The sequence below is a fragment of the Lysinibacillus sp. UGB7 genome (assembly GCF_049058285.1).
Classification (GTDB): domain Bacteria; phylum Bacillota; class Bacilli; order Bacillales_A; family Planococcaceae; genus Lysinibacillus; species Lysinibacillus sphaericus_B.
The window spans coordinates 57,672-109,816 of the sequence record NZ_JBMGUV010000018.1 but is presented as its reverse complement, the minus strand read 5'-3'; the positions used below and the strand labels follow the sequence as shown (position 1 = coordinate 109,816).

Below are 52,145 nucleotides of genomic sequence, written 5' to 3'. Positions count from 1 at the left end.
AGAAGAAATCAAGAGAAAGAAAAAATAAGTAAGCCGCTTTAGCGGTTGGTGTGGAAACGGAGTGCGGTTGGCGGACCTTCAGGATGTCTTTAGACATGGGCCAGTACCCCAGCGTTTCACGCGCAGAGCAAACCACCAGTTATACTGGTGGTTCTGATTAATCCCGTAATAACGGTCAGTAAGACGCCCAGAACGATTAACTGCTCGGTAAAACCCGATTGGTTCAACTCACAAACAGTGGGGATGAAAAACTCCCACTGCTTGGCGTTTTCACTTTATCGAAAAGAAATTCTACATAATGAATGATTAGCAATTTGTATAAGATTGTATGCGTTTCTTGAATAATAGTATTAAAGAGTTTTTTGGTGACAAAATAATGTCTATAATAGTGCTATTTGTACTTGGTTTTTCAATTCATGCACTTACTTCTTCTTGAAAATGGTATGAAAATTATCGTATGATAAGGCTATATAAGGAAAAAAGGGAGGCACGTACGATGACTGTTACAATTTATGATGTTGCTCGTGAAGCGAATGTTTCCATGGCAACAGTTTCTCGTGTAGTCAATGGTAATCAAAATGTAAAACCGGCAACACGAAAAAAAGTTTTAGAAGTAATTGAACGATTAGAATATCGTCCGAACGCAGTAGCGCGAGGTTTAGCAAGTAAGAAAACAACAACAGTTGGCGTGATTATCCCGGATATTGCAAACAATGTTTACGCGGAATTGGCACGTGGTGTGGAGGATATTGCGACAATGTATCGTTACAATATCATTCTAGCCAACTCAGACCAAAATGAAGATAAAGAGTTACAACTGCTGGATACTATGTTGGGTAAACAGGTGGACGGTATTGTGATGATGAGTGATGAAGTAACTGAAAAAATGCGACAATCGATGGATCATTCACCTGTGCCGATTGTACTTGCAGGTTCAGTTGACGAATCGCAAACGATTGCCACTGTGAATATTGATTACTTCCAGGCGGCCAATGAGGCCATTACATTACTGATTAAAAATGGCCATACGAGAATTGGCTTTGTAACAGGTCCACTTACTTATACGATTAATAGCAAATTTAAGCTTGAAGCCTATAATAAAGCACTACAAGATGCAGGCTTAACTATAGACGAATCACTCATTGTTGCAGAGGAATCCAGCTATGACACAGGCTTAGAGGCTTGGGAAACACTATCTTCACTTGAAAATCCCCCAACAGCCTATTTTGCGGGTAGCGATGAACTAGCGATTGGGTTGATTCACGGGGCGCAGGACGCAGGTAAAAGTGTGCCAGATGATATCGAGGTCATCAGTTTTGAAAATTCAAAGTTAGCACGTATGGTGCGTCCGCAACTAACTAGTGTAGCATTGCCGCTATACGATATCGGTGCTGTTGCTATGCGTCTACTGACAAAGCTAATGAGCAAAGAGCCTGTTGAAAATGAAAAAGTTATTTTACCGTATCGCATTGAACTGCGACAATCTGTAAAAAGTAAATAATTATGAAAAACACGTAAATTCTAGGCTGTGATTTACGTGTTTTTTTATTGAGATCGATAGTTGTTGACGGATAAAACTGTAGAAGTAGCGGATAAAACTATAGAAGTGACGGATAGAACTGTAGAAGTGACGGATAGAACTGTAGAAGTGGCGGATAGAACTATAGAAGTGGCGGATAGAACTATAGAAGTGGCGGATAGAACTATAGAAGTGGCGGATAGAACTATAGAAGTGGCGGATAGAACTATAGAAGTGGCGGATAGAACTATAGAAGTGGCGGATAAAACCCTAGAAGTGGCGGATAGAACTATAGAAGTGACGGATAAAACTCTTAAAGTAGCAGATTAAACCCTTAAAATAACAGATAAAACTTTTGCTCGATAACGGAGAGCATGGAAAAGGCCTCGTGATCAGCATGAGGCCTTCCGTTTAAACATGTTTTTCATTGCGTATTATATGTAACGCTTTGGCTAACATTTGTGCATTCTTTTCTTCGATTTCGGTTTTTCGTGGAATAGGTTCATAGAGAGGGGTAGGATCCTCCCATGTTGGAATAAAAGGCACGGGTGCTTCTGGTTGCCAACGTTCTAACCAAGCCTGAGGAAGAGCGCCTGTTGGTAATTCTTGATCTGTCATTTCCAACCATAGCATAGACCAAGCTCTTGGAACAACTCGCCAAATATCGTAACCTCCGCCACCGACAGCAATCCATTTTCCTCCACAATACTCATGTGCTAATTTATGCGCAAGTTTTGGAATTTCTTTATAGATATTCATAGTACCGTATAAATGTGTCAGAGGATCAAAGTAATGGGCATCCGCGCCATTTTGTGTTAAGACAACATCTGGTTTAAAAAACTCAAAGACTTCACGCATAGCTTTTTCATATATATCTAGGAAACTTTCATCTTCAGTAAATGCATCAATTGGAAAATTAAAAGAAGTACCATAACCTTGGCCATTGCCACGTTCGGTAATATTCCCTGTCCCTGGGAATAAATAGCGTCCCGTTTCATGAATAGATAAAGTACATACATCAGGATCCTCATAAAAACTCCACTGTACGCCGTCTCCATGATGGGCATCGGTGTCCACATATAATACACGCGCCTTGTATTTTTCCTGTAAATAGCGAATAGCTACTGTACTATCATTGTAAATACAAAAACCTGAAGCCCTGCCACGGAAGCCATGATGTAGCCCTCCGCCGAGGTTTAGGGCGTGCTCAGACTTCCCTTCCATAACATAATCGACAGCTGTTAATGTCCCGCCGACCAACTGAGCACTTGCTTCATGCATATTTTTAAAAATCGGTGTATCCTCGGTGCCGATACCATAGCTTTCACCCTGTGCCTCGGTCAGCTTGCCATGTCCCGCTCTCTTCACGATGTCAATGTATTTAGGATCATGTGCTAGTAAAAGTTCCTCTTCTGTTGCGACACGTGCGGGAACGATATCAACATCATCGAGCGCATCGATCTTTTTTAGTAAATCCATTGTAAGCGTCAAACGTTTATGATTGAAAGGATGTGTATCTGAAAATTTATATCCGAGTTGCTCTGGCGAATAAACAAATACGGCCTTTTTCATTATAAAGAAACACCTGGTAAATTTGGCCAGAGTACATCGAAGCCCTCTTTACGGAGATCTTCAATCATCGCTAATGGATTGAGTGTTTTTACTCGGACACTTAAAATTTTATTGAGTGTATTTTCAGAATCAGGATAAACTAAGACGCTTTGGACATTTGCATGATGCTCATTGAAAACTTTCGTAATTTCAAACAATATACCAGGTGTATCGGATACTCGTATTTCGATTTTAGAACCTGGCTCAGTGGCACCAGTCAGCTCGATATATGTATAGAGCAAATCAGTAGTGGTCACGATGCCAACTAATTTTCCACCTGAGACAATTGGTAAACAGCCTACCTTGGATTCATAAAAAGTGAGTGCGACCTCTTCTACAAAATCAAGAGGATGACCAACAAGTGGATTTTTCACCATGATTTCTTCAATAGCGGCATTGAATACTGGTGAATTTGGTTCGTCAAGCAACGAGGAAGGTAATGCCTCTTTGATATTCCGCTCTGTGATAACGCCTAGAACATGTCGTTCATCATCTACGACAGGTAAATGCCGTACTTTTTTTTCACGCATCAATTTCAGTGCCTCCAACACAGTGTTTGTTGGGGCCAATGTGTACGGCTCTTCATTCATAATTTCTTCTACAATCATATACTCATCCCCTTTGTGTGGTTTTAATACATGAAGCGATTTCTAAAACGAAGTCTATCAAATCTTTCCATTGTCTCGGGTGGCACACGTTTCCCCTCACGTGCCATGAGGCAGTTCGCAGGATGTGATGTAATTTCAGGATCATCAGTAGCAAAATATTCAAAGCCAGCGGAGCTCATCATTCGCTCCATCATTTTGCGATAATCCCATACATTTAAACCGGTACCTTTTAAATCCCAATGCCAATAATATTCAGTTGTAATGACGAGATAGTCCTCCATTTCATCCCCCATGAAAGACACGGCTAACAACGTTTTACCAGTGCCTGTTCCACGATAGGCTGGGATTACTTCAATAGCCCCAAGCTCAATCATGTTATCAATTCGGTCTTCAGCCCAACGTTCAAGTGGATCGGGGTACAAATAGGTTACATAACCTACGATAATGTCTTCATTACGAATAATAATAATTCGTCCTTCAGGAAGTCCTGCAATTTCAATAATGGCTTGCTGTTGTTGCTTTGGAGGTCTAAAGGCAACCAAGCCTTCGTGGAATGAATATGTAGCTAATTTTTCTGGAGGAACAGGTCCTTCCACATACACGGTACCATGCTTTGTTTCCTTTGTAACAGAAAAAAAAGTTTTTTTATGTTCCATAATTACACCACCTGAGTTTAATAATTCCATTATAGCTGATTTCTCGCGTAAAAACGCTTATTTTTGTAAATTATAACTGCGTTTTTGGAAAAATAAAAATATTGAGACAACATTGATAAATTCGTGTAAAATAGAATTATATTGCAACTGTTATTTAACAGATGAATGTTGTTGAATAAGCATTTATTGTATTTTATTTACGCAAACTGTTGTATAACAATTGCTGCATAACGTGTTTTTCTTTGGAGAAGGTGGCGGATTTTAAGGGGGGATATCGAAGGAAAATCGATTTGGAATTTGCGCACTAATGTACTAAAGCGAAAACAAAGGAAGGGGTAATTTCATGGGGATGAAAACAATGGAGATATTAAAAGCATTACCACTGCAGTACAATTTGCCTAATTATGAGGATGCAGCAGCAACACATGATTGGGCAGAGACAGAAAAGGCATTTAATTGGTATGAAACAGGTCAAGTGAATATGGCTTATGAGGCAATTGATCGACATACCGAAACTTATCGCAAAAACAAAGTTGCACTCTATTACAATGATGGCAAGCGTAAAGAAGCATATTCTTTCAATGAAATGAAAAAGCTTACGAACAAGGCTGCTAATGTTTTAAAATCAGCGACAAATTTAGAAAAAGGCGATCGCTTATTTATTTTTATGCCACGTTCACCTGAACTCTATTTCACATTATTAGGCGCGTTAAAAATGGGTGTGATTGTTGGGCCGCTTTTCGAAGCGTTTATGGAGGGAGCGGTATACGATCGACTTTCGGATAGTGATGCACAAGTATTAGTAACAACGCCACAGTTGCTTGAACGTGTACCATTAGCCAAGTTACCTAATTTGCAGCAGGTTTTTTTAGTAGGTACTGATATTGAGGAAACAGCACAAATTTTAGACTTCAATAAACGCTTGAAAGAGGCGTCATCCCAGTTTGATATTGAATGGGTAGACCGTGAGGATGGTATGATATTACATTATACATCTGGATCAACTGGTGCGCCAAAAGGTGTATTGCATGTACATAATGCAATGCTCCAGCAGTACCAATCGACACAATGGGTGCTTGATTTACGGGAGGATGATATTTATTGGTGTACCGCTGATCCAGGATGGGTAACAGGTACATCTTATGGTATTTTTGGACCATGGTTAAATGGCATTACAATGTTGATTGTAGGTGGAAGATTTTCACCACAGGCATGGTATCAGGCTATTGAGGATTATAGTGTAACAGTTTGGTATAGTGCACCAACGGCATTCCGAATGTTAATGGGCGCTGGTAGTGGAGTACTGGAAAGCTATGATTTAACTTCCCTTCGACACGTATTATCGGTTGGAGAGCCTTTGAATCCAGAGGTTATTCGCTGGGGATACGAGGAATTAGGGCATCGTATTCATGATACATGGTGGATGACTGAAACAGGTGCGCATATGATTTGCAATTATCCAAGTATGGATATCAAACCTGGTTCAATGGGAAAACCACTACCTGGTGTACACGCGACAATTGTGGATGATGCAGGTGATGAAGTACCTCCATTCACAATGGGGAATTTAGCAGTACGTCGCGGTTGGCCAGCCATGATGCGCCAAATCTGGGGTAATCCACAACGTTATGAATCATACTTCTTAAAAGGTGAGTGGTATGTGTCTGGAGATTCAGCTTATAAGGATGATGAAGGGTACTTCTGGTTCCAGGGACGTGTTGATGATGTTATTATGACAGCTGGAGAGCGTGTTGGGCCGTTTGAAGTAGAAAGCAAACTCCTGGAGCATCCAGACATAATTGAAGCAGGGGTTATCGGTAAACCAGACCCAGTGCGTGGAGAAATTATTAAGGCGTTCGTATCTTTACGTGAGGGTGTTGAGCCATCAGATGCTTTGATCGAGAATATTCGTGATTTTGTGAAAAAGGGTTTGTCAGCTCATGCAGCACCGCGTGAAATTGAATTTAAGGAAAAGCTTCCGAAAACACGAAGCGGTAAAATTATGCGCCGTGTGTTAAAAGCATGGGAACTAAATTTACCAACTGGGGATCTTTCTACTATGGAAGATTAATATCATGAGGAGACACCAGTCACAATGTGGACTTGCTGACGCTGATACGTAAGTGATTTTTATTGAAATAATGCATAAAGATAAGGCGGGAATTCATTCGGTTAGCGAAGGATTTCTCGCCTTATTTTTCTGAATACGTGATAAGGAGTAGGAATAGAATGCTTCTATAACTGATTATTATGAAAATACTATTTATAAATAAAAATTCAGTTGACTTAATAATTATACAGACGTATACTGTTTTTAACTTATTTCAGGGGTGAGTGCAGTGAAAATAGGAATAGTTGGCGCAACAGGATATGGTGGATTAGAACTCGTTCGCTTTTTACATAATCATCAGGCAGTGGAGCAAATTGATTTATTTACATCCTCAGAAGAGGGTGTTGTATTTTCTTCAAAGTTTGGACACTTAGTTAATATTGCTGATATGCCATTGCAAAAAATTGATTATGAGACACTAGAGAAATTTGATGTTGTCTTTACAAGTACACCTTCGGGGGTGACCAGTGAGCTATTGCCGCCATTAGTAGGAAAAGGTCCGAAGTTAATTGATTTGTCAGGTGACTACCGTTTAAAAGATCCTACAAGCTTTGAAGCGTGGTACGGTAAAAAAGCTGCGCCGTTAGAAATCATTCAGCAAAGTGTTTATGGTTTAACAGAATGGAATGCAGACAAGGTGAAAAATGCATCTCTTATTGCAAATCCAGGGTGCTATCCAACAGCAGTCCTGCTATCACTATTACCATTATTAAGAGCAAAATTAATTGATCCAAGTTTTCTTGTCATTGATGCGAAGAGTGGTATTTCAGGTGCTGGTAATAAACCATCGCAAACGACCCACTTTAGTGAAGTAAATGAAAGCTTCTCCATTTATAAAACAAATTCGCACCAACATATACCAGAGATTGAACAGGCTATCTCAATGTTTGCAGGTGTTGACACATCGATTTCCTTTAATACTCATTTAGTACCTATGACGCGTGGTATTTTATCAACAGCGTATGCTCCCGTGATGGCGGATGTAACAGAAAGACAATTGATAGCCTGTTTACAAACTACATACGAAAAGCATCCATTTGTGCGAATTGTCACGGATGTGAATAGTCTTTCGACGAATCGTGTGAGGGGCTCGAACTACTGTGATATTTTCGTGAAAGTTGATAGCCGTACAGAACGGGCCACAATAGTTGGCATAATTGACAATTTAGTTAAAGGGGCAGCAGGCCAAGCAATTCAAAATATGAACGTTCAGTTTGACTTACCACAAACAACAGGCCTAGATGTTGTGCCGTTCTTCATTTAATAGAGCATATCCTATTATGCTAATTTTTCTGATACAAAGGTAAAAGTGCGCATATACTCCTGCGAATGGAAAGCATGAGTGAAACGTAGTGACACGGAAAGGGAAAGCGAGGCGGAGTTTTCATACAGGAAGATGGGTGTTATTGATTGAACGGTTTTTTAGACAGTCCCTAATTTATTTCATTCAACCTAAGGAGGAATTGCATTATGACATTAACAGCATCAACAAATATCATGAAAAAATTATCAAGTAAAAATATCGTATCGCCTAAGGGCTTTAAGGCAGCTGGGATGCATTGTGGACTAAAGCACAAGAAAAAAGATTTAGCGGTGTTAGTGAGTGATGTACCGGCAAGTGTAGCTGGTGTATTTACAACAAATGCAGTACAGGCTGCCCCATTAACAGTAACAAAAGAGGTAGTTTACACAACTAAAAAAATTCAAGCAATGATAGTGAACTCTGGGAATGCCAATGCTTGTACAGGCAAGCAAGGCGTGCAGGATGCGTTAGCAATGCAAACTTTAACAGCTGAGAAGTTAGGGATTGAGGCCAATCTAGTTGGGGTTTGCTCAACTGGCGTTATCGGTGAAATTATGAAAATGGAGCCTATCGAGAACGGTATTGCTCAATTAGAGCCGCAAGATAATCTTGAAAGTGCAATCGATTTTGCGCAGGCAATTATGACAACCGATACTGTCATGAAAAATACGAGCTATAGCACAATCGTAGATGGCAAGGAAGTCATTATTGCTGGTGTTGCAAAAGGTTCAGGGATGATTGAGCCAAATATGGCAACGATGCTTGGTTTTATTACGACAGATGCCAATATTGAATCGGATGTATTACAAGCAGCGCTGTCAGATATAACAAATCTTACGTTTAATGCAATCACAGTGGATGGGGACACATCTACAAATGATACGGTCGTAGTGATGGCCAATGGCTTAGCTGGCAATGAATCTTTAACAACTGCCCATCCTGATTGGCAAAAATTCTACTATACATTAAAAACAGTTGCACAAGACTTAGCAAAGATGATTGCAAAAGATGGAGAGGGAGCCACGAAACTAATAGAGGTGGAAGTGGAGGGTGCGATTTCTGATGAGGAAGCGCGTAAGATTGCAAAGACAGTTGTTGGTTCGCCGCTTGTAAAAACGGCAGTATTTGGTTGTGATGCAAACTGGGGACGTATTATTGCTGCGGTTGGCTACAGTGGTGCAGTAGTGGACCCTGACAAAATTACCATTCAAATTGGTGGCGCTACAATGGTAGAAAACGGCGAGCCGATTCCTTTCTCAGAAGATGAGCTAATTCAAATTTTGAAAATGCATGAAGTAAAAATTTATGTGTCACTTGGTATTGGTGAAGGCAAGGGGCATGCATGGGGATGTGATTTAACTTATGACTACGTTCAAATCAATGCATCATACCGCTCGTAAGCGCATGGTCATTAAGCTTGGTGGTAGTACACTTGAAGGCTTAAATGAATCGTTTTTTGAGAACTTTAAAAAACTGCAGGATGACGGGGTGGAGCTGATTATCACACACGGAGGTGGCCCTGCTATTAATCGCGAGCTTGCGGCACGTGGCGTAGCATCTCATGCATTAAATGGCATCCGTGTAACGAATGAATCAGCGATTGATATTGTACAGTCAACGTTAATCGGTAAGGTGAATCCAGCACTTGTCCATGAATTAACAACAGCGGGTATTGTGGCAGTTGGTTTAAACGGTTTTGATGATCAATTAATTGTAGCGAATTTTTTAGATAAAGATGTGTACGGCTTTGTCGGAGAGGTGCAGTCAGTGAATTCAGCACTGTTAGAAACGTTGATAAAAGCTGGCATTGTCCCTGTAATTGCTTGTGTTGGGGCTGATGAAGAGGGGCAGGCACTTAATATTAATGGTGATACCGTTGCAAGTGAAATCGCACTTGCAATTAACGCAGACAGCTTGTTGCTTGTCACAGATGTAGCAGGTATTCGTATTGAACATGAATACCAAACAGAGGTAACGCCTTGCCTAATAGCTCAGTGGATTGAGCAAGGACATATTTACGGTGGAATGATTCCTAAAGTACAAGGGGCCATTGATTGCCTAAATGCCGGTATCCCATCTGTACAAATTGTCGGGAATGCCTTACTAGGTACGACTATTATAACTTCATCTAGTAAAAGTATTGCTTCTTTATAGTAGTGAGTTGGATTTTCGTAGCGAGGATGTCACTAATTTTTTGAGATGTTCATCGAGTGACATCTAGGACACATTACGTCGAGGCGTAATCGAATAGAAGGGACTGATTAGATGACTGCTTTATTTGGAAACTACGGCAAACGCCGTGCACAAATTGTCAAAGGGCAAGGAACTGTTGTTGAAGATTCTACTGGAAAAAAATATTTAGATTTTACAAGTGGTATCGCTGTTGTAAGTCTTGGGCATGCACATCCCGCACTTGTAAAGGCATTACAAGTGCAAAGTGAGAAGCTATGGCATATCTCCAATTTATTTGATATCCCTGGTCAGGAAACGGTTGCACAAAAATTAGTGGCACATACGCATTTCTCTTATGCGTTTTTCTGTAATAGCGGTGCTGAAGCAACTGAAGCGGCCATTAAGCTGGCACGTAAGCATACTGGGAAACACCATATCATTACATTTGAAAAGTCCTTTCATGGGCGCACATTTGGAGCAATGTCTGCAACCGGACAAGGGAAGGTTCATAATGGCTTTGGACCACTTGTAGATAAGTTTACGATTTTACCTTTTAATGATGTCGAAGCGCTTGAAACAACAGTTGATGACTCAGTTGCAGCGATTATGCTAGAAATGATTCAAGGAGAAGGTGGCGTTAATAGCGTAACATCGGAATTTGCAGCGACAATTACAAAAGCATGTGAGGAGAAAGGCATCCTTCTGATTGTTGATGAAGTTCAAACGGGTATTGGGCGAACTGGGACCCGCTTTGCTTATGAACAAACTGTGTTGAAGCCAAACATCCTAACAATAGCAAAAGGCTTAGGTGGAGGCTTCCCGATTGGAGGGATACTTGGAACAGCTGAACTCTATGATACATTTGGACCGGGAACACATGGTACAACATTTGGCGGTAATCCTCTCGCAATGAGTGTGGCAGAAACAGTGATTGATCACGTTTTCGCAGCGGAATTCTTACAAAATGTGCAAGATGTATCCTCGTATTTCGTACAACAGTTGAAAGCGAATTTACCTACTACTTATACGGTACTAGGGCAAGGCTTATTACTCGGCATTGGCTGCGGTGATACTGAGGTAGCACCTTATATTGCAGAAGCTGAAGAAAAGGGCTTACTTTTAGTGGGGGCTGGGCCGAATGTTATCCGCTTACTTCCGCCACTTACGGTCTCAAAAGAAGAGATCGATGAAGCAATAGCAATTTTAACAACGATATTATTATAAAAAAAGGCGTTCAATATTAAAGGGTGAACGCCTGAGATTAACGACAAAAGGTATTTGGAATGTGATCATTCCGATTACCTTTTTATCAGAAATAATAGTTTATTAACGAGTGTAGTATTCTACCCATCACCTCAAACTGTTTAGCATTTTAACTACAAAATTTAAATCAGGAATCAATTCCGCTGAGGTGTAATTGATTTTTGTTGTTCCTTTACCATTGTGTTAATCAGCTTAGGTAGCCAATCATTTAACGTACTAAACGTAAAGCCAACTGTTTGTGCTTTGGCATTCGACATATACCAATCGGCTGGAATAGCATATGGAGATTGTGCATTGGCATCGCCTCCTAACAGTGAAACTTTCGCTCGTTTACCACTAGCTTCCTCAATAAGTCCAAGTAAATCTTTTAATGCAATAGCACCACCTGCTGTGGCATTGAAAGGTCCTTCTATTGTAGAAATACCTGCAAAATATAAAAATGCAGCAGCTTCATCATCGGTAATAAAACTCATTTTTGCCTCAGCATTTGTCAATATAATTGGCTGCTCATTTACTATACGCTCCACGTGAAAGTGTAAACGACGTGTATAGTCCTGTTCGCCAACAACGATTGGGAACCGCACCGCCACAACAGGGAATGAAGCGTTTTTAAATAGCACCGCCTCCGCTTGGCGTTTACCTTCACCGTAAGTAAAATCTTTTTGGTCTCCCATGCGAATTTCATAGTCATACGGATTAAAATCTGCTTCTGTTTTTACAATACCATCTGCTTCATAAGTAGCAAGCGTAGAGGTAAATACAAGCTTTTTCGTTTTACCTTCTAGAATTTGCACGATTTCTTGAGCCTCTTTTGGAGAATAACAAATATTATCGTAAACAATATCCCATGACATATCAGTAAGTGCTTGGGCTAACGCGTCTTCATCATCTCGATCAACAATGAGTTGCTTTACTCGAGATCCAAAAGGATTCCCACTTTGACCGCGTGTTAATATCGTCACATCATGGCCGTTTTGAAGACAAAGCTCAACTAATTTTCTACCAAAAAAGCGTGTACCACCTAAAATTAATAGTTTCATAACTACATCCACCCCTTCATTTAATCGCCTTCTCTATCATGACAAAAAAACAGACTTACTACAATCATATTTGAATGTAGTAAGTCTGTTTATTATTGACTTGGCGTTTCTGGAGGTGGTGTTGTGCCACCGTTATTTTCTCCATTGGAGCCATTGCCGTTGTTATTACCATTGTTATTACCATTGTTGTTGCCGTTGTTTGAACCGTTGGAGCCATTGCCATTTTCAGAGCCGGTGCCATTGTTTCCAGAACCAGTTCCATTGTTCGAACCATTTTCATTACCCGAACCTTCATTGCCGTTTGTAGGTGGAGTAGGTGGTTGCTCTTGATTTTCTTCCGGTTCAGGTTCAGGTTCGGTTTCACTACCGCCCGTAGAAACGACATTCGATTGTCCTGATGTCAACCCTGTAATGTCGACAGCAACGACTACATAGGCTTGTCCACTTGCGACTGTTATACTTTGTGTTGCTTCAAGTACTGAAGTGACTAGGGTATTACCGCCATTTGTCACATTGTAAATACGATAGCCGACAACATCATTGGAAGAACCAGACCAAGAAAGGGTGTTACCACTAATCGATGCTGTTACAGTTGCTGGTGAGCTTCCATCTGCTGGGAAATCAACCGCTGATACGGACGAGTTCGATAACGATGAATTTTTAGGAAGTAAACTTCCAGGGTTACCACCTAATCGGCCTAACATACGTTTAATAAAGGCTTGATTAATACCAGCACCACCTGATTTTACAAATTCGGATGGCGTATTTGGATGTGCATTGTACGTTTTTCCATTAATCGTGACAACACTTGAAGATGCTAAGCTATCATCTGGCTGTGATGGTAAAAATACTTTAGCATTAAATAAATCTGAGCGCACAAGTCCTGCATTCGAACATGCTGCAGAAGGTGCTAAGCCAGAAATACCACAGAATGAAGCAGTCACAACATTTTTTGGTGCCTTAAAGTTCGTTGGAGCATCAATCAATTTTGGATCCGCATCGTACATGGCATTCATTAAAGTCCCCCAGAGTTTGTTAATACGGACGCTTGGTTGCAAGTACGTATTATTAAAGGCATATAATGATCGCTGCTTATCATAGCCCATCCAAACGCCGAGTGAAACGTTCGGATTATAGCCAACTAACCAAACATCTTTGTACTCTTGTGAGGTACCAGTTTTGGCAGCGAAATCAGAAGAGAATTTTAATGTATTTTTTGCAACTGTTCCTGTGCCCTTTGTTAAAACATCACGCATCATATCTGTGACTATATATGATGTTTCAGGACTAAATACTTGAACAGGTTCAACTTCATGTTGATAGATGACGTTCCCATCTAAGTCTTCAATTTTTTCAATCATATAAGATTCAATAAATTGACCACCGTTCGCAAATGTTGCAAATGCATTGGTATTTTCTTCAACAGTCGTTCCCACTTCTAAAGCGCCAATACCTGTTGAAAGATTCGTATAATCTTCAGGCTGTAGCTTTGAGAAGCCCATTTTAGCTAAATATTCAGCAGGGCGTCTATTAATAATATCGTTATATAAACGTAATGCTGATATGTTTTGTGAATCTGCTAATGCTTCACGTGCAGGAATAAGTCCACGCTCATCACTAGCAATGTAGTTGTTTGGACTCCAAGAGCCAATAGAGAATTTTACATCCACTAACGGGCTACCTGCTCCAATTACACCGTATTCAATTGCTGGTGCATAGACAAGTAATGGCTTCATCGTCGAGCCGTTTGGGCGATAAGCTTGCGTCGCATGGTTTAACTCAGTAGTTTTAAAATCACGACCACCTAGGAAGCTTAAAATACGCCCTGTGCTATTTTCGATTAAGATACTCCCAACCTGTACAGGCATTTCGATATCAACTTCTTCTCCTGTTACGGGATCTTTACCTTTACCTGTATACGTATGGCCATAGTATTTAAAATTATCAGCCGCTTTTTGCATGGCATCGTACATGTCTTTATTGATGGTAGAATAAATACGATAGCCCTTTGAACGGACGTCACGGTCTGCTAAAATCATATACTTTTCATTTAATTTTTTTTCTGATTTCAAGCGTTCTGGGTCCACGCCATCATCTTTAGCTAGCTTTTCTGCAATGATTTCTTTCGCACGGTTTTCAAGCTCATACGTTAACCAAGGATAGCGATCTTCTGACGCAAGTTCTGGTGAACGGAAATCTGCTGTAATGTCATAGTTTAGTGCTTCTTCGTACTGTGCATCGTTAATATAGCCTGCTTCTTTCATGCGGTATAGAACTGTTTTCATACGATCAATACCTGGCTTAAGAGCCTCTTCGCTTTTTAGTACACCTGTGTTCGTAAACGGAGTATGGGCATAAGGTGCTTGCGGAATACCAGCTATGTAAGCGGCTTGTGGCAAGGTTAGATCTTTCGCCTTTACACCAAAAATACCATCAGCTGCTGTTTCAATCCCAGCAATATTACGACCTGATGCATTACGACCATATGGAATAATATTTAAATAAGCCTCTAATATTTCTTCCTTTGTCATAAAGTGCTCTAAACGCATAGCAAGGAGAATTTCTTTTGCTTTACGTTCATAGGAAACTTCATTTGTTAACACTTGGTTTTTAATGAGTTGTTGTGTTAATGTCGAGCCACCTGTTTGTGTGGCTGAATTTGTCACGTCCTGCAGTAGACCACGGATTACAGCTTTAGGAACAATGCCGTTATGTTCGCGGAAATATTCATCTTCCGTTGCTAGTACTGCATTAATAACATCTGGTGCCACAGCACTTAGTGACGTTTCACGACGATCTAAGTCCGTGCGTAATTTCCCAATATAAATATCGTTGGCAAAATAAATTTCACTGGTTTCCTCATAGTTGAAAATATGCTTGCGTAATTCTTCTTTTGAGCGCAGTGGCTCTTCTTTTACAAGTGAGGCGAAATAGCCGGCGCCAACCGAGCCGACAAATACAGTGCCTACCAATGCAAAGACTAAAAATAGCAAAAATAAGTTCCAGGTAACACTGCCTGAAATACGTAATGTCTTCATCCATTTTTGTTCGAGTAATTCATCGATCTTTGCATTGATTTTCTCAATCCAATCTTTCAAGGTATCGACCTCCTAAAATCTTGTCTATTATAGCATATATTGAATTGACTCGAACATAGTTATTGACATTGAAAAAGATTCGTATAGAATAGTGCTTATAGTTTTCTAGTGATGAAGAGTTTGCAGTAGTGTCTATATTCCCTGTATAGAGAGCCAGCGGTTGGTGAAAGCTGGTCATAGTGTAGAGACGAATTACGTGCTTGGAGCTTAGACGTGCGCGCCTGCGATAAAGGCGATTGAATGAAGAGGAAGATGGATGACGTCTTCAAGCTGGGTGGTACCGCGTTAGTTATTAACGTCCCTGCATGCAATTAATTTGCGTGTAGGGACTTTTTTGTTTCTCTGCACGTAAGAATACAAATTAGGAGGAAGAACTATGACAAACCAATTATTACAAGATTTAGAATGGCGCGGTCTGCTTTACCAACAGACAGATGCAGAAGGTATGGCAAAGCTATTAGAGGATCAATCCGTGTCTTTGTACTGTGGTGTAGACCCAACAGCTGACTCTATGCATATCGGTCACATCGTACCATTATTGACACTGCGTCGCTTCCAAAAAGCTGGCCATCGTCCAATTTTACTTGTTGGTGGAGCAACGGGGATGATTGGAGATCCATCAGGTCGTTCTGAAGAGCGTCAACTGCAAACTGTTGAGCAAATTGATAAGAACGTGCAAGGCATTCGTGGTCAATTAGAACGTATTTTTGATTTTGCTGAAGATGGAAACGGTGCACAACTTGTCAACAATCGAACTTGGATTAGCAAAATTAATACAATTGAATTTTTACGTGACTACGGTAAATTAATCAATGTCAACTACATGTTAGCTAAGGATACAATTGCGTCCCGCCTTGATACGGGAATTTCATTTACTGAATTTGCTTACACGTTAATTCAAGGTATTGATTATAATCATTTATATAACCACTACAATTGTCGTATTCAAGTCGGTGGTTCTGACCAGTGGGGGAATATTACAACTGGTTTAGAAGTGATTCGTAAAACACATGAAGAAGAAACAAAAGCTTTTGGTATCACAATTCCATTAGTAACGAAGGCAGACGGCACGAAATTTGGTAAAACAGCTGGTGGTGCTGTATGGTTAGATAGCACAAAAACTTCTCCATACGAATTCTACCAATTCTGGATTAACGCAGCCGATGCAGACGTTATAAAATACTTGAAAATCTTTACGTTCTTAACACGTGAAGAAATCGAAGCGTTAGCTGTTTCTGTTCAAGAAGAGCCACATCTGCGTAAAGCACAAAAAGCGTTAGCAGAAGAAATGACTCGCTTAATTCATGGTCAAGCTGCATTAGACCAAGCAATTCGTATTACAGCGGCATTATTCTCAGGCGATTTAAAAACACTTTCTGCTGAAGAGATGAAGGATGCCTTTAAAGATGTTCCTTCTATTGAAATGGCAAAAGAGGATAAAAACATCGTGGATTTACTAGTTGAAGCTGGTATTTCACCATCAAAACGTCAAGCTCGTGAAGATGTTACAAATGGTGCAATTAGTGTAAATGGTGAAAAAGTTACTGAGTTAGCCTATATTATCGATGCACAAGATCGTTTAGAAGACGCGTTTAGCATTGTACGTCGCGGCAAGAAAAAATACCATATGGTTAAATTTGTGTAAAAATTGGTCTCACAAATAACAACATCCCCTCGATTATATTCGTGGGGATGTTGTCATTTTAATATTGTAAAAAGCTGGGGAGAGTTAGATGCTGGTAACTTTTAGGGTGAAGAAGTTTCGCAAGTTTTAATGCTCCTTCAACTAAACGAGGTGAAGGCCGGCAGTAAAGCCATTCCTCCATAACATGGAGTTGTTTCAACTGGACAGCATGTAGCTCTTTGGCATGTGGACGCTTCAATAAATTGGCTGGCTGAATTCGCTCAAAAGCAACACCTACCCAAGCCATCATAATATAATCTGGCTGGCGTCGTACGACGTCATTCCAGTCTGTTTGCACACTTGCTAACGTCACGTCTTGAAATAGATTATATCCCCCTGCAATGGCACTAATTTCTGTGAGCCAATTTATTTTTCCAGGTGTAAAAATGGGATTCGGCCACCATTCCCAATACAGTGTCGGTTTATCCTGAATCGATTGTGCAATCATACGAAGTTGTTCAATAAAGTGCAAGTAATCTTTAGCAATTTGTTTAGCGCGTTCCTCAACACCACAGGCTACACCTAGTGTTAGGAGGTCCTGCGCAATTTCCTGAAGAGAGTTAGCGTTAAAGACAAGATGAGGAATATTTCTTTCTTGTAATGCCTCTATGTTTTTCTCCATGCCTGGTACACTCAGGGAAGCGAGTACGAGATCGGGCTGTAATGCTTCTAACGCCTCTATGTTAATCGATAAATCAGGTCCTAGCTTCGGCAGTTCATTTACTGTTGCAGGCCAATCAGAAAAATCATCAACACCGACAAGCTGATCTGTCAAACCTAAATAGGCGACGAGTTCTGTATTACTAGGACAGATTGAGATTAAACGCATATTTATTCCCCCCAATTCTTTTAAGAAAAGTATAGCTGGTGTTGCCCTTGTATACAATGATTGGCTTTTTTTCGTGGCAATAGCAAAAGACGTGCCTCAAAATGAGACACGCCATATTTTTATTTTATGAAAGTGCGACAGCTTCAAGCGACTCTGCTGTTTTCACTACAGGTCCCATCGCATTTGTAATAATCTGCTTAATGTCTTCTAATGTTGCTTTACGTGGATTTGTTGCAGCGCATACGTCAAGCATTGCATTTTTCGCTAAAGTTTCAATATCCTCATCTTTCGCGCCTAATTCACGGAAACCACTAGGAATATTTAAGTCTTTCGATAAGCTTTCAATGGCAGTGATTGCTTTTTCAGCAGCATCACGTTTGCTTAAGCCCTCTACATTTTGTCCTAGCAATTCAGCGATTCTTGCAAAACGCTCTGTACGTGCTGTTAAGTTGAAGCGACAAACATGAGGTAGTAAAATCGCGTTACATACACCATGCGGAAGATTATAGAAACCGCCTAATTGGTGAGCAATTGCATGCACATAGCCAAGTGATGCGTTATTGAACGCCATACCTGCTAAAAATTGTGCGTATACCATTTGCTCGCGTGCTTCTAAATCTGCACCATTTGCATAGGCACGTGGTAAAAATTCAGGAACTAACTGAAGTACCTTTTCACCACAAGCATCCGTAATTGGTGTTGCATTTGTAGAGACAAAAGCCTCAATTGCGTGTGTTAACGCATCTAAACCAGTTGCAGCTGTTAGAGCTGGCGGTAAGCCAATCATTAACTCTGGATCGTTAATCGATACAAGCGGTGTTACATGCTTGTCAACGATCGCCATTTTCACTTTACGAGCAGTATCTGTAATAATCGTAAAGCGTGTCATTTCGCTTGCTGTACCAGCTGTTGTGTTAATCGCGATTAATGGCACTAATGGGTTTTCTGACTTGTCAATACCTTCATAATCATGAATGCGTCCACCATTCGAAGCAATAATTCCGATACCTTTTGCTGCATCATGTGCACTACCGCCTCCAAGTGAGACAATTGAATCACAGTTCTCTGCATGATACACTGCGATACCGTCTTCAATGTTTTGATCTGTTGGATTTGGTTCTGCTTTCGGGAAAATTGCAACATCGATTCCAGCAGCTGTAATGATGTTAGCAATTTGTTCTGAGAAACCTAATTTGTGTAAGCCCTCATCTGTTACGATCAATGTCTTTTTCACTTCTAAATCATTTAACCGTTTACCAACTTCTTGAATTGCTCCAGGTCCAAATAAGTTTGTTTTTGGCATGACAAATTGCTTTAGAACGTCTGACATGTTTCCAACCCCTTTAAAATAATTGTTATTGCTTGAATGATGGCGAACCACCTTTCGGAATTCATGTTATTCTATTTTTTGTAAAAGTTCAACTCGTATTTTTATTAAAATTGTTAATTTTATTTGTGTTATTATTTTACAAAAAAGTTAAGTTAATAAAAGAATGTGGATAAAGTAGTTTTGTATAAGAATATTGAATTTAATATGTTTTAGAAAATATTTTACTATGAAAGTAAAATATATTTTTTGGAAAATGGTTCTGTTTTGAGGAGTGTTTGAATAGTAAATAACTGATATTTTATTTTTATTATAATGGTAGTGACTATGTTATTTTGAAAATGCCAATTACTATTTTAAAGTACATAAGATTGTTACAATCTTAAGAGGGGAATTATTATTGTTTGTTATAAATATAGAGGGCAATACATGAATGACATAAATCTAACCGTTTCTTCAACGTACATCGTAAAGCTACATACAAAATGCGGCTGCTCCAAAAGAGTAGTAGCTTTAGTTTGGAGAAATTTATGGAAATAAAAGTTCTTGCATTAGAGAAAATTTATAGTTAGAATGATTTATAGTTAGATAATCTAATTAAAAGGTGATTCAATGACAAAACTTAAGAAAACGTACACGAACGAAGATGATTTACCAGTGTTAGGGGTAGAGCCATATATTGAGCTGATTCAGACATCCTCTTCAAGTAAAACAAATCAAGAGGATGCGAAATTGGGATTAATGTTGTTATGGCTAAGTGACTATGTTCTAGATGTAACGGACAATGAGTTAGCTCCTTTCGGAATTACAGAAAGTAAATTAGACTTATTACTATTGCTGACACTGCATGAAGAGAGACGTGCGACTCCGTCTGCTTTAGCTAAACGATTAGGGGTTACGAGAGCATCAGCAACGTCAATGCTTGATTGGCTAGAAAAGAGAAATCTTATTGTACGGAATCATAGTAAAGAAGATCGGAGGAAAATTTATGTGAGTTTAACTGATGAAGGGCGTACTTTTATTGCTGAAGTTTTGCCGACTTATTGGTCGTCATGTGCTTCTAATTTGATTGACTTGGAGCCTGATGAACGAAAAGTATTTGAGAAGTTAGTGAGTAAATTATTAACATCTATACAAAGAAAACTAAAGGTGGAACGTTAAACTGTAGCTATGTTGTTGGTTTAACTATAATTAGTATTCTATTTGTTAGCGGGATTGCTCTTGCTGTTCCTTCATTAGTGACACTTGTTAGTCAGTTAGGCTGGAACATGGGTGGTATTGCGGTCTCTATGTATACGGTAATTTTATTTGCTGGAACAAGTGTTGCACCTATCATATCTGTTTATTTTATACAATCTGGTAGCTTTTCCGTAGCTTTCATTCTTCTTGCTACAACACTTAGTATCGGATTGGTTTCCGTACTAATGGTTAAAAGTGGGAAAAAAGAAAATTCGAATTGAATGGTGCTTGTAGGAAAGTAATGTAAAAAGCCCTGAAACCTTGATATACAAGGGATTTCAGGGCTTTTGTCGTCATATTTGCAGAGCAAATTGATTAACGAGAGTAGAACTCTACGATGAATGCTTCGTTGATTTCAGCAGATAGTTCAGAACGTTCTGGAAGGCGAGTGAATGTACCTTCTTTTTTGTCTGCATCAAATGCTAAGTAGTCAGGTACGAAGTTGTTTACTTCGATCGCTTCACCAACTACAGATAGGTTTTGAGATTTTTCACGAAGAGAAATCGTTTGACCTGCTTTAACGCTGTATGATGGAATATCAACGCGTTTACCGTCTACCATAACGTGACCGTGGTTTACTAATTGACGAGCTCCACGACGAGTGCGAGCTAAACCTAAACGGTAAACTAAGTTGTCAAGGCGAGTTTCAAGAAGAATCATGAAGTTTTCACCGTGAACACCTTTCATTTTACCAGCGCGGTCAAATACAGTACGGAATTGACGTTCAGTCATACCATACATATGACGAAGTTTTTGTTTCTCTTGTAATTGTAAACCGTATTCTGATAATTTTTTACGTTGGTTCGGGCCGTGTTGACCTGGTGCGTAAGGGCGTTTTTCGATTTCTTTACCAGTACCGCTTAGTGAGATACCAAGACGACGTGATAATTTCCAAGATGGACCTGTATAACGAGACATATTGTTGTCTCCTCCTTTAAATTTGGTTTGTTTGTTGTAAAACAAAAACCAGTAGTACCCATTCTTAAACGCATTTTATTTTCATGTATTTTCGCCTATGCAGCCGTTAGGTTACGCAATACACCATCTATTTTCTTAGGAGAGTACCCGTTTAGTAATACTCTTTAAAATAGAGGAATAAAATACAATATTAAGATCATACCACTGCTGCGTTTATTTTACACAAACTTCATTGTAACTGCTTATTTCATAGACGTCAATTATTAGCATAGCTATTTTTGAAAAGGGACAATAGTAGGAAATTCCCTTTCATAGATTTCACACTATTTCAAAATAGTTAATGATAAGGTAATAATATGTATAATTTAAAAAGTGAAACAGAATAACATAGTCAAAATGACACAATTTATGTATAATATATCATAAGTTAATAGTAATTGATTTGTACGTTATATAGAAAAGGTGATTTCATGACAGACCATTTACAAACGCTAAAATATATAAAATCAGATGTTTTGAGCTTTTGGGTGAGTTCCAATGGAGAACTCACCAGTTTTAATGAGTATTTTTATTCATTAAAGCAGTGTCTAAAGAAGCACTTGAAAATTGTAAATGTTGCTTTTCTTAGCTATGAAGGTAATAGTTTAATACCTATACAAGAAGTAGCTACGTTAACAATCGAAACAAAACTAAATGCTGTGTCATGGCTGATGATTGAAACTAGCTTTTATCAACAAAAAATGGTAAAGCTCCCTTATATATTAAAAGAAAAAGAAGCATATAACAGGATGACAGATATGGTGCTTTTCCAACCGGAGGGCAAAGATCCCATTGGTATATTACTTGTGGAAGCAACAGATGCTTGGACTGACTTTATGACTTCTGATTACGGTGAAGAGTGTATAGAAACGCTTATGAAAGTTTTGCAGATTTTTAGTGAGAACCTAGAAGTAAGATCAAATGAGGACCAATATAGAAAACTGTACAATATGACTGATTTATTTCATTCAACAATGGACATAGATTTAATTTTAGAAAATGTGCTGAAAAATATTAGGGATAATTTCCGGGAATTTAATGTTGAACTGATACTATCGAATGATCAAGACCGCCATACGACCATAGATATTAAGCTTTTTGATTACTTATCTGAAAGACCAGCTACTATTGAGGCTTTTGTATCAGGAGATTTGACAACTGAATTGGCAAGTGACCTGAATTGTCGTTTATTAAATGCACCTATAAAAGGAAGGCAAGCTATTTACGGCATTTTACAAGTAAGTGCACCACCGACATATCTTTTCTCAACGACTGAAAAGGACTTTGTACGAATGCTAGCGCAAGCATCCGGGAATGCACTAGAAAATGCCAAATTATATCATCAATCGCATCGCCTCGTAAGTGACTTACAACTTATTAATGAAACATCACATCGTTTAAATATGCGGATTGATATTCACGAAATGTTGCTTTTTCTACAAAAACAGTTAATGAAATCGTTTCAACCAATGGAAGTATGTTTCGCTTTTAAAAATAAGGATACCTTTGAAGTGACGGATGCCAGTACAACTTTATTTAAATTAGAGGAGGGGAAAACGTATATCAAACATGTTGAACAACATTTTGAACATACGAATGACCCATTATTTATAGCCGACTTTAGCCGACTAACGCCTAATCAAATTGAATATCGTTCGATTATGGCCATCCCAATTTTGATGGAGGAAAAAATAAATGGTTTTAGTATCGTACTACACAAAGAACCATATTTCTTTTCATTTGATAGCTTTAAGTTAATGCAGTCTTTGATCCATCACTCATCTTTAGCGATTGCAAACTCTATTTTACGAAATCAGCTTCAGGAAATGGTAGATAGGGACCATTTAACAAAGCTATATGCCAGAAGTTATTTAGATCACTATGTAGAAAAATCCCTTATAAAAGATCAATCGGGTATGTTTTTACTTATCGACATTGATAATTTTAAGCGTATTAACGATACTTATGGCCACCAAATTGGCGATAAAATTCTCGTACAAATTGCAATGAAGTTAATTGAGACGATCGGGACACAGGGGATTTGTGCACGTTGGGGTGGAGAGGAAATGTCAGTCTATATACCAAATATTGATGAAAAAGAATCAATCGAACTGGCATCGACTATTGTTGCAATGATTCCGGACGCAACAGATCCCCAAGTAACAATATCGGCAGGGCTCATAACTTGGGATCAAAATTATCGACCAGCATTTCAATCGGTTTTCTTACATGCAGATACAGCTCTATACCAAGCCAAAAACAGTGGGAAAAATCGTTTTTGTATTCATGATCGTTACCTTCAAACAAATGCATAAAAAAATAAATTTATAGATTTGCCCCGAAATGATATGTAAAAAATCAACATTTCAGGGCAATTTTTAATATTTGTATTCCGATTTACAACAGTCTTTATAGATGGGTAAGTAATGTTTTGACAAATTGCTCTAAGCCAACTTGATCATCAACAGAGAAGCGATTTGTAATTGGGCTATCGATATCAAGCACACCTAGAACTTTACCTTCCTTCAGAAGAGGGATAACAATTTCGGATTGGGAGGCAGCATCGCAGGCAATATGTCCTGGAAATGCGTGGACATCTTTTACGACAATCGTTTCTTTTTTCACTACGGCTGTACCGCAAACACCACGACCCGCAGGAATTCTAACGCAAGCAGGTAAGCCTTGGAATGGACCTAATACAAGTTCTTCGCCTTGTGAAATATAAAAACCAACCCAGTTAATATTTGTAAGAAATTGATTGAGTAATGCGGAAGCGTTACTTAAATTAGCGATGCAATCCGTTTCTCCAGTGAGTAGTGCATCTAATTGCTTTGCTAATGCATTATATTGGTCCATTATAGGACCTTCGTAATTTATTTGTGTAAACATACTAGCACCTCGTTTAAAAGTTATTCATTTAGGAAATATAACATTATAATGTTGATGTAAATCAACTGCGGCATGCGCATCAGATCCAAAAACAAAAGGTAACCCAATTGACTTACTATAGTCAATTAAAGAAAATGGTGGATAGGGTTCTTGACAATATGCTTTACTTAAACCAGCACTATTCAGGTCAAGTTCGTACCCTTCTTTTTTCATTAAATCTAAGATCTTTTGAATCCGGACTGTATCATCAATTTTCACATTGTGTGCTAATTGAAATTTATGAATGAGAGATGGATGTCCAATACGTTTAGGTTTGTATTGTCCTAAATTCGCTTGGATTGATTGAAGGACAGTATCATAATATAGATCATAGACATGTTCTACGGAGCCAATCTTTTTTGAAAAATCTTTAAAGGTCTCTGCTGAATAGTCGATACATACAAAGTTATCCCGCCACTTTAAAAAATGAACGGATAAAATAGCATCATCTAAAAAATGACCATATGTATCAAGGAAGCTACGTGTTTGCTGCTCGAAGCCTAAAATATAGTCAATTTCAAGCCCAATACGAATCCGGATGTCCTGCGCGTACTGATTTTGTAATCGCTGTAAATCTTCAAAATAGGGTACTAAATACGCTGGATTCATGCCGCTATCCTTATCGGGTGTAGGGTCGACAAAGCCGGGCGGTAACGGAGCATGTTCTGTAAACGTAATATCCGTAAAGTTTTCAGCAATAGCTTTTTCGATATATAGCGTAAATGCATCTGTTGTACCATGTGGACAATAGGGGCTATGGATATGCCCGTCTCTTTTCATAAAATATACACTCCTTTGGCTATTTGACTTGTGTCTAGATAGTAACGCCGTACGTTCAAGGACAGGAGTTGCCGTCTTGTCTGTTGGGCGTGAATACACTTTTCTGAAAATCACTTAAATTTTAGTACAAAAGGGGAAAACATAGTATATAATAAATACAACTAGCCAATTCGTATATTGTAGAATAGGAGGCTTACGATGGAGTATATCATCATTCCAATTATCCTACTATTAATTTTAGCCATAGTAGGATTTATGATGCGACGAAAACATACCGCAATTATTGAACAACTTGAAAATGAAAAATTACAAATACAAAATAATCCCATAAATGAGGAAATTTCTAAGGTTAAATCATTAAACATGAATGGTGAAACGGAAGAAATGTTTGAACGATGGCGCAATAGCTGGGATGAAGTCATCGATGTACATATGACAAAAATTGATTCACTCCTATTCGATGCAGAGGACCAAGTCAATCATCTTCGTTTTAAAAAAGCAACCTTGATTGAACGTGAAATTGAGGATTATGTTCGTAAGTGTGAACAAAGCAAAGATAAAATTTTAGAAGAATTAAATGAATTAATTGGCAGCGAAGAAAAAAATCGTATTGAAATTGAACAACTGAAAGAATATTATCGATCAGCACGTAAAACTTTACTTGCCCATCAACACTCTTTTGGGATTGCATTACCGGCACTTGAGCAGAAGCTAGAAGTATTTGTTCAAAAGTTTGAAGAATTTGATGAGCTTACTCGAGACGGTAACTATTTGCAGGCACGTGAAATTGTTATTGGTTTGAATCATGAATCACAAGAGACATTTGAATATATTAATGACGTGCCAACTATTTTGACTGAACTACAAGTGAAATTACCAGGTGCTGTTCAAGAATTACGTAATGGTCAACGTGAAATGGAAGAGAAATCTTATTATTTACATCATTTAGAGCTGGCAGAGGCACTGGACAACCTTGAGACGGAGTTTGCCAATTTAAAAGATGAATTGGCTCAACTTAATTTATCTTCTGTAAAGCCGAGAGTTGTTGAAATAAATGAAGAAATTGACCATTTCTATGATTTGCTTGAAAAAGAGGTCATTGCAAAAAATTATGTAGATCAAAATTGTGAGCGATTATTAGGTTCCATCACAAATGTCATTAGCTCAACCCGCTTAGTTAATGATGAAGCCACTTTTGTACAACAAAGCTATCATCTTAACGAAAAGGATGCTGAAATCCCAAAAGCTGCTTTAAAACAATTAGAAGCACTCCAACGTCGTTACGATTTATTAGCAATGCGTGTTACAGAGGAAAAATCTGCCTATTCAAGTTTGCAGGAGGAACTGATTGAAATAAGTGAGGAGCTTGAACGTATTCATGAGGAGCAAGATCATTTATCGAATACGATGAAAAAGCTTCGAATTGATGAAAATAAGGCTTGTGCACAAGTAGAAAATCTGAAGAAAACATTACAGGATACAGATCGTCTGTTAAACAAAGCAAATATTCCAGGTATTCCAGAAGAAATGGATGCACGTTTAGATGAGGCTGCTGAGCACATTTATGTTGTGATGCAAAGTTTACAAGAAGTACCACTCAACATGGGAACAGTTCATAATAACTTAAATGCTGCAACACTTTGTGTTGAGGATGTTCATTCCAAGGCACATGAACTAATTGAGAATGTTATGCTGATTGAACGTATTATTCAATATGGCAATCGTCATCGAGCAACAAACCCAAAATTAAATACACGTTTAAAAGAAGCAGAAGAAGCATTCCATCAGTTCCGTTATACAAAAGCGCTTGAAGAGGCTGGGACAGCTGTTGAAGAAATGGAGCCAGGTGCTTTAAAACGTATTCAAGAAATTGTCGCAGAGGATTTAGTTGCGCGTTAATAACAAATATATATTTACAGTATAAATATGATTATATTGAAAAGAGTAACCACCACACTGGATTGAAGTTGGTGGTTTTCTTATGAGAATTAGGATATACGATAGCCAAAATTTTATAGATTGCAGTCTTGAAGTAAAATTTAGCAAAGAGTCATGATTTTGATAAATGGCAAAGAAGAAGGGGTTAGCTTTTTGTCAGATTTTTATGAGAGTAGGTTTAATAAGCTTATTTTTATTATAATTATGGGATTATGAATACTGTGGATTATTACGTTACATAATTCCAATAGGCCTTATGCTATAATAGACAACTAGATTTACGGCAATGGCATGCTAATGAAGGTCGTGGTCGTGGCATAGGAGCTTTATCCTCAGTTTGGCTAATGAATTAGGAAAGAGGAGGATAGAGCTTAAGCAAATGGAATAATGCGATATCAGCAAAAAATAATTTAATAGGAAATTTTTTGTAACCTAATAATAGTTAATGGTTTTATTAGCAAGTTTGAACTATAATAAATACCGTTAAATTAACGTTTTGAAAGTGTGTGAATAACGATGAAAGTAAATACAATATATTTAGATAACAGCGCTACAACTAAACCGTATAAAGAAGTGATGCAGGCATTTATGGCAGTGAATGAGCAGTATTATGCCAACCCTGCATCGATTCATGCAATGGGTGTAGAATCAAATGAATTATTAATGCGTGCTCGTGAACAAGTAGCAGACATTTTGCAAACTGAGGCGAAAAATGTACTGTTTACTTCAGGAGGTACTGAATCAAATAATACAGCTATTTTCGGTTTAGCGCATGCCAATACTCATAAAGGTAACCATATTTTGACGACAGAAATTGAACACCCATCTGTGTTAGAATCGGTGAAGCAACTTGAAAAAGAGGGCTTTGAAATAGAATATTTACACGTCGATAAATCGGGTGTAGTGTCGTTAGATGAATTGCGAGAAAAAGTTCGCAAGGATACTATTTTAGTAAGTATGATGCATGTGAATAACGAAATGGGTGCCATTCAGCCGATTTTTGAAGCGGCAAAAATTGTCCATGAAGCAAGTCGTGCCGCTTTTCATGTGGATGCGGTGCAAAGCTTTGGAAAATTACCAATAACATTTAATGACGATGAAGGACCGGATTGTATTACTATATCAGGTCATAAAATTCATGGTTTTAAAGGTTCAGGCATATTAGCATTTCGTAAAAAAATACAATGGCAGCCGTATGCACTTGGTGGAGGACAAGAATTTGGCTTACGTAGTGGCACAGTGGCTGTTCCACAAGCGGTAGCACTATCAAAGGCGGCTCGTATTGCAATCGAAACAATGAGTGAACGTGCGAAAAAATATCGTACATGGCAAGATGAAATATGTACGGAGTTAAAAGAATATGGTGAGGCTGTGCATATTTTATCGACACCAAATGGCGCGTCACATATCTTATCATTTAGTGTGCGTGACTTAAAAGGTGAAGTCATTATCAATGCACTACAGAAACGTGGCGTTATTGTGTCAACATCGAGTGCATGTTCTTCCAAGCAAACAAAAACGAGTCATGTTGTAGAAGCGTTAAATATTGATGAGCATTTTAAAAAAGGTGTAATTCGAGTAAGCTTTGGTGCTTATATAGCGGATGAAGACATTACACAATTTAAACAAGTACTGCATGAAGTACTAATGGAACTTAAAGGAGAATACGCTTTATGATTTGGAAAGAAATATTAATTCGATATGGTGAGTTATCTACAAAAGGTCGCAACAAGATGGATTTTATCCGTCGCTTGCGTGAAAATATTCGCCATGCATTTACTGATTTAGGTCATCTACACATACGTACAGAACGGGATCGTATGTTCATCGCTATACAAGACGAGGCACAAATGAACGTTTTACTAAATGGATTACCGAAAATTTTTGGGATTCAATCATTCAGTCCAGTTGCTGCATGTGACAAAGACATCGAGGCGATGAAATCACTTGCAATTACAATTATGGATACATTTAAACATGAACAGTTAACTTTTAAAGTTGAAGTAAAGCGTACAGATAAAACATTCCCATTAGATTCACATGGCATTCAGCGTGAAATTGGTGGATATGTCTTACCTCAATATCAAAATTTATCAGTAAAAGTGAAAAAACCAGATGTAGAACTTCGTGTTGAGGTCCGTCATGATGCAACTTATATGATGGCACAAGTTATTCCGGGTGCTGGTGGCATGCCAGTTGGCTCTAATGGTAAATCATTATTAATGCTTTCAGGTGGTATTGATAGCCCGGTTGCAGGATATTTAATGTTGAAACGTGGAGTCCGTTTAGAAGCCATTCATTTCTTTAGTCCGCCGTATACAAGTCAAAATTCATTGGAAAAAGTAAAAGTACTTGCCAATGAATTAACGAAATTTGGGGCAAATATTCGTCTACATGTTATTCCTTTTACCGAAATCCAAGTACTTATTAAAGAAAAAGTGCCATCTAATGTGTCGATGACAACAACACGCCGTATGATGTTAAAGGTTGCTGACAAAGTACGTGAAGAAATTGATGCACTTGCGATTGTTACGGGTGAAAGTCTTGGGCAAGTAGCAAGTCAAACACTTGAAAGCTTAACCGCTATAAATGCTGTAACTAATACACCGATTTTACGTCCGCTAATTTCGAATGATAAATTAGAGATAATTGAAATTGCTGAAAAAATTGGAACATACGAAACATCAATACAACCTTTTGAAGACTGCTGTACAATTTTCACGCCCGCTAGTCCAAAAACTAAACCAAAGCTTGAAAAAGTCGAGCATTACGAAAGCTTTTCTGATTTCGACGAACTAATCGATCGCGCTGTAAAAAATCGTGAGGTCTATATTTTCCCGAAAAAAGAACAACCTGCTGATAAATTTGTAGATCTTTTATAAAAAAAAACTTCAATTGTTATGCTGTTTAAACGAACTTAAATTTGTTATATATATAGGAAAGAAACCGTCTCAAAATTCTATTTTGAGGCGGTTTTTATTTAATTGCTAATTGGTTTCCTTTGCAGTTACATTTTACCTATAAAATTTTTGTATTAAAAAACAAATAACGCACATTCTATATTCACAAGGAGGTGAGAAACATGACAAACAACAACAACCGCAGTTCAAACAAGCTTGCAGTACCTGGTGTACAACAAGCACTAGATCAAATGAAATACGAAATTGCACAAGAATTTGGTGTTCAATTAGGAGCTGACGCTTCAGCTCGTGCCAACGGTTCCGTTGGTGGTGAAATCACTAAACGTCTTGTACAAATGGCAGAATCTCAATTAAAAGGTATGCCAAACAACAACCAATAAATGCAGAATAAGCATTTATAAACTTAAAACCAGTGACCGTAAAAGGCACTGGTTTTAGTTTGTTTAAATTTACTGTTTTTATCCCGTACTATTGCATTGAAACGATTTCAAAGTGGCAACAGTATGTTGTATATTAACACTTTCACAAATAGTAGAAATAACAGCAATACCATTCGCACCCGCTTTAAAAACTTTCTGTGCATTGGACTCATCAATTCCGCCAATTGCTACTATAGGCAATTCAGGAAGTTCAGTACGAACTTGTTGTAAAAATTCAGTACCGCATGGTGGTTTGGCATCACTTTTTGAAGTTGTTGTAAAAATAGGACCAATACCTACATAATCAGCTTCGTACTGTATAGCAGTGTGCACTTCTTCTATTGTATGAACAGACACACCAAGCAACATTTTTCCGATTTTTTCTCGGATAACCGCAACAGGAAAGTCATCTTGCCCAACATGGATGCCATCAGCACCAAGTTTTAAAGCAAGCTCGATATCATCATTGACGATAAACGGAATATGACACTGTTTGCAAAGCTTTTGACAACTTTGAGCAAAAATTTCATAAGCCTGGCCAGTTAATGCACCTGGACCCTTTTCGCGAAATTGAAACATAGTAATGCCTGATTGTAGTGCTTCTTCAAGCACTTCTAATGGACGGCGCTTATGAACGTTTGTCGAACCCATAATAAAATAAAGCTGTAAATCATTACATTTCATGAATCGTTACCTCACAAGAATCTTTATATTTATGGTAGGCGAAATGATTCGTCGGACCATGCCCATTGCCAATAGATAAATCATGTGTAATGGCGAGTTGAATAAATTTTTTTGCTTCAACTATAGCTGTATCTATAGGTACTTTACATCCAATAAAAGCTGTTAATGCAGCAGAGAATGTGCAGCCCGTGCCGTGAGTATTTTTCGTTGCAATACGTGTCGTTTGCATGGAAAATGTTCGACCATCTTTAAAAAATACATAATCAGTCGAAAAATTTATGTCAGCTAAATGTCCACCTTTAATGACAACACATTGTGTGCCTAGTTGTAAAAGTGTTTGAGCAGCTTGGCTAATGGATGTAAAATTATCGATTTTTCTTCCCGTTAATACTTCTGCTTCAGGTATGTTTGGCGTAATAACAGTTGCTAATGGCAATAAATAACATCGCATTGCCTGCATTGCCTCCCGTTGCAATAAGCTTTCGCCACCTTTGGCAATCATTACAGGATCTATAATAAGTGGGATATCTAAGTTAGTCATCATGTTTGCGATTGCTTGAATAATATCAGCGGAAAAAAGCATTCCTGTTTTGATAGCGCTAATCGGAAAATCCTCTAATAGTGCATAAAATTGTTTCTCAATAAAGCTTGTTTCAATTGGTAAAACACCTGACACACCTAATGTATTTTGTGCAGTTAATGCTGTAATAACTGAAGTGCCAAACACCTTTAATTCTTGAAATGTTTTTAAATCTGCTTGAATTCCTGCACCACCGCCGCTATCAGAGCCTGCAATTGTAGTCACGATACGCATTACTTTTCACCGTCCTTTGACAGATGATGTAACTCATTTAAGACCGCTATTTGAAAATCACCAATATTTTGTGTCGAGCAGGCAGCTTGTTCAGCTAGTTTTTTATAAGCCAATAAAGTGCCTACTAATTGTGTAAATGGCTCGTTATGTGCAACATAAGCTGCGGCACAGATGGCGCTTAATAGACAGCCTGTCCCTGTGACTTCTGTCATTTGATAATGGCCACCTACAATCCATTGCATCTGTTCCCCATCGGTTATAAAATCTTTTTCACCGGTCACAATAACAATACAATCATAGCGTTGAGCTAATTGCTTTGCTTCCTCTTCAATGCAAATTGATCCGCTGCCACTGTCCACGCCTTTTTGCTGCCAACTCACATTTGCAATAGCTGCAAGCTCGCCCATATTGCAACGAATAACAGCAAATTTAACTTCGGCTAATAGTTGATGGACTGTTTTTTTTCGAAAAGTAGTTGCCCCAGCACCAACGGGATCTAAAACAACCGGGATGTCAAGTGTATTAGCCATTTTCCCAGCACGTAACATAGATTCTCTAGTACGGTTATTTATCGTACCAGTATTTAATAATAGCGCAGAAGCAATCTTTACCATTTCATCGACTTCATCGACTTCATCGGCCATTACAGGAGAAGCACCAATTGCCAATAAGCCATTTGCTTGAAAGTTTGCCACAACATAATTGGTTATACAGTGAATGAGTGGCTTTTGTTTACGGATTGTTTGTAAAATCATTGTAAGTCCTCCTTTTTTGGATGGACGTAAGCATGCAAAAAAAACTCTTTTTCGTGCAAGGAATCCACGTGAAAAGAGCTTTTCATCAATAACAAGATGTATTGCTCCCTACGTCAGTATTAACTAACAGGTTCAAAGGGTCAGGTTTTACCTTCTCAACTCAGGATGAGTCCCCCCGCAATCATGATTTTAGTTGACCAAAATGTACCATACTTTTTCACGGTGTACAATAGCGAGTTTTCATTATAGGAAAAGCAGTGACTGATGCCATATATAGAAGCATGATAGTTGTCATGACTTTTTAAAAATAAGGCTCCTTCCATTGAAAATCATGAAAAATGAGTTTTATAATGAGCATAGCGAAGGGGGCATATGCCATGAAAAGACAAGAATTACTCGCACCAGAGTGGTATAACATTGCAGAAGAACTTGAAAAGTATGCACAGGATCCAACTAAAAATGCTTTAATAGTTTATAACGAAAACGAAGAAATACAATATATTACATATAAAAGTCTACTTGAAAAGGCAAATCAGGCAGCACATGTATTAACATCTCAAGGATTAGTAAAAGGAGATGTACTGTTAGTTATGGTGCCGAGGTCCGTTGAGGCATACATTGTTTATATTGCAGCATTAAAGGCTGGTTTGACGATTATTCCAAGCTCTGAGATGTTACGTGCAAAGGATATAGACTATCGAATCACACATGCTGATGCAAAGGCTGTTATTGCATATGAACCGTATATTGAGCAATTTGATGAGGTAGCAAATTTAGAGGACGTACAGCAGTTTGTCATAGGTCGTGCACATGCTCCGTGGCAACCACTGCTAGAACAAATGGAGAATCAGCCAACTACTTATACAAGCTCTACGCCGACGAAGAGTACTGATATTGCATTTCTTGCTTATACAAGTGGTACAACAGGTAATCCAAAGGCTGCTGTTCATACGCATAGCTGGGGGTACGCACATTTACGGACAACAGCACCAAATTGGTTAGGTGTTCAGGAAAATGATATTGTATGGGCTACTGCAGCACCAGGATGGCAAAAATGGATTTGGAGTCCATTCCTTGCAACGTTAGGAAGTGGTGCAACAGCTTTTGTATACAAGGGGAAATTTAATGCAGCAACTTATTTATCATTACTTGAAAAATTTGAAATCAACGTGCTGTGCTGTACGCCAACAGAATATCGGTTTATGGCGGCACTTGAAAATTTACATGACTTTAATTTGAGTGGAATTCGCCAAGCTGTATCTGCAGGAGAACCGTTGAATAGTGAGGTTATGAAAATATTCTTGCAAAACTTTAAATTACAAGTACGTGATGGCTATGGTCAAACTGAAAATACATTACTTGTTGGGACAATGGTAGGTATGGAAGCACGTGTCGGCTCCATGGGTAAACCAACGCCAGGAAATACTGTAGCTATTATTGATGATTTTGGCAACCCAGTTGCAGAAGGTGTCGTTGGTGATATAGCAGTCCATCGTGAAACGCCGGCATTATTTAAAAAGTATTTTAAAGATCCAGAACGAACAAGCTTACAATTCCGAGGTGATTGGTATATCACTGGAGACCGTGCATATAAAGATAAAGATGGTTATTATTGGTTTGAAGGACGCGGTGATGACGTAATTATTTCTTCAGGCTACACAATTGGGCCATTTGAGGTGGAAGATGCTTTGATGAAGCATCAACAGGTGAAAGAGGTCGCAGTGGTAGCGAGTCCGGATGAAGTAAGAGGAAATATTGTAAAGGCATTTGTTGTATTACATGATGGGCAAATAGCCCATGAATCACTTATTGAAGAACTACAAGACCACGTAAAAACGTTAACAGCGCCCTACAAGTATCCACGTGCGATTGAATTTGTAGAGGAGTTACCAAAGACTGCTTCTGGTAAAATTCGTCGTGTCGAACTACGTCAACAAGAAAAGTATCGGTATACTCAGCAATCATTTCCTAGGAAATAATGTCGAAAATCAAAGTTCATTTTTATAGTATGAACTTTGATTTTTTTAATGTGTAAAGGACATTATTTATGGGGAAATTTATAAGATAAAATTTTTGCATAATATTGCAAAAAAGTGAAACATTTTAGACGTTGGGACGTATAACGTGTTGAGGAGGCGGAAAGACATGAATGTTAAAAGGTGGGTAGCCTTAGTTATTGCAGGTGTATTATTATTTGTTTCACTAGGTATTAATACCATATTTGCAATATTTAAAGCAGATTTCTTTGGTAACTTTGACAGCCTAATGGCTGGCAATAATTTAGAGGTATTTGAAACGGTGATTGAAGGAGAAGATTTTAATAAAAGGATTGCGTACTTAAAAGTTGATGGTGCGATTCAAGATATTGGATCTAGCTCATTATGGCAACCGGTGGCATATGATCACCAGTTTTTCTTAGAGCAATTAGACAATATTTTATATGATGACACAGTAAAAGCAGTTGTTTTAAGCGTTAATTCACCAGGTGGTGGTGTCAAAGAATCAGCAGAAATTTATAAAAAGCTATTAAAAATTAAAGAAGAACGTCAAATTCCAATTTATGTATCTATGGATTCGATGGCAGCTTCAGGCGGTTATTATATTGCCGCACCTGCAGATAAAATTTTCGCACATCGTGATACGATAACTGGCTCTATTGGTGTCATCATGCAGTCAATCAATTACCAAGAGCTAGCTGAAAAAGTAGGCGTAAAATTTCAGACATTTAAATCAGGCGAACATAAAGACATGTTAAGCCCGATGCGCGATGTTACAGAAGAAGAACGTATTATGATGCAAGATATGATTAATGAAACCTACGAAGAATTCGTTGATATAGTTGAAAAAGGTCGTAATATGTCTGAAGCAGATGTTAAAAAGGTAGCGGATGGTCGTATTCTTGGAGGAACAAAGGCACTTGAAGCTGGCCTAATCGATGAAATTGGCGATGAGGAAGCAACGATTGCAGCTTTACGTGCTGATTATGGTTTAGAGGATGCAGCACTGTTTGAATACACATACGATATGGGTGGCTGGCAGTCTTACGTTGGCATGAAGATTGGTTCAATGTTTGGCCCGTCTGCTGAGGAAAAAATGCTGATGAAGATTATGGCTGACTATAAAGCGCCAAAAATGATGTACTTATACGGCGAATACTAAGGAGGGTGTACCATGACAAATAATGAATTCGTTATACTAGGGCAACCCTCTTTTGAACCAGGATCTCTCTCTAATAAGACAGAAACTGTTTTAGAAACTAGACACTATGCATTAAAAACAGCTGGCTTTTGGGTACGTTTTTGGGCATTCTTATTGGATGGACTGCTTATAACAGCTGTTGGGGGAATACTTGTAAACCCGATTTTTTACTTAATGGATTGGTCGTTGTCAGAAACAGTATGGTATGCGCCCATTTCTATTATTTCAGCCATTATCTATTATGGCTATTTTGTATTGATGACAAAATTTTTCGGGCAAACTTTAGGGAAAATGGCTTGTGGTTTGCGTGTGGTATCATTAAAACATGATAAGTTAACATGGTCAGATGTCCTTTTCCGAGATTGGATTGGCCGTTTTATTAGTAATATCTTTATGCCACTGTATATTTTTGTAGCTATTTTGCCAGACAATCAAGGCTTACATGATTTTTTTGCGGAAACCACTGTTGTCCATGAAAAAATCTATGTAGAAAAAAAAGAAGAGCCTACAGCTTTACCTCTTCCCAAGAAAGACACTGAGCCTGAAAAGCTGGAGCAAACGCTAGAAGAAAAAATAGAAGATTGATGGTTGGGCTGTCTCACAAAAAATGAGACAGCCTTTCTATTTGTTAAGTCAACATGATATGTTGTACCCGAGCGGACATGGACAGACGCAGAGTGTAGGTGAGTATCCAAGTATGAATTGATAAAACGTTTCAATATCTACTGCGAAATAAATAAGCAATGAAACTATTAGAAAAACATGAGGTCTCCAGAAAGATCATTTTTCAGTTTAAGCTGTCTCAGTTGCATTTAATTCCCCACATTTAGTAATATTATGTACATATGATGAAGGAGGCGTTTATTATGGCACAAGTAACATTTAAAAATGGTCCAGTAACACTAGTAGGGAACGAAGTAAAGGTTGGAGACCAAGCACCAGCTTTCACTGTATTAGCAAACGACTTATCACCTGTTTCTTTAAAGGATTCAGAAGGGAAAATTCGTTTATTTAGTGTTGTCCCATCATTAGATACAGGTGTATGCGATGCGCAAACACGTCGTTTTAATGAAGCAGCAGCAAACTTAGGCGATAATGTAGTTATTTACACTGTATCCGTGGATCTTCCATTTGCGCAAAAACGCTGGTGTGGTGCTGCAGGCATCGATGCTGTTCAAACAGTTTCTGATCACCGTGATCTTTCATTTGGTGAAGCATATGGCGTGTACATTCAAGAATTACGACTTTTAACACGTGCAGTATTTGTAGTGGATGCAGCTGGTAAAGTAACATATGTGGAATATGTCCCAGAAGCTACAGACCATCCTAACTATGAAGCAGCGATTGCCGCTGTAAAAGCACTAGCGTAATCCGCTTCTTTTAGGCTAAGATAATACTAGACAAAGGAGCTGTGACAAGTTTGTTGTCACGGCTCCTTTCTGCGTGAAAGGAAGTTTTGTATGGAAAAGATCGAGAAATTATTTGCATTGCTGAATGAGCATGCTGAAAAGCTAGAAAAAGAACAAAATACAACACTATTAGAGGGCATGCTGGATGGTTTAGAGGCATGGCTAGATGGGGAAGTTGATTTCTCACAGGAAGATACAACGAAAGAAGATGTGCGGAAAGCAATTCAAATTGCCATCTTAAAGGGAATGCGGAAAGGCTCCCAGCCAAATCATCAAATGACGCCAGATACGTTGGGCTTATTAGTAGGCCATTTTGTTGAGCAAATTTTTGCTGAGCGTTTCGAAAAAGGAAAACTCTCTATAATGGATCCAGCTGTTGGTACAGGCAATTTACTATTGACTGTTATGAACTTACTGGATGGTAAAATAGAGGCTTCTGGGGTAGAGGTTGATGAGTTACTGATCCGTTTAGCGGCAGCAACGGCAGATTTAATAGAACAACCCGTATCCCTATTCCGACAAGATGCACTGCAAGATTTATTAGTAGATCCCGTAGATGCGATTGTTTGTGATTTACCAGTTGGTTACTATCCAAATGATGATGTGGCATTGGATTATGAATTGTGTGCAACCGAAGGAATGAGCTATGCACACCATTTATTCATTGAACAGTCTGTTAACTATACGAAGGACGGCGGTTATTTATTTTTCCTAGCGCCAACTCATCTTTTTGAATCTGAGCAATCAAAGCAGTTGCATAAGTATATTCAAAAACATGCATGGATCCAGGCTATTATCCAATTACCAGATACCATGTTTGCCAATAAAGCACTTGAAAAAAGCATTGTTATTTTACAAAAACAAGGTATGAATTATAAAGCGCCAAAAGAAGTGTTACTTGCGAAGGTGCCAAATATGCAAAATAAACAAGCACTTGCTATGTTCTTTGAGAAAGTGAAGATGTGGCTAGAAGGTAAATAATAATATATAGTAAATTCTAAAATAAAAAAGGTATCCAAGTGTTTTGGATACCTTTTTATGTATTACTTCATTAAGCTTCTGGAGAGCGTTCTGGTGTACGGATTACAAGTACATCACATTTAGCTGAACGTACGATTGCTTCAGAAACAGAACCGATTAGGAAACGTTCTACAGCGTTAAGACCAGTAGCACCACAGATGATTAAGTCTGCATCCACGATGTTAGAAAGCTCTTTTGTGATAATATTTTTTGGAGAACCGTATTCGATTACAAGGTTTACATTTGTTAAGCCTTCTTCTTCAGCTTGCTTTTTGTAACCGTTTAGTAAATCTTCAGAGAATGCTTGTGCGCGTTCCGCAATTGAACGGTCATATGCTTCGATTGCAGCGAATGAACGAGTGTCAATAACATTTACTAGATTTAATACAGCACCCTCGTTACGTTTTGCAACGTCGATCGATTTACGGAAAGCGTATTCAGCTTCTTTTGAACCGTCTACAGCAACTACAATGCTTTTATAATGATTAGCCATTTGTATTACCTCCCTATATTTATATTCTGATTATACCAAATGATTTCCTAAAGGAAATACTTTCCGAAGGAAAAATTGTGAAAAACTAAAGGCGTTTACTGCTAAATTTATATATACTTTTAAAAATCTTAATATTCAGCATTATGAAAATCTTATAAATTTCACTTGAAACCGCATTAATTAAAGCATTTTTTGCACTTTTTTGGTAAGATGGAAGTGCATAAGGGGTGTATCAATTACGCTAATGCAGAATTGATGAAACAATGCTTATTTCAAAGGTTACGGAAGGGGACAGGAAACATGAAGATTGGTATTCCAAAAGAAATTAAAAACAATGAAAATCGTGTAGCAATGACACCAGCAGGAGTTGTAACATTAACACATGCAGGCCATGAAGTGTACATCGAAGCAGGAGCTGGTCTTGGCTCAAGCTTCACAGATGCAGATTACCTAGCTGCCGGAGCTCACATTGTTGCAACTGCAAAAGAAGCATGGGCACAGGAAATGATTTTAAAAGTAAAAGAACCTGTAGCAGCGGAATTCGATTATTTTTATGAAGGCCAAATATTATTTACTTATTTACATTTAGCGCCGGAGCGTGAGCTGACGCAGGCACTTTTAGATAAGAAAGTTGTAGGTATTGCCTATGAAACAGTACAGTTAGCAAATGGTTCTTTACCTTTACTAACACCAATGAGTGAAGTTGCTGGCAAAATGGCGACACAAATCGGTGCACAATTTTTAGAAAGAAATCATGGTGGTAAAGGGATTTTACTAGGAGGCGTATCGGGCGTGCCTCGTGGAAAAGTTACAGTTATTGGTGGTGGTATCGCTGGAACAAATGCAGCAAAAATAGCTGTTGGAATGGGTGCAGATGTAACTGTAATTGATTTAAGTCCAGAGCGTCTACGTCAAATAGAAGATTTATTTGGGCGTGAAGTTCAAACATTAATGTCAAACCCTTATAATATTGCGGAATCAGTGAAAAATTCGGATTTAGTTATTGGAGCTGTTCTAATTCCTGGAGCAAAGGCACCAAAGCTTGTTTCGGAGGAGATGATTCTTTCAATGCAACCAGGTTCTGTAGTGGTTGATATTGCCATTGATCAAGGGGGAATTTTTGCATCGTCTGATCGTGTAACTACACATGACGATCCTACGTATATTAAACATGGCGTTGTGCACTATGCAGTAGCAAATATGCCAGGCGCTGTACCACGTACATCAACAATTGCTTTAACAAATAATACAATTCCATATGCATTGCAAATTGCGAATAAAGGTTATAAGCAAGCATGTATCGATAATCCAGCACTGAAAAAAGGTTTAAATACATTTGACGGGCATATTGTGTATAAAGCAGTTGCAGACGCACAAGAATTACCATACATCCATGTCGATGATTTAATGACATTAAGCTAATTAAAGTGGCAGTTAAGCGGTGGAACTAGCGTCTCCAGCTCTTAACATGTGGACTTTTTGTATAACATAAAAAGGGAAGCACCATTGGCAAATGGATGCTTCCTTTATTTGTTTTATCGGCATTAACTTAAGTTGAAGGTAAAGCCCCATCAACAGCCCTACGTCCTGTCGCGCTTCATAAATCAATTATTCTTTATGACATTGCCATTAAAATTATACGCTACAGAACAATTAATTCTTTTGGGAATTTTGTTAGCACTTCTACGCCATCATTTGTGACAACGACATCGTCTTCGATGCGAACACCTGTTACATCAGACTTGTAAATACCTGGCTCAATAGTGAATACCATACCTTGCTCCATCGTCATATCGTTAGCACCTGTAACAGAAGGGAATTCGTGTACAGAAATGCCAAGTCCATGACCTAGACGATGCGTAAAATATTGTCCGTAGCCAGCGTCAGTAATGGTATCACGTGCAATTTTATCTAAGTCCATTGCGCGAACACCTGGTTTTACGGCTGCAATCGCATTGTTATTAGCTGCTAGTACTGCATTATATATTTCCTTCTGTGCATCCGTAGGTTGGCCAAAAGAAACAGTACGTGTAATATCAGAGCAATACCCCTCGTAAATAACACCAAGGTCGAATAATACCATATCGCCTTTTTCTACTTTACGGGCACCTGGTTTACCGTGAGGGGAAGCAGTTTTAGGGCCACTTAATACCATTGTTTCAAAGGACATCTTACAACCCTTTTCTTGAATCGCACTTTCAATGGCAGTTAAAATCTCCATTTCTGTTTTACCTTCAGCAATCTCTTTGCAGCCAACTTCAATAGCATAATCTGCTAGTTCAGCAGCTTTTCTTAATTTATCTAACTCATCTTCATCTTTGATAACGCGCATTGCATTAATTTGCTCGTCAAGGCGAACAAAACTTGCCTGTGGAAATGAATGCTGTAAAGCTTCTAAACGTTCTACTATGAGCTGCGATTTTTCAATTGCACATGTAGATGGATCTCCATTTCGAGCTTTGATAGCTTGAGCAAGTATTTCCATAGCATTTTCCGTATCTTGGTGACCAATTACTTCATATGGCCAACCGGCATCCTTTGCATCTGGCATCTCCATTTGAGGACAAATTAAAAAGGGCTCCGACTCTTTAAAAATCATCACACCTAGTAATCTTTCATGGGGATTGCTTTTAAAACCTGAAACGTAAAAAACATTATCTGGTGTCGTTACAAAAGCAGCATCAATTTGATTTTGTTGTAAATAATTTTGAATTTCCTCAACCTTCGACATTATCATTTCCTCCTCATATTTCTCTATAGTTTTATCCTGTACAAGCATATCAAAAAAAGGGAAAAAGCGCATGGGTAGCGAATTAATATGATGAAGCAAAAAATGTAATGCAAGGAGGAATGACAAATGGAAATAAGTTATCATGGACATTCTGTTGTCAAAATTCAATCAAATGGTAAGACGATATTAATTGATCCTTTCATTAATGGAAATGGACAAACTGATTTGCAGGTTTCTGAGGAAGCACCGGATATTATTTTACTTACACATGGTCATAATGACCATGTGGGCGATACGGTAGAGCTTGCACGAAAAAAAGATGCGCTTGTCATTGCACCAAATGAGCTGGCAAACTGGATTTCATGGCAAGGCGTAAAAGCGCATCCAATGCATATTGGCGGTGCGAAAGAATTTGATTTCGGTAAAGTGAAATTTACACAAGCTTTCCATGGCTCCTCCTATACAACTGAAAATAATGAAATTATTTATATGGGTATGCCAGCTGGAATCTTACTATTTATCGAAGGTATAACGATCTATCATGCAGGTGATACGGCATTATTTAGCGATATGAAACTGATTGGCGAAAGACATCCAATTGATGTGGCGTTTTTACCAATAGGTGACAATTTTACAATGGGGCCAGAGGATGCGGCTTGTGCCGTGTCGTTTTTAAAGCCGAAAATTGTCGTACCGGTGCATTACAATACATTTCCTCCAATCGAACAAGATCCTCAAATTTTTGCAGATTTAGTTCAAAATGCAGAGGTTCAAATTTTAAAAGCCGGTGAAAAAGTAAACTGTTTCTAATTTGTGACGTCGCTGTACTATATAGATTGACACCACGTGCGTAGTTGAAACGGTGGGCAAAGTTCAACAATTTCACCACTTTATACTCAATATTTTTATAAAAAATATGGTACACTAAGAGCAGAATTGATTGCTTGAGAAATAGGTGATATTTTGTCTACAAAACATGAGAAGATTTTACAATATATCGAGTCACTACCCGTGGGCGATAAAATTTCAGTACGTCAAATTGCAAAAGAAATGCAAGTGAGTGAAGGAACGGCATACCGTGCCATTAAGGAAGCCGAAAATCGCCGTTTGGTGAGCTCCATTGAACGTGTCGGAACGATTCGTATTGAAAAGAAAAAGAAGGAAAACATTGAGCGATTAACTTTTGCAGAAATTGTTAATATTGTAGATGGCCAAGTTTTAGGTGGTAAAACAGGTCTACATAAAACATTAACAAAATTTGTTATTGGAGCAATGCAATTAGAAGATATGATGCGTTATACAGATGCAGGGAGCTTACTAATCGTAGGTAACCGTATAAGAGCACATGAAAATGCGTTGCGAGCAGGTGCTGCTGTGTTAATCACAGGTGGTTTTGATACAACGGAGGCTAACAAACAGCTGGCAGATTCATTAGATTTACCGATAATTTCAACGAGCTATGATACTTTTACCGTAGCGACAATGATTAACCGCGCAATTTATGACCAATTAATCAAAAAAGATATATTATTTATTGAGGATATTTATGTACCGATGACAGATACATCAGTACTTCGCAATGATGAAACGATTCATCATTTCCATAAGCTGAATGAGCGTACGACGCATGGTGCATTCCCTGTCGTAACCATGAATAATAAGCTAATTGGCATGGTAACGGTAAAAGACGTTATAGGTAGGGAAGAAGATGAGCTAATTGAAAAGGTCATGACGAAAAATCCAATTGCTGGATCCATGAAGATGAGTGTTGCTTCGGCAGGACACCGCATGATTTGGGAGGGCATTGACCTACTGCCAATTGTTAACGATGATAACGTCTTACAAGGAGTTATTAGTCGTCAAGATGTGCTGAAGGCATTACAACTTGCACAAAGACAGCCACAGCATGGAGAGACAATTGATGATTTAGTTAAGAATGAAATGAAGGTACTTGGCGATGAGAATTTAATCGTTGAGTTTAAAGTGACACCACAAATGACAAACCAATATGGGGCGATCTCCTACGGAGCATTTACAACGCTACTTGCAGAGGTTGGTTCGTTTGCATTGAAGCGTCGAAAGCGTGGAGATGCAGTGGCAGAGAACATGACGATTTATTTCATTAAGCCCGTGCAAATGGAAAGCACACTTACCGTTAAACCTCGAATTCTAGATATGAGTCGTAAGTTCGTTAAAATGGACTTCGAAGTATTTAATCATCAAGTACTTGTTGGTAAGGCAATGATGATGTTCCAGCTACTAGAGCGTTAAGTGTACAAAAAAGGGATGGTCTAGCGCAAATACTAGGTCATCCCTTTATGGCTTTATGCAGTTTAACGGTTACTGAAACTTCCGTTGTCATCACTCAAAGAACAAATCAGACTCCGGTTAATGTCCGATTAAGTTATTACTTATTGGTTAATACGGAATTCTTCTTTAACGTATTGACCGTAGTGACGGACCTTTTTAACATTCTCTATTACAACAAAGATGCCTAAAACGACAAGAATTGCTACAATAATAAAGGTATACGTACCAGGGAATAAATACGCCTGGTTTAAGGCGAACAATAAGATAAACGCGCCTAGACCTACGTTTGCTTTACTTTTATACCAGTTTTTAGCGATCGGTAAAGTAGAACGGAATTGTCTTGTTTTAAAATAAAAATAAAATACAAACGCTATGATAATCGCAAATACAAAAATTAAATTGAGCATAGTAAACCTCCTAGCATAACTAGTCATTATTGTAACGATAATTTAAGAAAATTGCTAACGGTTATTACTATCATTTTGGGGGAAACCATTTTGAAAAGACAAATCATCGACACAATTGCTTCATATGAAACAATCGTTATCCATCGACATGTGCGCCCTGATCCCGATGCTTATGGGTCACAAATTGGCTTAAAGGAGTTACTTTTAGCAAATTACCCAGAAAAGAAAGTATACGCAGTTGGTGAGCATGATGCATCCCTGTCATTTTTAGCAATGCCAGATCAAGTTGCAGATGATGTATATGCAGATGCACTAGTCATTGTTACGGATACAGCAAACACTGAACGAGTAGATGACCAACGCTATACGAAAGGTAAAATGGTCATTAAAATTGATCATCATCCAAATGACGATGCATATGGGGACTTACTGTGGGTTGATACGACAGCAAGTTCATGTAGTGAAATGATCTATGAACTTTTTGAGGAAGGCAAAGAAGTAGCTAACTGGACGCTATCTGCTGCAGCAGCAAGATTATTATTTGGTGGAATTGTTGGTGATACTGGTCGTTTCCAATTCCCAAGCACGACCGTGAAAACCTTTAAAATTGCTGGCGAGCTCATTACATATGATTTTGATCGAAATCAAATCTTCGATGGTATGTATGAAATGGAACGTAAACTATTAAATTTACAAGGCTATATTTATCAGCATTTCCAAATGGATGATAATGGTGCAGCTTTTGTGAAGCTTACGAAGGAATTGCTTGCTGATATTAATGTTGTGCCATCAGAAGCATCACTTTTAGTAGGTTGTCTTGGAAGTGTAAAAGGAATTTGTGCATGGGTAGTCTTTATTGAAGAAGGCGATCAAATTCGAGTACGTTTACGTTCAAAAGGACCTATTATTAATACATTGGCCAAGGAATTCAATGGTGGTGGACATCCGCTTGCTTCAGGCGCAACTGCGTATTCATGGGAAGAGGCGGACCGTGTAACAAAACGTTTACAGGAAATCTGTCAGGCATATCAATAAAAATGGAATGAGAGGAAGGGATTCTTTTGACACACGTGTATACACAAATGCATACGAGCGCGGATTTATTGAAAAGTACGATTCGACTTGAGCAATTGATCCCTTTTTTACAAGAGCAGAATACACAGGCCTGTGCAATCGTCAATTCGAAATTGTACGGGCTTTTGCCTTTTTGTAAAGCAATGCAGCAGGCCAATATTCATGCTGTATTAGGGCTAACGGTGAATGTGCAGTGGCAGGAAACTGTAATCCCAGTTGTTTTGTATGCACAGACACAAGAAGGCTACCAACATCTATTAAAGATTAGTAGTGCCGTTTCTATTAAAGAAAACGAGGTCTTACCATGGAAATGGCTTGAAGGCTATTCGGCGGGCTGTTTAGCAATGTTTTCTTCAGGTCACTCAACAGAGCTAGAGGAATGGACTGTGGTCGCAAGTGCCCTCCATCTTGTCTTTGCAGAGCGATTTTTTATAGGTATTGCAAGACCAGCAGGTGTTGTTTCGGAAAGGGAAACGGCTATTTCGTTATGGTGTGAGGCTGAAAACGTAAGGATCGTTGCCGCACAGGACAGCTATTTTTTACGCCCAGAAGATCACTTTGCCTTTGAGGTTGCTAGAGCCATTGAACAGGGGGAAAAGCTCAGTGACACAATGCTAACAGCTCACTTACAGTGGCATTTTGCACCAACGAGGGAAGAGTGGCGTGCATGGTTTGTCGATCGTCCACAATGGCTTGAAGCAAGTGCATTGATGCTCGCTAGCTGTATAGCGAAAATCCCAGAGGCACATGTCCAAATGCCGAAATATCCTGTATCAGGTGATGACACAGCTGAAAGTCTACTCATTAAAGAAGCTTTTTCGGGACTTGCTGCACGCTTTCAGCAGTCGGAAATACCGACAGCCTATCGTGAACGACTTCATTATGAGTTAGATATTATTTGTTCGATGGGCTATGCGGATTATTTTTTGATTGTTGCTGATTTTATGCGCTTTGCAAAAGAAAATCATATTTTAACAGGACCAGGGCGTGGGTCATCGGCAAGTTCACTTGTCGCTTTTAGCTTATCCATTACCCGTGTTGATCCTCTTGAATATGGTTTATTATTTGAACGTTTTTTAAACCCTGAACGAGTTACATTACCTGATATAGATATTGATTTTGTCGATAGTAAAAGGCAAACAGTTATTCAATACGTTGCACAAAAATATGGTAAGGCAAATGTAGCGCAAATCATTACCTTTGGTACTTTGTCTGCAAAAGCTGTTGCCAGAGATGTCGCTCGTGTTTTTGGTTTTGAGGCAGAAACATTAGAAAAAATTTCAAAAATGATTCCTAATAAACCAGGGATGACGTTACAAAGAGCAATAACAGAATCACAAAATTTCCAAGGCTGGCTAGCTGAAAGTGAATACCATCGTCAATGGTATGAAGTGTCGTTAAAACTAGAGGGCTTACCTAGAAATTCTTCTACACATGCGGCTGGAATTGTGTTATCACCAACACCGTTAGTAAATACCGTACCGATTGAAAAGGGGCATGACGATATTTATTTAACCCAATGGCCAATGGGAGACGTCGAGGCGAGCGGACTTGTGAAAATGGACTTTTTAGGCTTACGCAATTTAACTATATTAGAGCAAATACGTTGGTCAATTTATAAAGCGGGAGGGCCATGGATTGAATTCGAACGTATCCCGTTGCAAGATGAAAAGACATTCCAAGTACTACAAAGTGGCGATACAGTCGGGATTTTCCAATTAGAGTCTGAAGGGATGAAGCAAGCATTACGTGATATTCACCCAACGCATTTTTTAGATATTGTCGCTGTTAACGCACTTTATCGTCCAGGACCGATGGATTTTATACCTATCTATGCACGACGAAAAGCGGGGAAAGAGCCTGTCATTATGCCACATCCGACACTGGAACCAATTTTGAAAGAGACGTTTGGTGTTATTGTCTACCAGGAACAAATTATGCGCATTGCTTCTGTCATGGCTGGTTTTACGATGGGGCAGGCTGATTTACTACGTCGTGCGGTTAGTAAGAAAAAGCGCGAGGTACTAGAGGAGCAACGTGCTGCATTTGTCAGTGGAGCGATGAAGCAAGGTTTTGCTATAAACATTGCAGAAGAGGTGTATGCGTTAATTGTACGCTTTGCGGACTATGGTTTTCCGAAAAGTCACGCGGTAGCCTATAGTATAATCTCTTATCATATGGCCTATTTAAAGGCACATTTCCCGAAAAGTTTTTATGCGGCTTTATTATCGAATGCGACAGGTAATACCGAAAAAATACAGCAGCTTGTCGCTGAAGCGAAGGAAAAAGGCATTCCATTTTACCCACCTTCCTTGCAGCGGAGCACAAAGTTCTTTACTGTCGAAAATAATGGTATTCGCTATAGTTTATCGGGCGTTAAAGGTGTGCCACAACCGTTTTTAGAGAAGGTAGTAGCTTTGAGAAAAACAAATCAAGATGCCTTTCATAATTTATTTGATATGGCTGTTGCTTTAAGTGCACAGCACTTTAAACCGAAAGTGATGGAGTCTTTAATTTTCGCTGGAGCACTGGATTATTTAGGGAAGGATCGTGCGGTGTTGCTGACAACTTTAGAGGCAGCTTTGAAGCAGGCAGAACTCTTACGCCCAACAGAGGATATCGATCTTGAAACAGCTACAACTTTTGCATTCGGTAAGCCGAAGTATATGGAGGCACAAGTCATGTCGCAAAAGGAAAAGCTGCAGCATGAGAAAGAAAGTCTAGGCTTTTATATAACAGCACACCCTGTCTCTAAGGAAAGAGTATTTTGGAGTGATGTGAATGCTACGTGCCGTGAGCTGAAAAGTATGCGTGAGGGCACGTATGTAAAAATGATTGGCCTGGTTGAAGAAGTGAAGAAAATCCGCACAAAAAAAGGTGAGCAAATGGCTTTTGTTCAACTCCAAGATGAATTCGGTATGGTTTCTGTGACATTATTTCCTCAGGTGTTTCAGTTAGTCGAGGAAATGTTATTAGAAGATGAATTGTTATACATTGAAGGATCGCTGGAACTGCGGTTTGGCAAGCCTCAAGTGAAAGCAAAACATGCGCAAACGACGAAAAAAATATGAAATTAAACAAGATTTTAGAAACTGCATAAACTCTATGCAGTTTTTTCTTTACATTTATACAGTTATTTTGTAAGCTAGAGTCAACGTTAAAAAGTGGTCAGACCACTTTTTTGATAGGGGAGTTAATCGTATGGATAAACAAACCGAACAAAAGAAAGTGTTTTTAGAAATCGTTCAGCAGTTGCGTCAGCTTATTCACTTGGAGAAAATTCAAGCTGGAGAGAAGCTACCTTCTGAACGAGTTCTTTCTGAGCGTCTAGGGGTCGGCCGCTCCTCTGTGAGAGAGGCGCTTCGGAGTTTAGAATTGCTTGGACTCATTGAAACGAGACATGGTGGAGGTACTTTTCTTGCCTCAACACATAAGCATCAGCTCGTAGAAGTCTTGTCGATGTTTATATTAGAAGATGAAAAATCAAAAAAAGATGTCGAATTCACGCGACAAATTCATGAAAAGGAAGCTATCCGCGTAATAAGTTGTACAGAGATTCTGCGAACATTACCAGTGTGGGACAGTTTCTTTGTGAAACTAGAAATAGAAGGGTCGGTAAATTGTCGGGATATTTTACGAGAGTTATTAATTACGACAGGCAATCGCCTTGCACTAAAAATCTGGTTTCAATTAGCAGCTTATGACGGTGACCGTTTAAATCGAAACTCAACAGAAGAAGAAAAAATAATCATTCAAACAATGTTGAAATCGATGCAGCTTGGTTATGAAAAAGAGGCATTACAAGCTTACGAACAGTGGATGGGCACTGTATAAAGCATTTAGACAACAAAGGGGGAGTCAGACATGGCAATACGCGATTTATTTAGTGGAAACCGAAAAAAGAAACAGGATGGACAGGAAAAGGCATTTCCAGAAGGACTCATGACAAAGTGTCCAGAATGCCGTCATATCCAGCTTACGAAAGAATTAGAAAAGCATCATAAAGTCTGTACGAAATGTGGGCATCATTTTAAAATGACTGCACAGGAACGTGTAGCGTATTTCTTAGATGAAGGTTCATTTGTGTCAATGGACGACCATTTACAAACAAGTAATCCACTTGGTTTCCCAGCCTATGTAGAGAAAATTACGGCCGATCAACAAAAAACAGGATTAAATGAGGCTGTATTGACTGGCCTTGGTACACTTGATGGAGTAGAAATTGTTGTAGCGATTATGGATGCCCATTTCCGTATGGGTTCAATGGGCTCTGTCGTTGGAGAAAAAATTACACGTGCTGTTGAAAAAGCAACGGAATTACGTTTACCTTTTATTATTTTTACGGCAAGTGGCGGTGCACGTATGCAAGAAGGCGTATTATCGTTAATGCAGATGGCAAAAACGAGCGTGGCATTAAAGCGCCATAGTGAACAAGGTCTGTTATTTATTTCCATTTTGACGCATCCAACAACTGGCGGCGTTTCTGCAAGTTTTGCCTCTGTCGGTGATATTAATATTGCTGAACCACAAGCACTCATTGGCTTTGCTGGTCGTCGAGTGATTGAAGAAACAGTGAGAGAAAAGCTTCCAAACGATTTTCAAACGTCAGAATTTTTATTAGAGCATGGACAACTTGATGCAATTTTCCATCGTAAGGATTTACGAAAACAAGTGACAGTGCTTGTAAAAATGCATACGAAAGGCGGCGTGCAACATGTCTAAAACATTAGCTTTTGAGGAACCAGTTGTACAATTACGAGAAAAAATTGATGAACTAAAAACAATTGCTGCTGAAGCAGATGTAGATATGACAGGCGAAATTGAAAAGCTTGAAACACGCTTAACACAGTTAGAGCAATCTATATATGCAAACATGAAACCGTGGGATCGTGTGCAAGTTGCACGTCATCCTGAGCGTCCAACAACGCTTCAATACATCGAGGCAATGTGTGAAAACTTCATTGAGCTACATGGAGATCGAACATTTGGAGACGATGCGGCAATTCTTGGAGGGATTGCCATTTTCGAAGGACAGCCAGTAACTATTATCGGACATCAACGTGGAAAGTCTACGAAGGAGAATATCCGACGTAACTTTGGTATGCCTCATCCAGAAGGTTATCGTAAAGCATTACGTTTAATGAAACAGGCAGAGAAGTTCAACCGCCCAATTATTTGTTTTATTGATACGAAAGGTGCGTATCCTGGTAAGGCGGCTGAAGAACGTGGTCAAAGTGAAGCGATTGCTCGTAATTTAGTGGAAATGGCTGGCTTAACAGTACCAGTCATCAGCGTTGTTATCGGAGAAGGAGGCAGCGGAGGTGCACTTGCATTGGGAGTAGCAAACCGTGTTTTCATGCTAGAAAATTCAACATACTCGGTAATTTCTCCTGAGGGAGCTGCATCGATTTTATGGCGTGATGGGAGCCTGGCGAAGCAAGCTGCTGAAGCAATGCGGATTACCGCACCTGATTTAAAAGAACTTGGTGTTATAGATGGTATTGTTCCAGAAGTAACGGGAGGCGCGCATCGCAATGTAGCGAAACAGGCACTCTATTTAAAAGAATGTATCAGTGACACATTAAAAGCATTACATTCTTTAAACGGTGAACAATTGGTCGAAGACCGGTATGAGAAGTTTAAAAAAATCGGACAATATACTGAAGGATAACTCGATTTAGATTTTAGGTATTGAAAGATGAAATAAGGACAATAATACATAGTATTATTGGAAAAATGGTAGATTTTAGATTTTTTTCGATGGAAGGAGTGTGTGAAAGCGCATTCTTTTCATTTTTTATGTAAAAGTTATGTTTTTGTCGTTCCAGAACCCTTACATAGTTTGTTTTTTCGTGTTAATGTGAATAATAATAGATAACTGCAGGAGGTTGTTCGACAATGAAAAAAATTGCCGTTTTAACAAGTGGTGGAGATGCGCCAGGCATGAACGCAGCCATTCGTGCAGTCGTTCGTAAGGCAGCTTATCATGGAGTTGATGTTGTTGGGATTAAGCATGGTTATGAAGGTCTAATTAAAGGCACTTATGAGCCACTTGATTTAGGTTCTGTAGGTGGCATCATTCAAAGAGGTGGCACGAATTTATTTTCAGCACGTTGCCCTGAATTTAAAGAAGATGCTGTACAACAGCAGGGCATTGAGAAAATGCGGGAAGCTGGTATTGATGGTCTTGTCGTTATCGGTGGTGACGGGTCCTATCGTGGTGCAATGGACTTAGTGAAAAAAGGATTTCCAGTTGTTGGTGTACCAGGGACGATAGATAATGATGTTCCAGGCACTGAGTATACAATTGGTTTTGACACTGCCCTGAATACAGTTGTTGAATCCATTGATAAAATTCGTGATACAGCGACTTCTCATGAAAATTCATTCATTGTTGAAGTAATGGGGCGAGACGCTGGGGATATCGCATTATGGGCAGGTTTGGCTGCAGGTGCGGAAACAGTATTAATTCCTGAAGAAGATTATAATTTAGCGGACATCGTGACACGTTTAGAGCGTGGTGAAGCACGGGGTAAAAAGCATAGTATTATCATTGTTGCTGAAGGTGTAATGTCTGGGAATGAGTTGGCAAAACTTTTAAAAGAAAAAACTGGGAAAGAGACACGTGTTTCTGTACTTGGTCATATTCAACGTGGAGGTTCTCCAACAGCACGAGACCGTGTACTTGCAAGTCAGTTTGGAGCACACGCAGTAGAATTACTAATAGAAGGTAAATTTGGTCGAGCGGTTGGTATTCGCAATCATAAAGTAATCGACTATGATATGCCAGAAGCTTTTGAAAAAAATCATGAGGCAGATGTAGGTTTATATTCTTTAATGAAAGAACT

At 38.8% G+C, this 52,145-nt stretch carries 44 protein-coding genes, 1 riboswitch and 1 other annotated feature (1 of these 46 only partly in view); of the genes, 28 read left to right on the top strand and 16 right to left on the bottom strand.

What is annotated here, in order from left to right:
• Positions 1-496: 496 nt before the first annotated feature.
• Positions 497-1,501 (top strand): catabolite control protein A, encoded by a 1,005-nt coding sequence (gene ccpA, locus ACOMCU_RS16910; RefSeq protein WP_010860226.1) that lies wholly within the window; start codon positions 497-499, stop codon positions 1,499-1,501.
• Between the two features lie 63 nt (positions 1,502-1,564).
• Positions 1,565-1,849: a hypothetical protein gene (locus ACOMCU_RS16905; protein WP_421050802.1), complete on the top strand. Its 285-nt coding sequence runs from the start codon at positions 1,565-1,567 to the stop codon at positions 1,847-1,849.
• An 81-nt stretch (positions 1,850-1,930) separates the two neighbouring features.
• On the opposite strand, the gene ACOMCU_RS16900 is transcribed toward ACOMCU_RS16905, so the two are convergent.
• Genes ACOMCU_RS16900 through ACOMCU_RS16890 form a run of 3 tightly spaced genes read right to left on the bottom strand, consistent with a single transcriptional unit; the run spans position 1,931 to position 4,394 of the window.
• Complete coding sequence (locus ACOMCU_RS16900) at positions 1,931-3,091, bottom strand: acetoin utilization protein AcuC (RefSeq protein ID WP_421050800.1); 1,161 nt, start codon at positions 3,089-3,091, stop codon at positions 1,931-1,933.
• The gene (locus tag ACOMCU_RS16895; RefSeq protein WP_010860224.1) at positions 3,091-3,738 is read right to left on the bottom strand and encodes an acetoin utilization AcuB family protein; all 648 of its coding nucleotides are present in this window, start codon (positions 3,736-3,738) and stop codon (positions 3,091-3,093) included. The genes ACOMCU_RS16900 and ACOMCU_RS16895 overlap by 1 nt, the downstream gene beginning before the upstream one ends.
• A gap of 23 nt (positions 3,739-3,761) precedes the next feature.
• The gene (locus ACOMCU_RS16890) at positions 3,762-4,394 is read right to left on the bottom strand and encodes a GNAT family N-acetyltransferase (RefSeq protein ID WP_421050798.1); all 633 of its coding nucleotides are present in this window, start codon (positions 4,392-4,394) and stop codon (positions 3,762-3,764) included.
• Positions 4,395-4,743: 349 nt separating this feature from the next.
• Here ACOMCU_RS16890 and acsA point away from each other — a divergent pair, with 349 nt between their 5' ends.
• The 5 genes from acsA (at position 4,744) to ACOMCU_RS16865 (ending at position 11,203) form a co-directional block, all read left to right on the top strand.
• Complete coding sequence (acsA, locus tag ACOMCU_RS16885; RefSeq protein ID WP_421050804.1) at positions 4,744-6,465, top strand: acetate--CoA ligase; 1,722 nt, start codon at positions 4,744-4,746, stop codon at positions 6,463-6,465.
• Between the two features lie 268 nt (positions 6,466-6,733).
• Positions 6,734-7,768: an N-acetyl-gamma-glutamyl-phosphate reductase gene (argC, locus tag ACOMCU_RS16880; RefSeq protein ID WP_036130665.1), complete on the top strand. Its 1,035-nt coding sequence runs from the start codon at positions 6,734-6,736 to the stop codon at positions 7,766-7,768.
• A gap of 206 nt (positions 7,769-7,974) precedes the next feature.
• Positions 7,975-9,207: a bifunctional glutamate N-acetyltransferase/amino-acid acetyltransferase ArgJ gene (gene argJ, locus ACOMCU_RS16875; protein ID WP_421050797.1), complete on the top strand. Its 1,233-nt coding sequence runs from the start codon at positions 7,975-7,977 to the stop codon at positions 9,205-9,207.
• Positions 9,170-9,961, top strand: a complete 792-nt coding sequence (gene argB, locus ACOMCU_RS16870) for an acetylglutamate kinase (protein WP_036130660.1) — start codon at positions 9,170-9,172, stop codon at positions 9,959-9,961. The genes argJ and argB overlap by 38 nt, the downstream gene beginning before the upstream one ends.
• A 111-nt stretch (positions 9,962-10,072) precedes the next feature.
• Positions 10,073-11,203, top strand: coding sequence for an acetylornithine transaminase (locus ACOMCU_RS16865; protein ID WP_421050796.1), 1,131 nt, complete (start codon positions 10,073-10,075; stop codon positions 11,201-11,203).
• Positions 11,204-11,376: 173 nt separating this feature from the next.
• Here ACOMCU_RS16865 and ACOMCU_RS16860 read toward each other — a convergent pair whose 3' ends face one another.
• A complete protein-coding gene (locus ACOMCU_RS16860; RefSeq protein ID WP_010860217.1) occupies positions 11,377-12,282 on the bottom strand; it encodes an NAD-dependent epimerase/dehydratase family protein in 906 nt (301 codons plus the stop codon).
• A 92-nt stretch (positions 12,283-12,374) separates the two neighbouring features.
• The gene (locus ACOMCU_RS16855) at positions 12,375-15,380 is read right to left on the bottom strand and encodes a transglycosylase domain-containing protein (RefSeq protein WP_036130658.1); all 3,006 of its coding nucleotides are present in this window, start codon (positions 15,378-15,380) and stop codon (positions 12,375-12,377) included.
• Between the two features lie 102 nt (positions 15,381-15,482).
• Positions 15,483-15,686: a binding site (T-box leader), on the top strand.
• Between the two features lie 70 nt (positions 15,687-15,756).
• Here ACOMCU_RS16855 and tyrS point away from each other — a divergent pair.
• Complete coding sequence (tyrS, locus tag ACOMCU_RS16850) at positions 15,757-17,025, top strand: tyrosine--tRNA ligase (protein WP_010860215.1); 1,269 nt, start codon at positions 15,757-15,759, stop codon at positions 17,023-17,025.
• A gap of 58 nt (positions 17,026-17,083) precedes the next feature.
• On the opposite strand, the gene ACOMCU_RS16845 is transcribed toward tyrS, so the two are convergent.
• Both ACOMCU_RS16845 and ACOMCU_RS16840 read right to left on the bottom strand, forming a co-directional pair.
• Positions 17,084-17,893, bottom strand: coding sequence for a cobalamin-binding protein (locus ACOMCU_RS16845; protein ID WP_010860214.1), 810 nt, complete (start codon positions 17,891-17,893; stop codon positions 17,084-17,086).
• 124 nt (positions 17,894-18,017) lie between these two features.
• Positions 18,018-19,223, bottom strand: a complete 1,206-nt coding sequence (locus ACOMCU_RS16840) for an iron-containing alcohol dehydrogenase (protein ID WP_036130655.1) — start codon at positions 19,221-19,223, stop codon at positions 18,018-18,020.
• A gap of 609 nt (positions 19,224-19,832) precedes the next feature.
• Between ACOMCU_RS16840 and ACOMCU_RS16835 the strand changes: the two genes are divergently transcribed.
• Positions 19,833-20,381: a MarR family winged helix-turn-helix transcriptional regulator gene (locus ACOMCU_RS16835; protein ID WP_010860212.1), complete on the top strand. Its 549-nt coding sequence runs from the start codon at positions 19,833-19,835 to the stop codon at positions 20,379-20,381.
• A 393-nt stretch (positions 20,382-20,774) separates the two neighbouring features.
• Here the strand turns inward: ACOMCU_RS16835 and rpsD are convergent, their stop codons facing one another.
• Positions 20,775-21,377, bottom strand: coding sequence for a 30S ribosomal protein S4 (rpsD, locus tag ACOMCU_RS16830; protein WP_010860210.1), 603 nt, complete (start codon positions 21,375-21,377; stop codon positions 20,775-20,777).
• 599 nt (positions 21,378-21,976) lie between these two features.
• Between rpsD and ACOMCU_RS16825 the strand changes: the two genes are divergently transcribed.
• Complete coding sequence (locus ACOMCU_RS16825; RefSeq protein ID WP_421050795.1) at positions 21,977-23,731, top strand: sensor domain-containing diguanylate cyclase; 1,755 nt, start codon at positions 21,977-21,979, stop codon at positions 23,729-23,731.
• Positions 23,732-23,825: 94 nt separating this feature from the next.
• On the opposite strand, the gene ACOMCU_RS16820 is transcribed toward ACOMCU_RS16825, so the two are convergent.
• Complete coding sequence (locus tag ACOMCU_RS16820) at positions 23,826-24,305, bottom strand: GAF domain-containing protein (protein WP_010860208.1); 480 nt, start codon at positions 24,303-24,305, stop codon at positions 23,826-23,828.
• Positions 24,306-24,329: 24 nt separating this feature from the next.
• A complete protein-coding gene (gene hisJ, locus ACOMCU_RS16815; protein ID WP_421050794.1) occupies positions 24,330-25,124 on the bottom strand; it encodes a histidinol-phosphatase HisJ in 795 nt (264 codons plus the stop codon).
• Between the two features lie 198 nt (positions 25,125-25,322).
• On the opposite strand from hisJ, the gene ezrA reads away from it, so the two are divergent.
• From ezrA to ACOMCU_RS16795, 4 genes are all read left to right on the top strand, one after another.
• Positions 25,323-27,023: a septation ring formation regulator EzrA gene (ezrA, locus tag ACOMCU_RS16810; RefSeq protein ID WP_010860206.1), complete on the top strand. Its 1,701-nt coding sequence runs from the start codon at positions 25,323-25,325 to the stop codon at positions 27,021-27,023.
• A 555-nt stretch (positions 27,024-27,578) separates the two neighbouring features.
• Positions 27,579-28,739, top strand: coding sequence for a cysteine desulfurase family protein (locus tag ACOMCU_RS16805; protein WP_421050792.1), 1,161 nt, complete (start codon positions 27,579-27,581; stop codon positions 28,737-28,739).
• Positions 28,736-29,944, top strand: a complete 1,209-nt coding sequence (gene thiI, locus ACOMCU_RS16800; RefSeq protein WP_010860204.1) for a tRNA uracil 4-sulfurtransferase ThiI — start codon at positions 28,736-28,738, stop codon at positions 29,942-29,944. The genes ACOMCU_RS16805 and thiI overlap by 4 nt, the downstream gene beginning before the upstream one ends.
• Before the next feature lie 200 nt (positions 29,945-30,144).
• Entirely contained in the window at positions 30,145-30,363 is a 219-nt protein-coding gene (locus ACOMCU_RS16795; RefSeq protein ID WP_010860203.1) for an alpha/beta-type small acid-soluble spore protein, read from the top strand.
• 78 nt (positions 30,364-30,441) lie between these two features.
• Here the strand turns inward: ACOMCU_RS16795 and thiE are convergent, their stop codons facing one another.
• Genes thiE through thiM form a run of 3 tightly spaced genes read right to left on the bottom strand, consistent with a single transcriptional unit; the run spans position 30,442 to position 32,655 of the window.
• Complete coding sequence (thiE, locus tag ACOMCU_RS16790; protein WP_010860202.1) at positions 30,442-31,086, bottom strand: thiamine phosphate synthase; 645 nt, start codon at positions 31,084-31,086, stop codon at positions 30,442-30,444.
• Positions 31,076-31,900, bottom strand: coding sequence for a bifunctional hydroxymethylpyrimidine kinase/phosphomethylpyrimidine kinase (thiD, locus tag ACOMCU_RS16785; protein WP_421050791.1), 825 nt, complete (start codon positions 31,898-31,900; stop codon positions 31,076-31,078). Before thiD ends, thiE begins: the two co-directional genes overlap by 11 nt.
• Positions 31,900-32,655, bottom strand: coding sequence for a hydroxyethylthiazole kinase (gene thiM / locus ACOMCU_RS16780; RefSeq protein WP_421050790.1), 756 nt, complete (start codon positions 32,653-32,655; stop codon positions 31,900-31,902). Before thiM ends, thiD begins: the two co-directional genes overlap by 1 nt.
• 88 nt (positions 32,656-32,743) lie before the next feature.
• Positions 32,744-32,842, bottom strand: a riboswitch (TPP riboswitch).
• Positions 32,843-33,032: 190 nt separating this feature from the next.
• Here thiM and mbcS point away from each other — a divergent pair.
• The 5 genes from mbcS (at position 33,033) to ACOMCU_RS16755 (ending at position 38,243) form a co-directional block, all read left to right on the top strand.
• Positions 33,033-34,634, top strand: coding sequence for an acyl-CoA synthetase MbcS (mbcS, locus tag ACOMCU_RS16775; RefSeq protein WP_010860199.1), 1,602 nt, complete (start codon positions 33,033-33,035; stop codon positions 34,632-34,634).
• Positions 34,635-34,800: 166 nt separating this feature from the next.
• Positions 34,801-35,814: a signal peptide peptidase SppA gene (gene sppA, locus ACOMCU_RS16770; RefSeq protein ID WP_010860198.1), complete on the top strand. Its 1,014-nt coding sequence runs from the start codon at positions 34,801-34,803 to the stop codon at positions 35,812-35,814.
• 12 nt (positions 35,815-35,826) lie between these two features.
• A complete protein-coding gene (locus ACOMCU_RS16765; protein ID WP_010860197.1) occupies positions 35,827-36,438 on the top strand; it encodes an RDD family protein in 612 nt (203 codons plus the stop codon).
• Positions 36,439-36,719: 281 nt separating this feature from the next.
• On the top strand, positions 36,720-37,223 hold the full coding sequence (tpx, locus tag ACOMCU_RS16760; protein WP_010860196.1) for a thiol peroxidase: 504 nt from the start codon (positions 36,720-36,722) through the stop codon (positions 37,221-37,223).
• A gap of 90 nt (positions 37,224-37,313) precedes the next feature.
• On the top strand, positions 37,314-38,243 hold the full coding sequence (locus ACOMCU_RS16755; RefSeq protein WP_010860195.1) for a class I SAM-dependent methyltransferase: 930 nt from the start codon (positions 37,314-37,316) through the stop codon (positions 38,241-38,243).
• A 70-nt stretch (positions 38,244-38,313) separates the two neighbouring features.
• Here the strand turns inward: ACOMCU_RS16755 and ACOMCU_RS16750 are convergent, their stop codons facing one another.
• Positions 38,314-38,775 carry a universal stress protein gene (locus ACOMCU_RS16750; RefSeq protein WP_010860194.1) on the bottom strand — a complete coding sequence of 154 codons (462 nt, stop codon included), beginning with the start codon at positions 38,773-38,775 and terminating at the stop codon, positions 38,314-38,316.
• 300 nt (positions 38,776-39,075) lie between these two features.
• Between ACOMCU_RS16750 and ald the strand changes: the two genes are divergently transcribed.
• Complete coding sequence (gene ald, locus ACOMCU_RS16745; RefSeq protein ID WP_036130650.1) at positions 39,076-40,197, top strand: alanine dehydrogenase; 1,122 nt, start codon at positions 39,076-39,078, stop codon at positions 40,195-40,197.
• 220 nt (positions 40,198-40,417) lie between these two features.
• Here the strand turns inward: ald and ACOMCU_RS16740 are convergent, their stop codons facing one another.
• A complete protein-coding gene (locus tag ACOMCU_RS16740) occupies positions 40,418-41,506 on the bottom strand; it encodes a M24 family metallopeptidase (protein ID WP_421050789.1) in 1,089 nt (362 codons plus the stop codon).
• Between the two features lie 126 nt (positions 41,507-41,632).
• On the opposite strand from ACOMCU_RS16740, the gene ACOMCU_RS16735 reads away from it, so the two are divergent.
• Entirely contained in the window at positions 41,633-42,316 is a 684-nt protein-coding gene (locus tag ACOMCU_RS16735) for a metal-dependent hydrolase (protein ID WP_010860191.1), read from the top strand.
• Positions 42,317-42,469: 153 nt separating this feature from the next.
• Complete coding sequence (locus tag ACOMCU_RS16730; protein WP_010860190.1) at positions 42,470-43,777, top strand: DRTGG domain-containing protein; 1,308 nt, start codon at positions 42,470-42,472, stop codon at positions 43,775-43,777.
• A gap of 140 nt (positions 43,778-43,917) precedes the next feature.
• On the opposite strand, the gene ACOMCU_RS16725 is transcribed toward ACOMCU_RS16730, so the two are convergent.
• Entirely contained in the window at positions 43,918-44,223 is a 306-nt protein-coding gene (locus ACOMCU_RS16725) for a YtpI family protein (RefSeq protein WP_010860189.1), read from the bottom strand.
• A 90-nt stretch (positions 44,224-44,313) separates the two neighbouring features.
• Here ACOMCU_RS16725 and ACOMCU_RS16720 point away from each other — a divergent pair, with 90 nt between their 5' ends.
• The 6 genes from ACOMCU_RS16720 to pfkA form a co-directional block, all read left to right on the top strand.
• Positions 44,314-45,258: a DHH family phosphoesterase gene (locus ACOMCU_RS16720; protein WP_036130641.1), complete on the top strand. Its 945-nt coding sequence runs from the start codon at positions 44,314-44,316 to the stop codon at positions 45,256-45,258.
• Between the two features lie 26 nt (positions 45,259-45,284).
• Positions 45,285-48,368: a DNA polymerase III subunit alpha gene (dnaE, locus tag ACOMCU_RS16715; protein WP_421050788.1), complete on the top strand. Its 3,084-nt coding sequence runs from the start codon at positions 45,285-45,287 to the stop codon at positions 48,366-48,368.
• A gap of 130 nt (positions 48,369-48,498) precedes the next feature.
• Positions 48,499-49,131, top strand: a complete 633-nt coding sequence (locus tag ACOMCU_RS16710; RefSeq protein WP_010860186.1) for a FadR/GntR family transcriptional regulator — start codon at positions 48,499-48,501, stop codon at positions 49,129-49,131.
• Between the two features lie 30 nt (positions 49,132-49,161).
• Positions 49,162-50,019 (top strand): acetyl-CoA carboxylase, carboxyltransferase subunit beta, encoded by an 858-nt coding sequence (gene accD, locus ACOMCU_RS16705; RefSeq protein WP_421050787.1) that lies wholly within the window; start codon positions 49,162-49,164, stop codon positions 50,017-50,019.
• Positions 50,012-50,968, top strand: a complete 957-nt coding sequence (locus tag ACOMCU_RS16700) for an acetyl-CoA carboxylase carboxyltransferase subunit alpha (protein ID WP_010860184.1) — start codon at positions 50,012-50,014, stop codon at positions 50,966-50,968. The genes accD and ACOMCU_RS16700 overlap by 8 nt, the downstream gene beginning before the upstream one ends.
• 227 nt (positions 50,969-51,195) lie before the next feature.
• Positions 51,196-52,145, top strand: partial view of a 6-phosphofructokinase gene (gene pfkA, locus ACOMCU_RS16695; protein ID WP_010860183.1) — the 5' portion only. It continues 10 nt past the right edge of the window; only the first 950 of its 960 coding nucleotides appear in the window; the start codon lies at positions 51,196-51,198; its stop codon lies beyond the right edge, outside the window.

What these genes read in the sequence shown, in the direction of transcription:
- ccpA (WP_010860226.1), top strand. Translation starts at nt 497, where the DNA reads ATGACTGTTACAATTTATGATGTTGCTCGTGAAGCGAATGTTTCCATG.
- ACOMCU_RS16900 (WP_421050800.1), bottom strand. Translation starts at nt 3,091, where the DNA reads ATGAAAAAGGCCGTATTTGTTTATTCGCCAGAGCAACTCGGATATAAA.
- ACOMCU_RS16895 (WP_010860224.1), bottom strand. Translation starts at nt 3,738, where the DNA reads ATGATTGTAGAAGAAATTATGAATGAAGAGCCGTACACATTGGCCCCA.
- ACOMCU_RS16890 (WP_421050798.1), bottom strand. Translation starts at nt 4,394, where the DNA reads ATGGAACATAAAAAAACTTTTTTTTCTGTTACAAAGGAAACAAAGCAT.
- acsA (WP_421050804.1), top strand. Translation starts at nt 4,744, where the DNA reads ATGAAAACAATGGAGATATTAAAAGCATTACCACTGCAGTACAATTTG.
- argJ (WP_421050797.1), top strand. Translation starts at nt 7,975, where the DNA reads ATGACATTAACAGCATCAACAAATATCATGAAAAAATTATCAAGTAAA.
- argB (WP_036130660.1), top strand. Translation starts at nt 9,170, where the DNA reads ATGACTACGTTCAAATCAATGCATCATACCGCTCGTAAGCGCATGGTC.
- ACOMCU_RS16865 (WP_421050796.1), top strand. Translation starts at nt 10,073, where the DNA reads ATGACTGCTTTATTTGGAAACTACGGCAAACGCCGTGCACAAATTGTC.
- ACOMCU_RS16860 (WP_010860217.1), bottom strand. Translation starts at nt 12,282, where the DNA reads ATGAAACTATTAATTTTAGGTGGTACACGCTTTTTTGGTAGAAAATTA.
- tyrS (WP_010860215.1), top strand. Translation starts at nt 15,757, where the DNA reads ATGACAAACCAATTATTACAAGATTTAGAATGGCGCGGTCTGCTTTAC.
- ACOMCU_RS16845 (WP_010860214.1), bottom strand. Translation starts at nt 17,893, where the DNA reads ATGCGTTTAATCTCAATCTGTCCTAGTAATACAGAACTCGTCGCCTAT.
- ACOMCU_RS16840 (WP_036130655.1), bottom strand. Translation starts at nt 19,223, where the DNA reads ATGTCAGACGTTCTAAAGCAATTTGTCATGCCAAAAACAAACTTATTT.
- ACOMCU_RS16835 (WP_010860212.1), top strand. Translation starts at nt 19,833, where the DNA reads ATGACAAAACTTAAGAAAACGTACACGAACGAAGATGATTTACCAGTG.
- rpsD (WP_010860210.1), bottom strand. Translation starts at nt 21,377, where the DNA reads ATGTCTCGTTATACAGGTCCATCTTGGAAATTATCACGTCGTCTTGGT.
- ACOMCU_RS16820 (WP_010860208.1), bottom strand. Translation starts at nt 24,305, where the DNA reads ATGTTTACACAAATAAATTACGAAGGTCCTATAATGGACCAATATAAT.
- hisJ (WP_421050794.1), bottom strand. Translation starts at nt 25,124, where the DNA reads ATGAAAAGAGACGGGCATATCCATAGCCCCTATTGTCCACATGGTACA.
- ezrA (WP_010860206.1), top strand. Translation starts at nt 25,323, where the DNA reads ATGGAGTATATCATCATTCCAATTATCCTACTATTAATTTTAGCCATA.
- ACOMCU_RS16805 (WP_421050792.1), top strand. Translation starts at nt 27,579, where the DNA reads ATGAAAGTAAATACAATATATTTAGATAACAGCGCTACAACTAAACCG.
- thiI (WP_010860204.1), top strand. Translation starts at nt 28,736, where the DNA reads ATGATTTGGAAAGAAATATTAATTCGATATGGTGAGTTATCTACAAAA.
- ACOMCU_RS16795 (WP_010860203.1), top strand. Translation starts at nt 30,145, where the DNA reads ATGACAAACAACAACAACCGCAGTTCAAACAAGCTTGCAGTACCTGGT.
- thiE (WP_010860202.1), bottom strand. Translation starts at nt 31,086, where the DNA reads ATGAAATGTAATGATTTACAGCTTTATTTTATTATGGGTTCGACAAAC.
- thiD (WP_421050791.1), bottom strand. Translation starts at nt 31,900, where the DNA reads ATGCGTATCGTGACTACAATTGCAGGCTCTGATAGCGGCGGTGGTGCA.
- thiM (WP_421050790.1), bottom strand. Translation starts at nt 32,655, where the DNA reads ATGATTTTACAAACAATCCGTAAACAAAAGCCACTCATTCACTGTATA.
- mbcS (WP_010860199.1), top strand. Translation starts at nt 33,033, where the DNA reads ATGAAAAGACAAGAATTACTCGCACCAGAGTGGTATAACATTGCAGAA.
- sppA (WP_010860198.1), top strand. Translation starts at nt 34,801, where the DNA reads ATGAATGTTAAAAGGTGGGTAGCCTTAGTTATTGCAGGTGTATTATTA.
- ACOMCU_RS16765 (WP_010860197.1), top strand. Translation starts at nt 35,827, where the DNA reads ATGACAAATAATGAATTCGTTATACTAGGGCAACCCTCTTTTGAACCA.
- tpx (WP_010860196.1), top strand. Translation starts at nt 36,720, where the DNA reads ATGGCACAAGTAACATTTAAAAATGGTCCAGTAACACTAGTAGGGAAC.
- ACOMCU_RS16755 (WP_010860195.1), top strand. Translation starts at nt 37,314, where the DNA reads ATGGAAAAGATCGAGAAATTATTTGCATTGCTGAATGAGCATGCTGAA.
- ACOMCU_RS16750 (WP_010860194.1), bottom strand. Translation starts at nt 38,775, where the DNA reads ATGGCTAATCATTATAAAAGCATTGTAGTTGCTGTAGACGGTTCAAAA.
- ald (WP_036130650.1), top strand. Translation starts at nt 39,076, where the DNA reads ATGAAGATTGGTATTCCAAAAGAAATTAAAAACAATGAAAATCGTGTA.
- ACOMCU_RS16740 (WP_421050789.1), bottom strand. Translation starts at nt 41,506, where the DNA reads ATGTCGAAGGTTGAGGAAATTCAAAATTATTTACAACAAAATCAAATT.
- ACOMCU_RS16735 (WP_010860191.1), top strand. Translation starts at nt 41,633, where the DNA reads ATGGAAATAAGTTATCATGGACATTCTGTTGTCAAAATTCAATCAAAT.
- ACOMCU_RS16725 (WP_010860189.1), bottom strand. Translation starts at nt 44,223, where the DNA reads ATGCTCAATTTAATTTTTGTATTTGCGATTATCATAGCGTTTGTATTT.
- ACOMCU_RS16710 (WP_010860186.1), top strand. Translation starts at nt 48,499, where the DNA reads ATGGATAAACAAACCGAACAAAAGAAAGTGTTTTTAGAAATCGTTCAG.
- accD (WP_421050787.1), top strand. Translation starts at nt 49,162, where the DNA reads ATGGCAATACGCGATTTATTTAGTGGAAACCGAAAAAAGAAACAGGAT.
- ACOMCU_RS16700 (WP_010860184.1), top strand. Translation starts at nt 50,012, where the DNA reads ATGTCTAAAACATTAGCTTTTGAGGAACCAGTTGTACAATTACGAGAA.